Source organism: Paenibacillus sp. sgz302164 (genome assembly GCF_056120505.1).
Window position 1 is genome coordinate 57,672 of sequence record NZ_JBVYOL010000020.1, and the last position, 57,671, is coordinate 115,342.

58 protein-coding genes and 1 riboswitch (2 of these 59 cut by a window edge) are annotated in these 57,671 nt (G+C 47.3%); of the genes, 23 read left to right on the forward strand and 35 right to left on the reverse strand.

Features of this window, described 5'->3' with window-relative positions; translation table 11 throughout:
* From AC0LWT_RS27930 to AC0LWT_RS27970, 9 genes are all read right to left on the reverse strand, one after another.
* Positions 1-299: the start of a DEAD/DEAH box helicase family protein gene (locus AC0LWT_RS27930; protein ID WP_474684566.1), read on the reverse strand. The gene continues 1,678 nt to the left of window position 1, outside the view; only the first 299 of its 1,977 coding nucleotides appear in the window; the start codon lies at positions 297-299; the stop codon falls past the left edge of the window.
* Positions 300-362: 63 nt separating this feature from the next.
* Entirely contained in the window at positions 363-1,517 is a 1,155-nt protein-coding gene (locus AC0LWT_RS27935) for a cysteine desulfurase family protein (protein ID WP_474684567.1), read from the reverse strand.
* Between the two features lies 1 nt (position 1,518).
* Positions 1,519-1,899, reverse strand: coding sequence for a DndE family protein (locus AC0LWT_RS27940; protein ID WP_474684568.1), 381 nt, complete (start codon positions 1,897-1,899; stop codon positions 1,519-1,521).
* 1 nt (position 1,900) lies between these two features.
* The gene (gene dndD / locus AC0LWT_RS27945) at positions 1,901-3,874 is read right to left on the reverse strand and encodes a DNA sulfur modification protein DndD (protein WP_474684569.1); all 1,974 of its coding nucleotides are present in this window, start codon (positions 3,872-3,874) and stop codon (positions 1,901-1,903) included.
* A complete protein-coding gene (gene dndC / locus AC0LWT_RS27950) occupies positions 3,871-5,199 on the reverse strand; it encodes a DNA phosphorothioation system sulfurtransferase DndC (RefSeq protein ID WP_474684638.1) in 1,329 nt (442 codons plus the stop codon). The genes dndD and dndC overlap by 4 nt, the downstream gene beginning before the upstream one ends.
* A 32-nt stretch (positions 5,200-5,231) precedes the next feature.
* The gene (gene dndB / locus AC0LWT_RS27955) at positions 5,232-6,329 is read right to left on the reverse strand and encodes a DNA sulfur modification protein DndB (protein ID WP_474684570.1); all 1,098 of its coding nucleotides are present in this window, start codon (positions 6,327-6,329) and stop codon (positions 5,232-5,234) included.
* A gap of 156 nt (positions 6,330-6,485) precedes the next feature.
* Positions 6,486-7,433 (reverse strand): O-methyltransferase, encoded by a 948-nt coding sequence (locus AC0LWT_RS27960; protein WP_474684571.1) that lies wholly within the window; start codon positions 7,431-7,433, stop codon positions 6,486-6,488.
* On the reverse strand, positions 7,434-8,744 hold the full coding sequence (locus AC0LWT_RS27965; RefSeq protein ID WP_474684572.1) for an ATP-binding protein: 1,311 nt from the start codon (positions 8,742-8,744) through the stop codon (positions 7,434-7,436).
* A gap of 19 nt (positions 8,745-8,763) precedes the next feature.
* Positions 8,764-10,035, reverse strand: a complete 1,272-nt coding sequence (locus AC0LWT_RS27970; protein WP_474684573.1) for an SIR2 family protein — start codon at positions 10,033-10,035, stop codon at positions 8,764-8,766.
* 229 nt (positions 10,036-10,264) lie between these two features.
* On the opposite strand from AC0LWT_RS27970, the gene AC0LWT_RS27975 reads away from it, so the two are divergent.
* The 6 genes from AC0LWT_RS27975 to AC0LWT_RS28000 all read left to right on the forward strand — a co-directional run bounded on the left by AC0LWT_RS27975 (position 10,265) and on the right by AC0LWT_RS28000 (position 13,976).
* The gene (locus tag AC0LWT_RS27975) at positions 10,265-11,200 is read left to right on the forward strand and encodes a DUF932 domain-containing protein (protein WP_474684574.1); all 936 of its coding nucleotides are present in this window, start codon (positions 10,265-10,267) and stop codon (positions 11,198-11,200) included.
* 49 nt (positions 11,201-11,249) lie between these two features.
* Entirely contained in the window at positions 11,250-11,870 is a 621-nt protein-coding gene (gene radC, locus AC0LWT_RS27980) for a RadC family protein (protein WP_474684575.1), read from the forward strand.
* Positions 11,871-11,907: 37 nt separating this feature from the next.
* Positions 11,908-12,282 (forward strand): YqaJ viral recombinase family protein, encoded by a 375-nt coding sequence (locus AC0LWT_RS27985; RefSeq protein ID WP_474684576.1) that lies wholly within the window; start codon positions 11,908-11,910, stop codon positions 12,280-12,282.
* A gap of 22 nt (positions 12,283-12,304) precedes the next feature.
* The gene (locus tag AC0LWT_RS27990; protein ID WP_474684639.1) at positions 12,305-12,502 is read left to right on the forward strand and encodes a hypothetical protein; all 198 of its coding nucleotides are present in this window, start codon (positions 12,305-12,307) and stop codon (positions 12,500-12,502) included.
* A 462-nt stretch (positions 12,503-12,964) separates the two neighbouring features.
* The gene (locus AC0LWT_RS27995; RefSeq protein WP_474684640.1) at positions 12,965-13,348 is read left to right on the forward strand and encodes a Rad52/Rad22 family DNA repair protein; all 384 of its coding nucleotides are present in this window, start codon (positions 12,965-12,967) and stop codon (positions 13,346-13,348) included.
* A gap of 328 nt (positions 13,349-13,676) precedes the next feature.
* On the forward strand, positions 13,677-13,976 hold the full coding sequence (locus AC0LWT_RS28000; RefSeq protein WP_474684577.1) for a DUF960 family protein: 300 nt from the start codon (positions 13,677-13,679) through the stop codon (positions 13,974-13,976).
* A 110-nt stretch (positions 13,977-14,086) separates the two neighbouring features.
* Here AC0LWT_RS28000 and AC0LWT_RS28005 read toward each other — a convergent pair whose 3' ends face one another.
* Positions 14,087-14,431 (reverse strand): helix-turn-helix domain-containing protein, encoded by a 345-nt coding sequence (locus AC0LWT_RS28005; RefSeq protein WP_474684578.1) that lies wholly within the window; start codon positions 14,429-14,431, stop codon positions 14,087-14,089.
* A gap of 438 nt (positions 14,432-14,869) precedes the next feature.
* Here AC0LWT_RS28005 and AC0LWT_RS28010 point away from each other — a divergent pair, with 438 nt between their 5' ends.
* The 3 genes from AC0LWT_RS28010 (at position 14,870) to AC0LWT_RS28020 (ending at position 18,507) form a co-directional block, all read left to right on the forward strand.
* On the forward strand, positions 14,870-16,408 hold the full coding sequence (locus AC0LWT_RS28010) for a hypothetical protein (protein ID WP_474684579.1): 1,539 nt from the start codon (positions 14,870-14,872) through the stop codon (positions 16,406-16,408).
* A gap of 104 nt (positions 16,409-16,512) precedes the next feature.
* A complete protein-coding gene (locus AC0LWT_RS28015) occupies positions 16,513-17,058 on the forward strand; it encodes a hypothetical protein (protein ID WP_474684580.1) in 546 nt (181 codons plus the stop codon).
* A gap of 153 nt (positions 17,059-17,211) precedes the next feature.
* The gene (locus AC0LWT_RS28020) at positions 17,212-18,507 is read left to right on the forward strand and encodes a stalk domain-containing protein (RefSeq protein ID WP_474684581.1); all 1,296 of its coding nucleotides are present in this window, start codon (positions 17,212-17,214) and stop codon (positions 18,505-18,507) included.
* 69 nt (positions 18,508-18,576) lie between these two features.
* On the opposite strand, the gene AC0LWT_RS28025 is transcribed toward AC0LWT_RS28020, so the two are convergent.
* Positions 18,577-19,746, reverse strand: a complete 1,170-nt coding sequence (locus AC0LWT_RS28025; protein ID WP_474684582.1) for a hypothetical protein — start codon at positions 19,744-19,746, stop codon at positions 18,577-18,579.
* Positions 19,747-20,106: 360 nt separating this feature from the next.
* Between AC0LWT_RS28025 and AC0LWT_RS28030 the strand changes: the two genes are divergently transcribed.
* The 10 genes from AC0LWT_RS28030 to AC0LWT_RS28075 all read left to right on the forward strand — a co-directional run bounded on the left by AC0LWT_RS28030 (position 20,107) and on the right by AC0LWT_RS28075 (position 29,249).
* A complete protein-coding gene (locus tag AC0LWT_RS28030; RefSeq protein ID WP_474684583.1) occupies positions 20,107-20,319 on the forward strand; it encodes a helix-turn-helix domain-containing protein in 213 nt (70 codons plus the stop codon).
* Positions 20,320-20,322: 3 nt separating this feature from the next.
* Entirely contained in the window at positions 20,323-21,132 is an 810-nt protein-coding gene (locus tag AC0LWT_RS28035; RefSeq protein ID WP_474684584.1) for a hypothetical protein, read from the forward strand.
* A 46-nt stretch (positions 21,133-21,178) separates the two neighbouring features.
* On the forward strand, positions 21,179-22,579 hold the full coding sequence (locus tag AC0LWT_RS28040; protein WP_474684585.1) for a hypothetical protein: 1,401 nt from the start codon (positions 21,179-21,181) through the stop codon (positions 22,577-22,579).
* Between the two features lie 703 nt (positions 22,580-23,282).
* Complete coding sequence (locus AC0LWT_RS28045; RefSeq protein ID WP_474684586.1) at positions 23,283-25,178, forward strand: hypothetical protein; 1,896 nt, start codon at positions 23,283-23,285, stop codon at positions 25,176-25,178.
* A 107-nt stretch (positions 25,179-25,285) separates the two neighbouring features.
* Positions 25,286-25,789: a tetratricopeptide repeat protein gene (locus AC0LWT_RS28050; protein WP_474684587.1), complete on the forward strand. Its 504-nt coding sequence runs from the start codon at positions 25,286-25,288 to the stop codon at positions 25,787-25,789.
* A gap of 150 nt (positions 25,790-25,939) precedes the next feature.
* On the forward strand, positions 25,940-26,368 hold the full coding sequence (locus AC0LWT_RS28055; protein ID WP_474684588.1) for a DUF2538 family protein: 429 nt from the start codon (positions 25,940-25,942) through the stop codon (positions 26,366-26,368).
* Positions 26,369-26,381: 13 nt separating this feature from the next.
* Positions 26,382-26,624, forward strand: a complete 243-nt coding sequence (locus AC0LWT_RS28060; protein WP_474684589.1) for a helix-turn-helix domain-containing protein — start codon at positions 26,382-26,384, stop codon at positions 26,622-26,624.
* Between the two features lie 102 nt (positions 26,625-26,726).
* Complete coding sequence (locus tag AC0LWT_RS28065; protein ID WP_474684590.1) at positions 26,727-27,929, forward strand: site-specific integrase; 1,203 nt, start codon at positions 26,727-26,729, stop codon at positions 27,927-27,929.
* A gap of 169 nt (positions 27,930-28,098) precedes the next feature.
* On the forward strand, positions 28,099-28,953 hold the full coding sequence (locus AC0LWT_RS28070; protein WP_474684641.1) for an Rpn family recombination-promoting nuclease/putative transposase: 855 nt from the start codon (positions 28,099-28,101) through the stop codon (positions 28,951-28,953).
* Between the two features lie 62 nt (positions 28,954-29,015).
* A complete protein-coding gene (locus AC0LWT_RS28075) occupies positions 29,016-29,249 on the forward strand; it encodes a hypothetical protein (RefSeq protein ID WP_474684591.1) in 234 nt (77 codons plus the stop codon).
* 101 nt (positions 29,250-29,350) lie between these two features.
* Here the strand turns inward: AC0LWT_RS28075 and rlmD are convergent, their stop codons facing one another.
* From rlmD to AC0LWT_RS28100, 5 genes are all read right to left on the reverse strand, one after another.
* Positions 29,351-30,820, reverse strand: a complete 1,470-nt coding sequence (rlmD, locus tag AC0LWT_RS28080; RefSeq protein ID WP_474684642.1) for a 23S rRNA (uracil(1939)-C(5))-methyltransferase RlmD — start codon at positions 30,818-30,820, stop codon at positions 29,351-29,353.
* The gene (locus tag AC0LWT_RS28085) at positions 30,780-31,118 is read right to left on the reverse strand and encodes a TRAM domain-containing protein (RefSeq protein WP_474684592.1); all 339 of its coding nucleotides are present in this window, start codon (positions 31,116-31,118) and stop codon (positions 30,780-30,782) included. The genes rlmD and AC0LWT_RS28085 overlap by 41 nt, the downstream gene beginning before the upstream one ends.
* Before the next feature lie 212 nt (positions 31,119-31,330).
* Positions 31,331-32,329, reverse strand: a complete 999-nt coding sequence (locus AC0LWT_RS28090) for a diacylglycerol kinase (RefSeq protein WP_474684593.1) — start codon at positions 32,327-32,329, stop codon at positions 31,331-31,333.
* 10 nt (positions 32,330-32,339) lie between these two features.
* Positions 32,340-33,113 (reverse strand): sirohydrochlorin chelatase, encoded by a 774-nt coding sequence (locus AC0LWT_RS28095; RefSeq protein ID WP_474684594.1) that lies wholly within the window; start codon positions 33,111-33,113, stop codon positions 32,340-32,342.
* A 233-nt stretch (positions 33,114-33,346) separates the two neighbouring features.
* The gene (locus AC0LWT_RS28100) at positions 33,347-33,637 is read right to left on the reverse strand and encodes a YerC/YecD family TrpR-related protein (RefSeq protein WP_474684595.1); all 291 of its coding nucleotides are present in this window, start codon (positions 33,635-33,637) and stop codon (positions 33,347-33,349) included.
* Positions 33,638-33,873: 236 nt separating this feature from the next.
* Here AC0LWT_RS28100 and AC0LWT_RS28105 point away from each other — a divergent pair, with 236 nt between their 5' ends.
* On the forward strand, positions 33,874-34,428 hold the full coding sequence (locus AC0LWT_RS28105; protein ID WP_474684596.1) for an aminotransferase: 555 nt from the start codon (positions 33,874-33,876) through the stop codon (positions 34,426-34,428).
* Positions 34,429-34,510: 82 nt separating this feature from the next.
* Here the strand turns inward: AC0LWT_RS28105 and AC0LWT_RS28110 are convergent, their stop codons facing one another.
* Entirely contained in the window at positions 34,511-35,581 is a 1,071-nt protein-coding gene (locus AC0LWT_RS28110) for a DUF3048 domain-containing protein (protein WP_474684597.1), read from the reverse strand.
* 335 nt (positions 35,582-35,916) lie between these two features.
* Here AC0LWT_RS28110 and AC0LWT_RS28115 point away from each other — a divergent pair, with 335 nt between their 5' ends.
* Positions 35,917-36,345: a thiol-disulfide oxidoreductase DCC family protein gene (locus AC0LWT_RS28115; RefSeq protein ID WP_474684598.1), complete on the forward strand. Its 429-nt coding sequence runs from the start codon at positions 35,917-35,919 to the stop codon at positions 36,343-36,345.
* Between the two features lie 303 nt (positions 36,346-36,648).
* Here AC0LWT_RS28115 and AC0LWT_RS28120 read toward each other — a convergent pair whose 3' ends face one another.
* From AC0LWT_RS28120 to AC0LWT_RS28130, 3 genes are all read right to left on the reverse strand, one after another.
* Positions 36,649-37,185 carry a DinB family protein gene (locus AC0LWT_RS28120; RefSeq protein WP_474684599.1) on the reverse strand — a complete coding sequence of 179 codons (537 nt, stop codon included), beginning with the start codon at positions 37,183-37,185 and terminating at the stop codon, positions 36,649-36,651.
* A 223-nt stretch (positions 37,186-37,408) separates the two neighbouring features.
* A complete protein-coding gene (locus tag AC0LWT_RS28125; RefSeq protein WP_474684600.1) occupies positions 37,409-38,377 on the reverse strand; it encodes a helix-turn-helix transcriptional regulator in 969 nt (322 codons plus the stop codon).
* Positions 38,374-39,159, reverse strand: coding sequence for a DODA-type extradiol aromatic ring-opening family dioxygenase (locus AC0LWT_RS28130; RefSeq protein ID WP_474684601.1), 786 nt, complete (start codon positions 39,157-39,159; stop codon positions 38,374-38,376). Before AC0LWT_RS28130 ends, AC0LWT_RS28125 begins: the two co-directional genes overlap by 4 nt.
* A 224-nt stretch (positions 39,160-39,383) precedes the next feature.
* Here AC0LWT_RS28130 and AC0LWT_RS28135 point away from each other — a divergent pair, with 224 nt between their 5' ends.
* The gene (locus AC0LWT_RS28135) at positions 39,384-39,512 is read left to right on the forward strand and encodes a hypothetical protein (RefSeq protein WP_474684602.1); all 129 of its coding nucleotides are present in this window, start codon (positions 39,384-39,386) and stop codon (positions 39,510-39,512) included.
* Positions 39,513-40,484: 972 nt separating this feature from the next.
* Positions 40,485-40,982 carry a CBO0543 family protein gene (locus tag AC0LWT_RS28140; RefSeq protein ID WP_474684603.1) on the forward strand — a complete coding sequence of 166 codons (498 nt, stop codon included), beginning with the start codon at positions 40,485-40,487 and terminating at the stop codon, positions 40,980-40,982.
* Here the strand turns inward: AC0LWT_RS28140 and AC0LWT_RS28145 are convergent.
* From AC0LWT_RS28145 to AC0LWT_RS28215, 15 genes are all read right to left on the reverse strand, one after another.
* Positions 40,969-41,469, reverse strand: a complete 501-nt coding sequence (locus tag AC0LWT_RS28145) for a ferritin-like domain-containing protein (protein WP_474684604.1) — start codon at positions 41,467-41,469, stop codon at positions 40,969-40,971. The genes AC0LWT_RS28140 and AC0LWT_RS28145 overlap by 14 nt on opposite strands.
* Before the next feature lie 123 nt (positions 41,470-41,592).
* A complete protein-coding gene (gene purD, locus AC0LWT_RS28150; protein WP_474684605.1) occupies positions 41,593-42,864 on the reverse strand; it encodes a phosphoribosylamine--glycine ligase in 1,272 nt (423 codons plus the stop codon).
* An 80-nt stretch (positions 42,865-42,944) separates the two neighbouring features.
* Positions 42,945-44,492 carry a bifunctional phosphoribosylaminoimidazolecarboxamide formyltransferase/IMP cyclohydrolase gene (gene purH / locus AC0LWT_RS28155; RefSeq protein ID WP_474684606.1) on the reverse strand — a complete coding sequence of 516 codons (1,548 nt, stop codon included), beginning with the start codon at positions 44,490-44,492 and terminating at the stop codon, positions 42,945-42,947.
* A gap of 94 nt (positions 44,493-44,586) precedes the next feature.
* Entirely contained in the window at positions 44,587-45,198 is a 612-nt protein-coding gene (purN, locus tag AC0LWT_RS28160) for a phosphoribosylglycinamide formyltransferase (RefSeq protein ID WP_474684607.1), read from the reverse strand.
* On the reverse strand, positions 45,198-46,238 hold the full coding sequence (gene purM / locus AC0LWT_RS28165; RefSeq protein ID WP_474684608.1) for a phosphoribosylformylglycinamidine cyclo-ligase: 1,041 nt from the start codon (positions 46,236-46,238) through the stop codon (positions 45,198-45,200). Before purM ends, purN begins: the two co-directional genes overlap by 1 nt.
* A gap of 116 nt (positions 46,239-46,354) precedes the next feature.
* Positions 46,355-47,926, reverse strand: a complete 1,572-nt coding sequence (gene purF, locus AC0LWT_RS28170; protein WP_474684609.1) for an amidophosphoribosyltransferase — start codon at positions 47,924-47,926, stop codon at positions 46,355-46,357.
* A complete protein-coding gene (gene purL, locus AC0LWT_RS28175; protein WP_474684610.1) occupies positions 47,911-50,154 on the reverse strand; it encodes a phosphoribosylformylglycinamidine synthase subunit PurL in 2,244 nt (747 codons plus the stop codon). The genes purF and purL overlap by 16 nt, the downstream gene beginning before the upstream one ends.
* Positions 50,132-50,827 carry a phosphoribosylformylglycinamidine synthase subunit PurQ gene (gene purQ, locus AC0LWT_RS28180; protein ID WP_474684611.1) on the reverse strand — a complete coding sequence of 232 codons (696 nt, stop codon included), beginning with the start codon at positions 50,825-50,827 and terminating at the stop codon, positions 50,132-50,134. The genes purL and purQ overlap by 23 nt, the downstream gene beginning before the upstream one ends.
* A gap of 22 nt (positions 50,828-50,849) precedes the next feature.
* The gene (gene purS / locus AC0LWT_RS28185) at positions 50,850-51,089 is read right to left on the reverse strand and encodes a phosphoribosylformylglycinamidine synthase subunit PurS (protein ID WP_188177107.1); all 240 of its coding nucleotides are present in this window, start codon (positions 51,087-51,089) and stop codon (positions 50,850-50,852) included.
* A 91-nt stretch (positions 51,090-51,180) separates the two neighbouring features.
* Positions 51,181-52,071 carry a phosphoribosylaminoimidazolesuccinocarboxamide synthase gene (locus AC0LWT_RS28190; protein ID WP_474684612.1) on the reverse strand — a complete coding sequence of 297 codons (891 nt, stop codon included), beginning with the start codon at positions 52,069-52,071 and terminating at the stop codon, positions 51,181-51,183.
* A gap of 20 nt (positions 52,072-52,091) precedes the next feature.
* Positions 52,092-53,387: an adenylosuccinate lyase gene (purB, locus tag AC0LWT_RS28195; protein WP_474684613.1), complete on the reverse strand. Its 1,296-nt coding sequence runs from the start codon at positions 53,385-53,387 to the stop codon at positions 52,092-52,094.
* A 27-nt stretch (positions 53,388-53,414) separates the two neighbouring features.
* Positions 53,415-54,584 carry a 5-(carboxyamino)imidazole ribonucleotide synthase gene (gene purK / locus AC0LWT_RS28200; RefSeq protein ID WP_474684614.1) on the reverse strand — a complete coding sequence of 390 codons (1,170 nt, stop codon included), beginning with the start codon at positions 54,582-54,584 and terminating at the stop codon, positions 53,415-53,417.
* Positions 54,581-55,066 (reverse strand): 5-(carboxyamino)imidazole ribonucleotide mutase, encoded by a 486-nt coding sequence (purE, locus tag AC0LWT_RS28205; protein WP_474684615.1) that lies wholly within the window; start codon positions 55,064-55,066, stop codon positions 54,581-54,583. The genes purK and purE overlap by 4 nt, the downstream gene beginning before the upstream one ends.
* 128 nt (positions 55,067-55,194) lie before the next feature.
* Positions 55,195-55,296, reverse strand: a riboswitch (purine riboswitch).
* A 460-nt stretch (positions 55,297-55,756) separates the two neighbouring features.
* Positions 55,757-56,413 carry a hypothetical protein gene (locus AC0LWT_RS28210; RefSeq protein ID WP_474684616.1) on the reverse strand — a complete coding sequence of 219 codons (657 nt, stop codon included), beginning with the start codon at positions 56,411-56,413 and terminating at the stop codon, positions 55,757-55,759.
* 269 nt (positions 56,414-56,682) lie between these two features.
* A protein-coding gene (locus tag AC0LWT_RS28215; protein ID WP_474684617.1) for a dicarboxylate/amino acid:cation symporter crosses the window boundary here: on the reverse strand, positions 56,683-57,671 show its 3' portion. 319 nt of this gene lie beyond the right edge of the window; the window shows 989 of its 1,308 coding nt (coding positions 320-1,308); its start codon lies off the right edge, out of view — the gene reads right to left on this strand; the stop codon is at positions 56,683-56,685.

The following is a 57,671-nucleotide window of genomic DNA, read 5'->3' on the forward strand; positions in this document are numbered from 1 at the left end:
AATTCATCGTATAATGACTGCAAATGCTCTTGTAACCATTCCCGCTCTTCATACCCTGAACGGATAAGCTCTACATCTTCTGGCGTTAATCTCGCACTGGTAATGAGACGAATCTTACCGCCCTTACGGATAAATGGCTCCAACCCACTTTTGATACATGTATAAATAGATGAATTAAAGAAACCCGCGGCGCGATCATAGGTATTTGCGTTCTCTAGACACGGTATATAGAATTCATCGATTAGATTATCTTCCCCGGTTATGTATTGTTCCTTTAACTTCACTTGTCTTAAACTCAAAACGCCTCACCTCTGTTACCGCTTTTATATTGCTAATTCGACATATCCCAATAAATCCCTGCATTATTGAATAGCCTTAAAAGTGCAATAGGCATCTTGAATCATTTGTACTGCTTCTATAAGCTCGTTTTCTGTTGTATCTTTCCCAAATGAAACCCGAATTGTATTTCGAATCTCATCTCTGTTCAGACCAATCGATTCAAGCACATGGGAAGGTTTTGCTGAAGAACAAGCCGATCCTGTAGAAATCGATAATCGGTCAGCCAATGATTTAATCATTAACTCGTTATTGACCCCTTTAACGGTTACGCTTATAATACCGGGTAATCGGCTTTCTTGAGGACCGTTTATTTTATACTCCATACCGCTTACTTCAAAAAGTGTTTTAAGTTTTAATAATAAATCTTCCATCTTTTTTTGCTGGTCTATCATCGTGTGCCGAGCAATGAATGCTGCCTGCCCCATTCCAACGATATTATGCACAGCCAATGTACCGCCGCGCAGTCCCATCTCCTGGTCTCCACCATGTAAGAGAGGGGTTATGCGAGGATATATTCCATTTTTGTTCCGTTTCAAAACTGCAGCACCAATACCCTTGGGACCATAAAATTTATGTGCAGAAAAACTGATTAAATCAACCTCAAGTATCTTAAGGTTGACTGGTATTTTACCAACGACTTGTGTTGCATCGGTATGAAAAAGGACTCCTTTCGAACATGAACGGAGTGCCTTTCCAATTTCATAGATGTCCTGGAGAGATCCCAACTCATTATTTCCCCATGCTAAAGAAACAAGAATAGTCTCTGCTGTTAATTGTCCAATTAAATCGTCCAATCGAATGCAACCATTTTTGTCAACATCCAAATAAGTAACTTTCCAGCCTCGTTGTTCCAAAAAACGACAAGTTTCTAAAACAGAACTATGCTCAATACGACTCGTAATAATATGATTTCCGTGAGTCCTCCTAAGATCTGCTACCCCTTTAATAATAAAATTATTGCCTTCAGTTGCACCCGATGTAAATACAATCTCATCGTCACGGCAACCAATTAACTCTGCAACCTGACGCCTTGCATCGTCCGTTGCTTTTTTAGCATCAAGAGCATAGGAATAATATTTGCCATGCGGATTCCCAAAATGCTGTTCGATATAAGGCCACATTGCCGTTGCAACCTCTTTATCAATGGGTGTTGTTGCAGCGTAATCCAAGTAGATCATCTTAACTCACCGCCATATTCGAAAGCTGTAATACGAATTTTTCATAGTTCCCAGCATAATTATAGATATCATTTAGAAGGGGAACCCCCCGCTCTAAGTGAGCTTTAAAGTAGAGTGGGAAATAATCTTCATCAGATAAATTCTCACCGGAATGTTGTATAATAAGAGCTTTATAAATAGCATCATACTCCCCTGTCAAAGTGACGCGGTTAAACTCTAATCCGTTCTGGTCTCGATGCAAACTAATATCGATTGGATTTGAATCCATTAAGGAGACCGAGATCGCAAGACGCGCTAAAACATTAGGTTGTAAATTCACGCTATTTTGCAATACTTTGATTTGTTCCTCAGCTTTTTTGGAAGTTCGTAATCTAAAATTCATTTTAAGCACCTCTTCGCTTTACCCATGTGATTCCAGTCTCTTCAGAAAAAGATATTTCATATACTTTGGACAATGAATGCGTCAAATGCTGTATTTCCGCATCAGAGATTTCAGAATCTGTTGCTAGAACAATAGTTTGAAACTTCGTGTTTGCTAGAAAGCTTTTAACAATAGCCTCTCGATGTTTTAGGTCCAGTCTCCCTAGTAAAGTATCTAAAACCAGCGGCATTTGTCTTCTAGATACAATCATGAACGCTTGTATAATTGCTAGCAAAAATAATTGACGTTCGCCTGCGGACATTAACTCAGGTAAGATTTCAATATTCCCCATACCTTGCATACTTAATTGAAATGACTCTGGGTCAATATAAAGGGATTTCACATAATCACGTTTCTGAAGCAATTTTGCAAATTGGTTCTTAATTTCATTAGATAGTTCTGTGACTTGTTGTCGAAGTGACCGCGTTTGAAAATCAATCATTAAATTTTGTATTCTCTCCGCCAACTTAAAGGTGCTTTCCTCGCGTTGCGAATCATTTACTTTTTGAATTATACGCTCTCTCTGCAATTTATATTGATCAAGCAATTCAATTACTTTATTTGCTTCTTCTTGATAAGATAACAACATAGTCATATCTTTAGAGATTTCTTCGTTATATTTTTCCGATTCATCCCATGTATTTTTTAAAGCTGATTCTGTCAAGCTTTTTTCAAGCTGCTTTCGAAGTGATTGAATTTCTGATGTACAGACTGAAATGGTTTTAAACCATGATTTGAACTTCTTTTCAGTATATTTTTTTGATTGAATATCCAAATTTTGTAGCCTCAATAACTCGGCCATAGTTAAATCATGGATATGTGGATTATCGACTTTCCCAGCTAAATGATTGACCATAAATGAAAGAAAAGAGTCTAGCTCTTCAGAATTTGCTGTCCCCGTATCTTTGCTCACCCATTCTTTTATCATTTGTTCTTTTTGTTCAGCGATTACCGTATAGGCCAATTTTATAGCACGGTTGTTTTGTTCATGTAATGCTGTTTGCAATGTACGTGAAAGAAGATTACCGAGCATTTGAAAAGGAAGGCGTTCCGCAATAGCAGTCTTAATTTGCTCGTTTGTTTTTAAGCGTATATCCTCTTTCTCTTTAATAGCCAACTCAATCTTTCTACGTTCCTCAGCCATAAGTCCCCCATTTACTCGGAACTCATTTAACAAACTCTCTCTCACTTGTTTCTTCTCTTCAATTTCCTTCTCCTTATCACTTATCAAAGCGAATAATCGGCTTCGTCGGTCTTCATATTGATCGATTTCTTGACGAATTGTACGAAGCATCTGTTCCTCTGCTTCCATTTTTTTAAGCAATTCTTCTTTATTGAATGTATTCCCTAGGTCTTCCCGTAACTTATCGATTAAGTCTAGTCCAAACATGTTCATTGAACCTTCTTGGAGTACCGTCGAAAAGTCAGCATTTCTCAAAATATAATCTATACGCTCCCCGTCGAAAAAGAAAAACTGCATCATGGAGGGCGGAATAACAGAACGAATCCGTTCTTCAACTTCAAAGATTTCCGCTTGATGCAATTCTTTACCTTCGCGGTAGATTACAACAGTTTCATTCAATTTCCCAATCAAATCGATTCTCCATTGACGTTCTAACTGGATTGTTTCGGTTATTCGACCTGATTTCCAACGAAAAACGATTTTGACATCAAACTGTCCTTCTGGATTTTCTTTCCTTGCAAGGCGATTTTGTCGTTGCTTTACGAGGGATTGGTATTTCGGTGTCATACTCTTTAGTCCTAATGAAAACGGTCCATATATTCCAAGTTGAATAGCCTCTAGTAATGTTGTTTTTCCTGCCCCATTATGACCCATTATCAGCACAACAGGACGATCTTTTTCGGGTTGGAGGTTAAATACATGCCGCCCCATAAATGGGCCAAAATTATTTAGTTCAATTTGTGTGATAATCATTCCAACACTTCCTCATAAGAACCAATGTGTAGCCACTGTTCCCTTAATATAGAAATCATTTCTTTAGTCATCCCATGTCTATACGAATATCCTAGATTTTTCCACTCCAAAAAGAGCAGCCTTTGAACGATTTCGTATGGAACCTCATATTGATTACATAATTCCTCAAGAAGTTTTAATTGATCATGAGAGAGAATTTCTCTTTCAGAACCGGACCACTGAAGCTCTTCATTAAAAATATTCTTGTAGATATCCAAAACGCTAAGTTCCCAATCTCCCGCCGCCAGCCAAATTTCTTGGATTTTATAAAGCTCCTCCAGAGAAATCAATTCGTAGGTCTGACCTTCAGGTGTTCGGACTTGCTTCTGGGTTTGAAGAAGTTCACTAAGTATTTCTTTCCTTGCCTCCAAAGTAAACGGCCCTAACCCAATTTGATCTGGGGCGGTATAGTATACCGTACCATTCATTCTTTTCTTTTCGCGGCGATTCGAATCATCTCTAATTTCGACTAACCAATCACGGTAAATGAGCAAGGGTTCTAACCAATCCTGCCCATTTTGAATAAAACCACTTAGTGCTTTATCTTCTGTCACTACAGTACAAGTCCAACATCCAAACCTGCTGTTTCCACACGATGGGGTGGACTTATCAATGACTAATGGGCACTCACTATTTGAATTCTGATACATAGCAAGTAATTCATTATTATCACTTCCCCACGGCGAAGACACCTGAAGTAAATATGTCCATACATCATCTGTTGTAAAATCTCGAATCGGAGCATATACGTAGGCATTGGATAGTGTAGAATGTCTGCTCAGTAAGCGACCTTGTACTGAATGCTTATTCATCGTTTGTGCTCTGGAGGAACTTTCAGCAGAACGAACACCTAACACCATAATGACTTCTCCGAATTCAGAAACCTTTTCAAGGATAAAACGATTGGCCGGGTCTATTTTCATCCGATCCGTACACCATCTAAATTTTTGCCTTGGAGCTGGATATCCTCTGCCGATCATGTTGACCCAAAAAGTTTGATCAGTTAACGGCTTTACCTTATGCGTCGTAATTGGTAGTCCTTTTTGCATCGCAGATTCTTCAATCAAGCGTAACGTGTTATTGATGTAGTCAATAATTAAGGGTGTTTCAACAAGTGTATCCGAAGAAATGACATAAATAGGTTTATGCAATTCCTGTCGTGATGCTAAACGTTCTAATGCAGTAAATATTAATTGTACGACTGCAGTTGAATCTTTCCCGCCGCTGTATCCAATCACCCAGGGACGATCATCTTCCATGTATAAATTCTCTATCTCATGATACACATCTGTTAAATTAAATAGATTAGTTAGATTTATCAATTGCTGCTCACTTCCTTTTGGAACTTGCTTTCATATTTCATATCTTCATCATCTAGAGAAATGTCCATCTTACTCTTAATATAGGAAGAAGTTAATCGAATCGCTTCTAGATTATTTGTTATACGTCCTGCACTAGATATAGCTCGTCCTACCCAATCGCGGTTGGATTTAGACCAATCGATTTGCGTCAATAATGAGAGTTTCGTGAAATGCTTATCTCCAAAATCATAATATAGTGCCGCTCCAATGAGACCCATAGCCTCAACAAAAACACTGTAACCTATGATGTAATTCTTGCGAAGTTTTGGAGCGGTGAGTTCTCTCTTTTGAATCATGTTCCATTCCGGAACTTGTTGACTCAATGCTTCCCAGAAAGAAATCGCTGTCGTTACTTCATCTGAATCAATATTTTGTCCCTTTGTTTTTCGTAATAAGTTTTTTAAAGTGTTGTAGATGCTACTCAATGTAAACAGTTTTGGTGATAGCATAGCTAGAGTTGGTGATTCAAAATCAGTGAAATGACGTAAAAACGTGAGACTTTGAACAACATCCTTGGTTACAATTGATAAAGGGTCACGAAAATCATATAAAATCCCAATTGAACGAGTAGTATTAACGGCGTGTTTATTCAAATCTGCGAACATCTGCTGACTCCGCTGTAAACCCGCATCATAGAAGAATACAACTGATATCGTTTCTTCCCCAAGTTCGGGCCTTAATTTTAATGCTTCTTCGATTGCTGCCCTACGGTGCTGGCCGTCATTGATCAGAAACCTTGAGCCCATAGGTATGACCAGTTGCCCTAATTCAGATGAATCACCTGAAGATACAAAAGTTACCTCGCCGTCAATTGATGCAGTGAGTGAAGAAAAGACATAATCAGTTACGTTATCCACAATATACTGTGTAATACTTGGGATTCGAGATCTATTTAATACACGTTGAGCCCTATATTCAGGTGGAACCTCTTCTTCATCGAAGAGGAAAATTTTAGGTATCAATTTCAAAGGACACATCGCAATGTAGTATTCTCGTCCAGCTTGAATACCGCGAATAGCAGGAAATGAATACGTGAAGGCTTGTGATAAATTCATACGTTTTTCCTCCATACTACGTACGTAAAAACAGATATATACATTATAACTTTTAGCATTGGGATTGAAAAGTAGTATGATAGGAAAAAATAAAACCACCAAAATTGGTGGCCAGTTACGTTTGCTATTCTATAGGGTTAAGTAAGAATGCTTCGATTAAAGATCAGTTTCGGAAAATGTAGGGAAAAATCTGTAGTTCTCTGAGTATTTTCGAATATCCTCATGTTTTACCCCCGGTAAAACAACATTTGCTAAGTCCTCATTTGGAAGTTGTGCGTCGAGATTTCTTATTTCTCTGATTGTAAGACTTGGAACCTCTATAAAAAAGGGTGATTCCTCCATTTTTATATACGGAAGTCGGAAGAATCCGCATTTTTCAAACCTTTCCTTTTCTCCTTCTTCATAAAATATACCCCCGAAAGTCATCATTCTTGCACCATCAGAGTAGTGAAAATTGAAAAGTTGTTGAAAGATAAATTTATTACCATTTCTTCTTGGGAAATTCCTTGTATTAATTGTCTCAATTATCTTATCCAAAATAATTCTTCTTGTTACCAAAGCAGCTTTCCAATTCTCACAGTCATCTTCTTTAATATAATGAGGAATATTATTTAAACTTTTCTTCATTATATGATAAGCTTGGTTTGGGCGATAATGTGCATTACAAGTAAACACCACTACGGATCCTGATGTAATATTAGAAAAAATCGTATTCACATCTGTTAGTACGTCTTCATTAATTTGAGTATCGTAATCTAACCATATTATACTTTTGTAATCCCATTGGAGAGTTGGGAGTATTTCTTGAGATAACCCGAATTGCATTTCAATGCAATTAAACGGTTTATTAAATTCAAATCTTTCTTGATTTGCAACATCCTTTTCTATGCTAATCATGTTAGTAATACCTAAATTTTTATGAAACAAGATAAAGTCACTGAAAAATGTTGACCCAAATCCGATATATCTGTAAGTCTCAAGAGCAGCAAATTCATCTAATTTCCTAAAAGATTCACATAACATTTTACGTTCAATCGCCTTAGAGGGACGAATACTGTAGTTAATTCTTTCGTAACTCGATAATTTCTCTGTTACTTCCTCCATCTACTTGCACTCCATTCGATAAAAGTATTCAAATGTCTTTTCTCCTAGCTCTTTTAGACTTGTGACATTTAAAACACTTTTAGCTTTTTCAATCTCTGCAATAGGTTTGTTATATTGAATCTTTTGCGTCAGTGGTTTCCTAATTATTTTTAATTTCGGGGATTGAAACACTGGTTTTAGAACATTAATATCAATTGTTGATATTCTTTGTGTTGGCATTGTCTCTAATTTTTCAGTGTAATTCATTTCAGTTTCATATTCGGTTTCTTCGTTATCTCCATATGGATTATCTTTAATTTTCTTCAAGAAGTCCGTAACTGGTCTCATTATATTTAACATTTTTTGTTGGGCATAGCGAAACAATTTTGAGTCACTATCTATACCATTTTTGGTAGTATTCCATGGCAAGAGCTCAGACTTAATTGCATCAAAAAAAATATAACCTCTAAACATTGCATAAGTGTTATGGAATAAATTATGTCCGTTGCCCCAACCAGTTAACTCACTTTTGTCAGCTTCAACTAATAATCTTCCATTACAGTAAATATACCATCCAGCCTCTTGCGGAGTTCCTCTTTTCGTCATACCTGCATAAATCCTTATATTCACACCATTTACTTCTTCTTCAACGTATGCCGGCTTCAATTCATCTGAAAAATATAACTCGACTGGTACATGTTCAAGTAAAATTCCATTAATATATATTCTTAGACCTTTCTCTATTACTGTTTCATGAGAAGTCCTTACCTCTTTAATTAAGTTAGTAATAAAAGAGTTCGTATTAAATTGCTCTGCGGTATTTTCATTTAACTTACTGACATAAATAGACGTTCCATACGGCTGCTGTTGTGAACTCTCATCTAATTCTGAAAATTCTAATGTCCATTCTTTCTTTTGCTTCCATTCATCTATGTTAATATCAAGTTTAAATCTGGACTTTTCACTTATTGATTGAATCAGAATCAACTTCCCCATCTTAAATAAAGCTCTCTTCATCCCAACACCAAATCTACCTACAGAATGTGGTAAATCGGGTGCATCATCAGGCCTACCGAATCTAAAAGCATAATTCCTAGCAATGTGAGAAGAGAATCCCCCACAGTTATCTTCAATTTCAAATCTCTCATTATCCGCTTTAATCTTTATGTATAAATCGGAATAGTCTCCAGAAGGTCGTAGTTTAATTGCTCCATCAACACTGTTATCTATTAGATCTTGAATTGCATTAATTAACGGGATATCTTTAACAAGCATATTTATAAAAAATTCCTTTGTAGGTTCTGCATTTATTTCATTTTGCTTAAACTCCACTGATACTCCCCCTCAATAATCATCCGACAATCGCCTTTAACAGATCAGGAATTTCATCATGATCTTCAAACCAAACAATTCGGATACCCAACTTTTCAAAAGAACGTTCTCTGGACAAATGAAAATCATCAAGAAAAGCATTTAATAATTCAGATGATAGTCCACTAGTGAGTTCTTTAAATTGATCTTCTTCAACTTCCAAATCTAACCTTTGCATAAGAGCGAAGTGCTTTACTTTATTTGAATTTCTTCTCGAGGAAATGTCCAGTATCCGCCTCATATTAGGATCACTCATCGAAAGTCCAATAAATAAACAAACATTTTCCTTTAATACATGCATCTGAGTAATATTTGACCAAGAATAAGCATCAGTATAAACGGTATGGTATGCCTGTTCACTAAAAACAATTAAATTCCCCTCAATATCATCATATTTATTTTCATTCTGAGGTAGATAACCATGAACATGAAAAATAGGCAGTACATTAGGATTAATCTCATCATCTTCCTTAAAAACAGGCATATGGTCAACAGGAACTTCAGCCAAGTGCTGCTCTAATAAATCATCATAGTTGAATGTAACGACAGAGCGTATACGATATTTACCACGATGATTGCATAGTTTAGCAAGCCATACTAGTGTTCCCGATGAGTATGCCCTTCTTCGCCTACCGTAAAGAGCTTCCCTGATATATTTCGATATTGCTGAACGGGAATTTATTGTTGATTCTAAGAAAAAAGCATTAATTATAGGAGATTCATCTCGAAGTTTACTGAGCAAATTGGCCATTAACTGCTTATCTGTTTCATTTACAGAAGCAGTGCATAATTTCCCACCAAATTTTTTATTACTCATCTGTCTTACAACTGCATCATTCAATTTCTCTAACAGTGCGTCCCAACTGGGGAATCCGGCAGACGTGGAAACACCTGCACCTAAAAAAAGTGATAATTGATCACGTTGAAATACATTACGAATTTGATCGATGTACTCTTCTCTTTTTATTTTCCAATCAGGTTGTGGGTCAATCGGTTTGACAAAAACACTCTTATCTTCTTGTGGCAAGAGAGCATACTTATCACCGAGTTTTTCAAAATACCTCTTCCTCGCAGCTTGAACTCCAACATAACCTTTCATATGACGTCTAATTGCTTGAGTAAGAACACCTATCTCATTGGCAGTATTAAATTGATACCACCCGTTTTTATGAATCACTTCAAGTATTTCCTCAGGGCGAGCCGGTCTCCCCAACTCTTTTACTGCAAGTATAGCCGCATCATATATCTTCATAGTTCAAAACTCCCGTTTCTCGATTCCATTGATCGCTATCTATTGAACTGAAAATTCGACAAAAAGGGATGTTTTCCTCCTTTTGGAAAGTCGCTTAGAAAAAAACCTCTTACAATCATTACTGCTATTATTCGAAAAATGTCGTTCATCATTTCTATATTATACTATTGGATGCAGATACCTTATGCATTTATTTGTCAATCTCAAACCTAGCAAGGAGATGATTCAAATGCCAGCAAATGTCGAAACCATGTTCTACGTAAGAGAAGTCCCTTGGCACGGACTCGGCAATCGAGTTGAACATGCTCTCAGTTCAGAAGAAGCGTTACAAGCGGCCGGACTCGATTGGACAGTCATCCAAAAATCGATTCAAACCGAGGATTACGCCGAGATTCCCGGCTACAAAGCTAACATCCGAGCAACCGACCAGCGGTTGCTCGGTGTCGTTACGGACAGATATAAGATTGTCCAGAATCACGAAGCATTTGCTTTTGCCGATGAATTGCTGGGTAAAGGCGTACAATTCGAGACGGCAGGAAGTCTTCAAAACGGCAGGAAAGTATGGCTGCTAGCCAAACTGTCGGAGAACTACATTATTACCGGTGACCGAATCAGTCCGTACATGGTTTTCTCCAATAGTCATGACGGCAGTGGTAGCATCAAGGTAGCTATGACGCCGATTCGTATTGTTTGTCAGAATACCTTAAACCTTGCCCTTACCAGTGCTAAGCGGATTTGGACGACGATTCATACCGGCAACATTCAATCCAAGCTTGATGAAGCCCGGAAGACCTTGCTCTATGCTGAATTATATATGGACAAGCTGGGAGCAGAAGTCGACCGACTGCAAAGAATTAAAATGCTTGATTATAAAATTCAGGAATACATTGAGCTTTTAATACCATTGCCAGAAAATGCGACGAAATTGCAAGAAAAGAATGTTCAACAGCTACGTGACGATTTACAGGCAAGATATTTCGAGGCTCCAGATCTTAGCCATATTAGTAAGAATGGCTATCGCTTTATCAACGCCGTCTCAGACTTCGCCACCCATGCCAAGCCACTCAGAGAAACCGCATCATATAAGGAAAATTTGTTTCTACGGACCATGGAGGGCAACCCGCTCATCGACAAAGCTTATGAAATAGTCCTGGCTTCAGCCTAATTACATTCTACAGTTGAATTGACCATTTACCGTCTTTGGAGGTTATGGAATGACAGATCAATCACCGCATGATATCAAGTTACTGCTTGCGAACTCTCTTTGCGAAAAGCCCGGCAGCTACATCATGGAACAGCTTTTCTCCTTATTTCCCAAGACGGAAGACTTGATCGACGCAACCGAACAAGAACTTACTTCAATCAAGGGGATTGGACGAACGAAAGCACGGCAAATTCTCGCCGCGCTTAAATTAGCTCAAACGCTAACCGTAGCTGCTCATCCCTCTTACAAGGTCTCTTCCCCAGCCGATGTCTACAAGCTTGTCGAACCGGAGCTGCGTTATGTAAGAAAAGAACATTTCATTTGTTTGTTCCTCAATACAAAGAATGTCGTCATCACCAAGGAGCTGATTGCCATCGGAAATCTCAATGCATGTATCGTTCATCCGAGAGAAGTGTTCCGTCAGGCCATCAAACGTTGCAGTGCTTCAATCATTTGCGTACACAACCATCCCAGCGGCAATCCCGAACCAAGCCCCGAAGACGTAGAAATTACGAAACGATTGACGGCCGCGGGAACGATTATCGGAATCGATGTGCTTGATCACGTCATCATCGGCCATCAGCGTTACATAAGTTTAACGGAGCGAGGGTTAATGTCCGCCGTACATTAACCCTTGCTTTTTATTTTCGTGAGGTGAACATAGATCTATGCCAACAGCCTTGAAATTTCATGCAAACATTCTGGTTGAAACCGAAAGTCTATCTTACGAACAGTGGATCGACTGTTGGCGCGGCGACATTGAAGGTTCCGATCTTGCTGCCATATGCGGAATTTCTAAATGGCGTACTCCGACTCATGTTTACTTGGAAAAGTTAGAAAAAGCAACAGAAGAGCGAAAGAGTGAAGCGGCAGAATGGGGAACACGATTAGAGCCATTAATTGCTGATAAGTTTGCCAGTGGACATCCGGAATGGGCAATCACAGAGAAGAAAATTATTTACTGCCATCCCGAACTTCGTTGGGCATTAGGTAATCTTGACCACATGATTATATTGTCCCAAGCCCGGCCGCGGCATTCTTGAGATTAAAACTGCAAGTGAATATATTCGTCATGAATGGGATGACGGAAATATTCCCGATCACTATTACGTCCAATTGCAGTGGTATCTGTTCGTTACCAAACTTGATTGGGGTTATTTCCCACTCCGATTAGCGGGAACAAATACCGGGAGTATGAGGTTGAGTGTGATGACGCTGATCGATCAACTTGTCCGGCTGGCCGGTGACTTTTGGCATCATTAAGTGCTTGCCCTAATCTGTCCGCCGGTTGACGGCTCGGGTGCGTGCGTTAAGCTGCTTTTTCGTCTATACGCTGAAGTAGACAGCAGCACGTTCCTATCGATGAAATCGGACGTATCGAGACATACTTCAATCACAAACAGCAGCTCCGCATTTTGGAGACAACGATTGCAGAAATCGAAAACCACTTCAAGTTCCTGTTAGATACTCACGAAATCGTAATTTCCAGAAATCACAAGCTAAAATGGTAAAATCGCAGCCGAACCGGTGTGGACAGCAAGCTACTCAAGGAACTACATCCCGGTGTTTACGAGGATTGTCTGAAGATAATCCGTTTCCGGCAATTTAGCATTAAAAAGGTGGCGGGGCATCATGGCGAATGAAAACGGAACCCTATTTGAGCAATTAAATGCCCCATTCCCCTAATCCGAATATCAGTATGACCATTTCAGGGATCACTGCCATATCTCTGGGCAATCCGTTACACAGCGCTTAAACGAGATTCTTGGCGTTGGTTATTGGAAATATGAAGTGTTACAACACACCGAAAAAATCGTTCAGGACCCGAACGGCAAAAATTCGAGCGTGAGGATTTATGTACAGTTCAGCTTCTATAACACCGAGTTGCAGGAATGGATTACGTTTATCGATGTAGGCAGCGAGCAGATCAAGTCCGGCATGAACGAAGGAGATGCAACCAAAAGCACGATCACCGACGAGATGAAGAAGTGCGCCAGCCGAATTGGAATAGCCAGCGATATATACAAAGGTATGATCCGGTGGGACAAGCAGCGGCAAACGATCCTCGTACCCGATCATTATCAGCAGTATTATCAAGAAAAAGGATGATCGAAAGAAGCCTCTACTTCCCCTCGTTCTTCAGAAAGTCATCGTACCACGAAAAAAGCGGAGCTTACGGATAAGCTGAAAAGCAAGCCCTCCGCCGTTCAGCAAAAAATCAAAGCGGCGTGGCATGAACTGGCGAGAAGCCTCGATAGACTGGACGAATGGTACGCCAAGAAACAACAGGAACACGTTACCGACCCGCAAATGTTGAACGTGCTTCTAAAAAAGATAACTGAAAAAAGAAGCGCGGCGAGCGCAAAAAGATACATTCAGACGGTCAGATTTCAAATCTGGCTGTTTGCTATTTTTATAGAAGAGAAGTGATGACGAGATGTTCACCGGAACAAAATATTTAACCCAAGGTATTCGAACCAGCGTTCCTGTTTTTCTCCAAAACATTTTGTGGCATATGATCGAAACGATGGAAGTCGGCCATAAGGATTACTTGCAAGTCTTTCAGTTGGAAGGTGTTTATGAAGAGGGAAGGCTTAAGCAAAAAGTCATACATACACAGGAAGAGCCAATTTATCGTAAGGAGTATACATTGTCTACGAAGAAAATTGTATGTAAAAAAATATTTGTTATTGATGATAGGACTCACTGCACAATGCTACTTGCCGAAGAATATTAATTAGGGATTTCAGGCGCAAGCTTTCGCAGTCAAAATATATATTATAGTCTAGACATCATGCTAGATGATGGTCACCATTAAAGGGGGAGGAACGTATAATCCCCCTCTTTCTATTTTTTATCTTTAAACCATAACAATTGCTTCACGAAATTGTAGATATCCCCCTGTTCCTCTTCCGTTCTTCCCTTAAGCTCATAGGCGATCTTCTCAATAAAAGATGAATCTGCCTTTTCCGCAACATCTTTATCAAACTGGAAAATCTCTACAAGCTCAACATCTAACGCAGTTGCTATCTTTTCTAAGCTGACAATTGTCGCACTCTTCTCACCACGCTCAACCTGACCAATATAGGAAGTGTTCATTCCTGCTTTAAACGCTAATTTCTCTTGGCTTAAATCTCTACGTTGTCGTAAAGCTCTAATCCTTTCACCTACGAGAATGACAACATTACTCACAAATCCCACCTATCTTCCATACGCTTATATGAAAACGATAGACGGAATAAAAATTAGCAACAACGCCCTATAGACGCTATATTTAATAGTTACTATAGTCATTGAATTTAGATGTCGAATTTCATATACTTGTAGTAAATCATGGAAAATGAGGTCGCAATCTGTAGAGATTGCAACTATGGTCTCTCACAAGAAGCATGATTTATTACAAAGAAAGGGGACGATAAAATGAAAGCAATCGGCATCTTGCTCGTAATCGTGGGCCTTGCTGGGATCGCAATGGGATGTGCTATGTTTGGGGATATAGGTGTTGCAGCTATGATCGGAGCAACTTCAGCACTACTATCTGGTATCGGTTTTCTACTTAAATCTCGGAAAACTAGCTCCTAACAATTGTCGTAACAAACCACTTCTACTTATCACAGAGAGGAGTACATAATGAAAATAATTGGCATTCTGCAACTGATAATTGGAATTACAGGAATTGCAATTGGAAGCACTATGCTAGGAGATATTCGTGTTGCCGCAATGATCGGAGCAGTGTCCGCCTTACTTTCCGGCATTGGGTTCTTGCTTCCCGAAAAAAAGACAACGAGAATCAGTAAAAAAATGAAGTACAGCCTAATCATTACAGCTACCTGTATCGTACTGCTTCTAGCTATTGGATTGATTTTAAGCAATCAAAATAGCCGCGTGGTTAGTCGAGACGAGCTCTTGACCTCGGAACAGTTCGAACAACTTTATACGAATGCAAAACCGTTAAAGGGCAATCAAGTTGACTTCTACGGACGAGTGTTTAATGCACCTGATCGGACTGAGAAGTATCTTTCTTTCCAAGTGTACGCTCAAAATGATGAAAACAAAAATACGATTGTTCGATTAAATGACACTACTGTAGATATTCAAAAGGGTGACATCCTGCATATTAAGGGTGTGGTTCACGATATGTTCCAAGGAAAAAATGCCTTTGGAGCAGTGATAAAGGCTCCAACAATTATTGCCACGAAGGTAATGAAATCGGATTATATAACAGCGTTCGCTCCATCACTCCGCACGATTGAAGTCAATCAGAGTCAGGACCAGAACGGGTACATAATAACGATAAGTAAAGTGGAACTGGCAAAGCAGGAAACTCGTGTTTACCTCAAAATAAATAATAAATCTACAGACACTATTAATTTTCACAGCTACTCATCCGCGTTGATACAGGACAGCAAGCAATATGAGAGGTTAAATAACTCTAAGGCTAATTACCCTGAAATCAATGGCGATAATATTCATCCCGGCGTTACAACTGAAGGAATTGTAATCTTCAAAGCCGTTGACTTAAGCGGAGACAATTTCAATGTGACTTTCAAAGGCAGCAGCGACAACTGGAAAGTACATACAGAACCGTTTACATTTGAAATCCCATTAAAACGTGAAGTAGTTACTAAACCAGACCCTAATAAGGTCTCTTCAACTGAACTTGCTCAACCAGAAGGCGGCTTGAAGGAGGAACAATCCTCGTCCGGTAATGCACAGGGATCAGTAAACAAACCGTCACCAACACCTGAAAACAAACCATTACCAAACAGCCTGATAGGTGGCAGAATACCAGATATTCCATCTGGGATCGGAGACGAAGCCTTTACATTATTTGATTTAAATGGGGATGTTATAAAACAAGTCGATACGGGAATGGGCATTGCTTACATGTTCAAAAAAGTCACTTACTACACAACTGACAAATTAAATCTCAACGGAAATATTTCCAGCGGAAAAGTTACTGCTATTAGATTCGACACTGGGCAATCTTTCTTAGGAATAACGATTGGACAAACTCCACAAGAAATTATCAAAACACTCGGCAAACCGATCGATAGTGGAAGCGATGGGGATTACACAATGAATTATAAGTTTGGTGATTATCAGCTTTATATCACTGCTTCAAACGAAAATGCACCCACAACAACTGCTCTCTATAAAAAGGAGTAATCGATTCCACAAAACAAAATTTATTCGAGAAGATAAGCTTCAGAGAAGGAACTTATAAATTCAACAATTCTCATCCAAATAAATAACGAATGAGGTGGTACTAAATGGCTATTGTACTTATCGTGATCGGATTAATTGTGTTATCAGTTATTATTAAAATAGTTAATGCATCTAAAAAAGAAATAGCTTTATCAACAGAAATCGAGAAGTTAGGTGCCAAAGATGGTCTTTTAGCAACTCATGTGGAGGGTCTTGGACTAGGTGCTATAGAATGTAAAATTATACGATTTGACGACAAGATACTAATAGATGCAAACACTAATAAATTTGAAATTCCATTGGAACGAATTCGAGCTGCTGTTGCATTAACTGAACAGGAGATAATTGAGAAAAGCAAAAGTGTTGTTGGTCGTGCTTTAATCGGAACATTGATCGTTCCTGGCTTAGGTACTGTTATTGGAGGGATGACTGGTATTGGAACGAAGAAGAAAGAAGGCAAAAAAAACCACTACTTGATTCTAAATTATATTGATTCTAATGGTGCATTGGCTGCAGTAACTTTCCAGGACCAAGTAAGATTCATTATGGATAAATTTTGCAAAAACGTGAACAAGTCTATACCAGTAAATTCAGACGCAATACAATTATAAGCTTCTATTTTCATTTAAATTAGAATTGTTAACATATGCTCTCTGCATTCATGGATGTCCCGTAGCACTGTTTAATAGATCCATTCTAAAATGCCTCTTGTAATACTAGAATAGTGGGATTTACACAATCTAACATAAAAAGGACATATTATCATGACAAAAAAACTATTAGTCTTTTGCATCTCCCTCGTATTAACGCTTACTATTTCACAGACTGTGTTTGCATCTGGAATTAGCATAAGAATTGTCGGGCAAAAAGAAAATGTAGTGCACAGTCCAATAGTCAGGGATGGAGTGGCGATCTTTCCTATGGGGGAGATCCTTAAATTTCTCGACAAAAGCGAGACAGAAACAATAAACACAAATGAAACTCCAGTATTCTCATTCATAACATTCCAAGGGCAATGCTATAAAATTACACAAGGAAAGACAGAGGCTCAAGAATATGAAATGGATGAAACAGGAGCTTGCTTTAACCCGACGGGTAAGACTTATCAGCTTGAAAAACCAGCCTCATACCTAGATGATTATCGATTGGGGATTTATGTTCCATTAAGTTTCATCAGCAATATTTTAGCTAACTCTCAATATGGGAACAAATTTGAAACTCGTTACATAGATGATGCTTTAGAGTTCAGTATGCACGGATCAAATGAAACAAATCAGCCATTAAATCCAGTTAAACTTGCAATGAAGATCAACAGCCCTTGGTTATTAACAGAGGATGATGGAAAAAACTTTGACGATAACGACCATAACATCACTCCAGTTATCCGCGGCGGCAGTACTCTGCTTCCTATCGCACCGATTATCGAAAGATTAGGTGGGACAACCAAATGGACTAGAGAAGAACAAAAAGTTTCGATCAGTCTCGGAAAGGATACAATTGAGCTTTGGATCGATCAAAAGAGAGCTTCTGTAAATGGTGTGAATAAGGAGCTAACGATTGCCCCGACTATAATCAACGGAAGAACCTTGGTACCTGTTCGATTCGTTACCGAGAACCTTGGAGCAACAATTCGTTGGGACACAGACTCTCAGATGGTGTTGATTTATTACGGAGGCGCTAAAGAAAAAGAAACCGATTTATTTACCTTTAATTATCAAATCACCTTGCTCGATGCCTTCCAAAAGAAAGAAGATAATCGGAAGACTCTTGAAGATGTGGTGAAAGAAAACCAACAGAAGCACGAAGAGGTTCAATATAACGATCATGACCCATTAGATTATTACGGAAAAATGATACATGTGGGGGATACTGTCGGGTTAGGTACATTCGACGGAATCGTAAAAAAAATAAATGGAACCAAAGTACTTGTCTACTGGAATCATGCCAGCTTCATAGTGGAGAATGGCAAGGAAGAGGATAGTGCTGCATTATTCGGAATCAAGTGGCTGTCCGAACAATGGGTTGAGGCAAAAACGGTTACTGTTGGATCTGGAAACTAAAATCAAACTATAAGGGGAGCTGACATTGCTCCCCTTATTAGTGTAAACATCATATTACTCAAAGAACATTCAATTAAAAGCAACCCTTAATAGCTGCGTAAACTCTTTATCCATTTCTTCAACTAAATTAGGGATATGACCGTATCCCCAATTTACAGGAATGGTAACAGGGTTTATGCCGCTTTTTCTTATTTTTTTGATAATAGAGTTGAATTCTGCTACATCATCACTATTCTCCATATTTCCACTATACGCTAATCTAGCTTGATGTACAGATCGTTTTTGGTTCACAAGTTCAAGAACCTCTATCATTTTATCGATAGTTTTTCTTCGATAACTAAAATCTGATTTCACCCGTTTTTTTGCTTCTTCCAATGTAAAATAATCCTCAAATCCGACAGTTTTCTCATAATAATCATAAATCATTTTTCTCGCGATATCCTCATTTGCATAATTAATAAAATCGCGGTATTTCCATTCATACTTTTGCTTCATACTATTGGTTTTACCATTTAGACATTGAATCTCAAGGCGAATAATATTACAAGCATCTTCCAAACGATCATAACTTTCAAATTCGTTATACATTTGGTGCTCCTTATTATAAATATTAACCCCTACGGAATGATTTTGGGTTTGGATGTAAAAGCTGTTCTTATAGGCCACTTCTCTGCCTGATCTCTCATCCAATTTTGTTACGAGATAAAAACGGGCAGGAATGTCTGCTCTCCTAATCAGCTCCATATAGACTGTATGCAGTATCGATCGTATATTAATACAATAATCGATTCTCTTTACTTGATATTCGCCTATATCGTTAAAACGGTACATATTTTTACTAGGATGCATCTCAAACATCTTCTGGATTGGCTTCAAGATTTTTTTGAATTGATCACAGATCTCAGTAAAGTCACTTGACTTTGCAACTTTCACATATTCGTTTTGTTGAATAAGCACCTTAGGATTTAATCGTATTTCAATTGCATGATAATAGTTTCCATGGCTATCCTGATTAGATTCCTGTCCATGATTTGACGGAGCTTTAGTAAATAATCTTGTACGTCGAAGCATTATTATAATGCCATGATTTTTATATAGTTCATAAATATGCAAGTCAGGACAATTCGGGTCTGGAAAATGTCTGGATTTCTTCTCTTTAGATAATGCTGACAAATGGGATTTCACATTTGGAAAATCAAGCGGGTGAATGCGTTGGAATAACAGTAAGGTATGATACATAGTTACACTCCTTCGTTTTATAAAATATCAGTATTATTTCCATAGTTTTGTAATTTAGAATGTGTTTGTTACTACGCAGAAATGTGTTGCATACAATAGAAATCATTAGTAGTTATTATTGATAATATATATACATATATATCCATCTCCTTCAATTTGGTTATTTGCTTTTCTCTCTACTTTTGTAAATTAATTCACGTAAAAAATAAGCATACTCAATTGATCCACTTCGTACCCATTGATGCTTATTTTTATTAATTTGTTATGGAGAATTTAAAATAATATAAGATCAAATAACAAAATATAAGATGATTTAATCAACAGTAGAATAAAAAATTCTACTTGTGGATGGTGAAAAAAATGTATGATGAATACAATGAAATCCTAACTGTTCCCCAGCTTGCGGACCTCCTTCAAATCGGAATGAATACCGCTTATAACTTGGTGAATTCTGGTGAAATAGAATCGTTTAGGGTTAAAAACTCTCATCGAATACAGCGAAGTGCTGTTACGGATTATATTATTCGAAAGAGTAAACGAGTGAAAAACTTTGAAGGGAGAAACGGAGATTAATTTATGGATAATATCCCCAAGATATTTACCGATCATTATTTAATCGAGTTTTCAGACAAATTACATGAAATGTCTTTTTTAGAAAGTTTCGCGGTATTTAAAGAAATATTAAAACTAGAAGCCCATTATCGTAGTGAACTAGAATATATTATGGACAGAAAGGAATTGGGTAAGTATCTCGGTAAACAGGTAACTTTTTACCAGAGAAGCTTAGGTTCGCTTTTTTTAGCTAAACAGAAATTAAGTACAGAAGAACTTTCCGAGCCAGACTATCTTGTAAGACTGGTGGCCAATACGTATTCCACTGTGACTGTCACCAATGACCCGAATACTCAGTACGCTGAACTTTACACATTGATTGCGTTACTAAATTGCGTAAATATCTCAGATACTGATGAATCCTATCATCACCAAATTATTACGTTGTCTGAGAGACACTCGTTAAAACGATTTATAACGGATATCCCGGATCTTAGAGCAGGAGTTTTTTTTAGCAAGGTTATGATAGGGGACAAAGCCGCTGCGGACAAATATTTTAATCTCTATGATTTTATTCCAAATAAAGGTTATCAAAGCTATGCATACCGCTCCATGTTCTTTTGGTACAAGGGGGAACACGAAAAGGCTCTTGAAGATTTATTATTCATTAAAAACAACATCATAAACAAAAACAAGGACGAAGATATTCCAATGGAAATCGAGAATATCTTCAAAGGTATCTTTCGATTAGGCCATATACACAAGGTTATCACCCCGGAAGAAATAAATGATTTATGGCAGATCGTGAGATTACAAGTATCAGGAGGCGATTGATATCTTTGGCATAAGAATCTTAAACATCGAAGACATTAAAGAGAGGATGCAACTTCTTGGATTAACTGACTTTTCCCAAGGTAAGTCACAGGGAATCCTTAAAACGCCTTCTCTTAATGAGATTATTGACTTTGTTTATTATGAATGTCTCCCTATTTTCCCTCCTCAAGTGATAGAAGCATTTATGCAACAAGATAGGATATCATTCTTCAAAAGCAGCATCCAAGAACATCTTCATTTTGTGATTCGAACAAGAATGGATTTTGAATATCACTTGAAGAACGGACCATATAGAAGCCTATATGGCTTAGTGAATACTTATGTAGAAATTAATCCGGACAAAAAATATTATACTTATTTGAATGATATCAACGAAATTTATAAAGACAATTATTATAAACCTACCAAACCTCTTGGTTCTGGTTCAACTGATCACTATCAATTCCCAAGATTCATCGAGGGAACATTCGCTCGTACAATTGCATCGAAAACTAAGAATCCTATGTATTCTCAAATTAAAACAAATTACAAGAATCTGACACAACTCCAACAATTACTCTCTGAACAGACAGAGAATGAAATTCATAAATCCGTTTCGGATTACTTCATTGAGTCAACATACAACTTTGATTTCCTGAAGTATGTGTCAAAATACCTATCGAATAATCAGGTTGTAACAATTGACCGTTTGAAAAACATTCTTCTCTTCGGCCTACTTCCTAACATATCTACTAGGGTTGAATTTATGGATATATTACTAGCTCATAGCGATTTCTGTTCGACAAATATTGATATCACTGAATTCATTGGGCAATACTTCCAAAAAACCGAATTAGCCACTAAAGGTATCCTATATTCAAGCAGAGAGAAAAATAAAAAGATTTTCACGAATCAGTATACTGCTGAAGGAATAACCGGTAACAGTTTGAATGAGTACCTTGAAGAATATAGAGAAACAAAGGCCAATCGTGTAATTGAGAATTGCCTACTCTCATTGACATACTTTGTCTTACCTACAATTGAGATGTATGCATATTACCTGGTGAAAGATATCTTCGCTAAGGATTTTCAAGATGAACAATTGACGAACGATATCCCCACAAAAACGGATGTTTCTGGTGAATTATCAGGGGATGAAATCGCTATTTTCGATTTGGTAGCTCCGATTTTGTATAAAATAAAGAAGCTAGAATTTGGATACCAATTAGACGTTAATAAAGAAGAAACTGAAGCAATAAAGGAAGTTAATTCTCTATTAAGAGACATTCCCATTTCTGAAGAATATAATAAAAAACCGCCTTTTCAAAGCATGTATAACCAGTACTTTATTTCACAGCAAATAGTGCAAACTTGCCGGAATGAAATTGATAAGTATTTCTATAGTGAGGTCACAACGGATACATTTTCCCGGAATTTTGAACGAGCTCACCTCTACAAAAAGCAATAGTCACATTCAATAGAAGGGGCTAATGCTGAGCAAAATACCAGCGCTGACCTAGAAATTCATTCTTTACTTTGGTATAGTGAAAAATAGCTTAAAAACAAGGAGGAATATAATTGAAAATATTGAATATTAAAGCACATGTTTGCAACTCTGGACCTTACGAAGGTGAAACAGTTGGTAGACCAGCTGACACAGGAGGTAAACCTGGTGAAAAATAATGCTTGATTTCTTTTATCACACTCTGAATTTACAAATGACGCTGGTTTTTAGTAACAATCTCAAATTACATAATCACAAAAAGTCCGCTGCAATCTTAGGCATTTCTATTATGTTATAAACAGCAAAGTAATACCATATCCAAGAATCATGGGGGAATCCCCCACGATTCTTGGATTTTTTTGTTTTTCCACTCTCCTCTTCTGCTATACCGCCGCCAAATAAGTGGCGGTTAGTTTGCTCTGATAATCAAATGAAGCTTTTACTAAAATGACAGTAGTAAGTCAAGAGAAGTCTTTCAAAGGAGGGATCAACATGCATAACCAAGCAGCTCATTTAGGCCGTTACCGAAGCATCAGCATAATTATTTACTGGATTGTTAACCATTCAATGAAACTGTTTCTCAGGATGTATCGTCTAGCAATGCTCTTTGAAAATTCATCAGTAATATCTAAGGCCTAGAACATTCAAGCAACGGAGGTGACCGAATTTGAAAATGTATAACAGAAATACACTTCAAATCAATGAGACTTTCAATCGGTGGAGACATGCACCAAAAACGTTAGATAAAGATGAAGTAATTCAGATTTTGCAAAAATGTCTAGACATAGGCGAAGTATCTAATGAGTATGAAGTAACAGAGCAAGGACTTTTCCGTTGGTTGGGCGATGGGAACAACAGGAAGCTTCATCTCCTAACTGATACTCTACCACTACCATACGCAGAAATCAGACATCACAGCGTTAAAGGAATCAGCCGTAAATTACAATTAATTGGCACAAGAAAAGGAAATATGCTTGATTCTGTAACATTAACTCCAGCGGAGCTTGCCAGTATGCGTTGGATTCGGGAAGTATGGGGATTTAAAGCTTGGATCTCTCCGACCATACCGAATGTAAACCAGTTCATTCTGGATTTTATCTATCGAATAAATGAGTACATCCCCGTTCTTGATGAATACAGCTATGTAGGTTGGACAAAAGAAAATCAGGGCAACCACATTTATATCACAGGGTCAGAAATACTTGGGCTAAATGACACCAGTCAGGTATACTCTGACGAAAATCTAAAGGAATTATCCATACCGCATTCCGATATATCCGAAAAAAAAGCTTACCATTTTGTATTTAATGTTGTGCTACAAACAGCTCGTACAGAAATCACTAATACTGCGTTATCCTACATGCTGCTAAGTTTAACGTCGTCTGCCTTTCAAGATGAAGTTTACAAACCGGATTTCCTTTATTACCTCTGTGGTCCTAGCGGAAGTCGTAAAACCAGTCTATCCAAAATTTTCTTTAATATGTACGAGCGATACCTGGATGCAGTACCAATAAATTTTACGGCCACACAACCAGCCATGGAGCTTATGATGGTCAAAATGCGTGATACTGTTGTCCTCATTGACGATATCGCTCCCTCTATCAATGCTACCGAGCGTAATGCCACGGAGAAAAAGTTGGAGAATATCGTTAGAGCATATGGTGATGCTGCCGGTCGTCAGAAGATGGGCTTGGGTGGTAGAGCAGATGATATGAAGCCGAGTGGGCTTGCTGTCATAACTGCCGAAGATACCATTTTCAAAAACCCCTCATCTATGGCTCGATGTTTTATAGCACATATCGAAAAAAATGATGTAAACCTTAAAGGCTTAACAGAAGCTCAGACTAACCGAGACTATTACCCAGCCGCGATTAAATACTATATAAAAGATATTGCCAGACGATTTTCAGAATACATCAAATCTCTAAAAGCAAATTTTTTGGAGAGTAAACGTAATTTCACAGATGAACATGTCGATGCCCATGGACGATTGATAAATACTGCCGCGTGGCTAGATGCAGCTTTCTGCGCATATATTCAATATGGAGAACGGAAAGGTTTTCTAACACATGATGAAGCTTATGATTATGCATACGAAAATAAGACTTTGCTTCATAAGTGGATCGAAACGCAAACTCTATTGCTAAAGAATAACAATGAAGTCGACATGTATATCTATGCATTGAAACAATCTATTGCTTCGAATCGAATTCGTATTCCAGAAATCATAGTAGTTGGCAAGCAAAATAGAGTACATGGTGAGCAGAATGGAGCAACAATAATCGGGTACCGAGATTTCGATAAATTATATCTTTTCCCGGATGTAGCGTATAGTGAAGTCCGCACTTTCTACGCCAAACAAGGAGTGGATTTTTCCATCTCACAGAGCTCTCTGCTAGATAGACTTCATAAACGTGGCATCCTAAGTCCGGACAACAACAAAGATGGTACTAAAACTGTTCGTATTACAGTCAACGGACAGAGGGTTAGTGTGATTCGGTTAGATCAAGATGCATTCCGATGGTGGGGCGAAGAACATCCATTGTATAGCCCAGATCTATAATTACCTTGGCAGCTTGGCAAGATAGTTAAAATCCAGCAATGACAACATGTTAACCTACCAGGCAAGTTTGGGCAACTACCCAAACTCCCTAGAAATGAGGAGAAAAAATGGATAATCAACAACCCAAAGTCTATCGTAAAAGAAATCATAGTGTTCATGAGCAACTTGCTGTTGCCAATGTTCTGTATCGTGATTTTTGCAATAACAACAACGATCTTTCATCTCTAAAGAGATTACGCGATGAAGCGGAAGACGGTAATCCTTGGGCTACTTTATGGTTGGGAGATTGCTATTTGAAAGGGATCGCTAACAACCGAGATAACAACATCGAAAAAGGACTAAAGTGTTTGGAAAGCTTGGGAGATTTTCCGTTAGCTCAGTTTAAACTTGCCCAGTGGTATTTAGAGGATGATCAAAACCAAAAGAAGGGCAAAAAGTTGCTTAAGATGGCTGCAGAAGGTGGCCTTGTAGATGCACATTATTTGCTTGGGAAACATTATATTTCTGGTGAAGTTTTCAAGCAAAATGATGCTAAAGCCAAGTACCACTTAAGAATAGCCCGTGATTTAGGACATCCTGAGGCTCATAAAGAACTTAAGCGTTTCGATTAAAATGCACTTGAGCCCCAAAATAGTGGGTGCTTTTAATAATTACAATTCGAAAAAGCAATCGATTGTCAAGCCAAAACGTCATTAATACGTCTTTCCCCCACTGATAAATATACATTATTTATGTATAGTATGGCGAATTGAGGTGTACTAATGAGACAAATTAACGATGACACTTTGTATTTTACCGACGAACAGCACAGATTAAATTACATGAGCTGTATCGAAAAGTTTGGCTGTTTTAATCGAGAGTATTTCTCTACTTGTTACGTTGCAGCTCATCCGGAAATTTTCAAGTGCTATTCAATCGATCAACAAACGGATGGCCCATTTGACTGGTATTTTGATTATCTTTCTTCCGAGTCTGAGCATTATCCCAGTAATAATACCAAGGACAACATAGCACCTTTAACAGGCCAAACTACTGCACTTGTTCATCTAGCTCTAAATCTCTGGAACGGCCATAAATTCGATCTTGCAGAAGGCATTTCGATCTGGGATTCCGATCTTTACAAAGTTGCACTGCAAGCAATCGACCTACGAAGACATAGATCAGAATTCATCATCCCATTACATTTTTAGGAGGTCGAAACATATGAACAATACATCCGTTATTGCCCCATTCAATGTTCAACAAAATCAACATCACACTTATAACACACTCACCTTTTCGGAAGCTTGGGAAATCTTCTTTCAAGGTAAAATATCCAAGGACAAGCTTTATAGCGAAGTAAGGGCCGGGAGGATACCCCATTTACGTGTAGGAACAAAAATTTTGTTCAGAAGAACCACGTTGGATGCATGGTTTCAACAGCAGGAACTTAATAGCTTACGGTAAAAAATGAGTATGGCTCGGAAGGGCTCGTGTCGCTCACGAGTCTTTCTGATTTCCAAGTCAATAATTGAGACGAACGGTAGTTCTGAAACAGGAGGTTATTACATGGCAAGTATAGAAAAACGTGGTGAAAATTCCTGGAGACTAGTAGTTGAAGTCGGATACGATGCAAGCGGAAAACGAATAAAGCGCTATAAATCCATCAAGATTGAAGATACGGCATTACTGAAAACAACGAAACGCTTGAAGGATTATCTCAACGATGAATTGGTTAAATTCAAAATTGAGGTTGAAGCTGGAGAATATATCGCCCCTGAGAAAATGACATTCGAATCCTTTGTTCAAGAATGGGCGATCAAGTATGCCCAAAAGCACTTGGCAGAAAAGACTTTGTACACGTACCGATCACACTTGAAAAATAGAATCCTGCCTGCGTTCGGACATCTGAGAATAGACCAAATTAAACCACTTCATATCGTAAGCTTTATCGATTCCTTATCAAAAAAAGGAGCACGCTTAGGCTTTAGAAAAGGAGATTTATCAACCGGTACAATTGAAATCAATCATCGTGTACTCAAAAATATATTTTCAAGAGCAGTAGAATGGAAACTTATAAAGCAAAATCCGGTTTCGTCTATAAAGAAGCCAGTCGTTAAACACAAGGAAATCATTCCATACGACGAGAATGAGGTTCATGATTTACTTATCGCATTACAGAAAGAGCTTATACATTGGCGAGTAATGGTAACCCTGGCACTCACTACCGGACTCCGCCGCGGTGAACTATTAGGACTGGAATGGCATCATATAAATTGGGAAACAGGTGTGCTGGATGTAGTACAAAGCGTTTCTATGTCCCCCGCTGGAATCGCCCATGTAAAAGAGCCAAAAACAAGAAATTCAAAACGAAAAGTATCTCTGCCAGCCTCAATGTTAGAAGAATTACGAGAATATTATCTGTACAAAATTGATGAACGTAACAAAATCGGGGATAGGTGGCAAGGGGGTAACTACAATTTTATGTTCTGTCATCCAGACGGCAGAGCTTTTCATCAAGAACGCCCTTACCTGTGGTTTCGTGCCTTCCTCAAGAAAAATAATCTGAGGTACATCAAGTTCCACACACTCAGACACACGAGCGCGACATTGCTGATCAATCAAGGAGTCCATGCAAAGATCATTTCTGAGAGGCTTGGCCATGGTAATATTCAGGTCACGATGAACACTTATGGATTCGCCCTTCGATCCGCCGACCAATCTGCTGCCGATAAGTTTGAAACGATTTTAACAAGTAAAAAAGGGACATGAACCTCAGGTTCACGATTAAACGATACCCGTTTCCATAATTGTCTCTACTCACTAATCCTAGCATCCTATATACCGCGATTTTTCCAACGCAAACCACGAGATGCTGATTATGCAACTGGAACAAAAACCATGCTATAATATTGATAAGTACGGATTGGAGTTGATTCAATTGAATGACCTTCTTGATCCCAAGAATGATTTTGTCTTTAAGCGGATATTCGGAAGTGAAGAGAACAAGGACGTATTGCTTGCATTCCTGAACAATACCTTTATCGAAGCGGGTGAACCGCCACTGACAGAAATACTCCTGATGAATCCGTACACCGATAAAGATGCGCCGCGCGACAAGCAATCCATTTTTGACATTCGAGCCAAAACAACGACCGGTGAACTGATCAATATTGAGATGCAGCTTTTTAATCAATATGATATCGAGAAACGGACACTGTTCTACTGGAGTAAACAGTATTCAGGACAACTGGAAGAAGGCCAGAGATATCGTCAGTTAAAGAAGTGCGTAACGATCAATATTCTCAACTACTCCTTTCTTCCGAATGATCTTTACCATAGTGTATTCCATTTGAGGGAAGACCACAGCGGCATTTCATTGAGTAATGATATAGAAATCCATATGATTGAACTTTCTAAGCTGGATGAGCGAATGATTCCTATAAAAGGCGGATTAGTGAACTGGCTATTGTTTTTGAAAGGCGTTAGCAAATCAAACTGGGAGGTATTGACGATGAATGAGCCCGTGTTGCGTAAGGCTATGGATACATTGGAGTTTTTAAGCCAAGATGCAGAAGCCCGGCGCTTGTATGAAATGCGGCAAAAATTTCTACACGATGAAGCTTCCATGCTGGCTGGCGCAAGAGAAGAAGGGGAAGCGGTAGGAGAACACAAAAAAGCGATTGAAGTAGCTAAAAAGTTGTTAGCTAAGGGAACAGATATTGCCACTATTGCTGATATTTCTGGCCTCTCAGAAGAAGAAATTGAGCGTTTAAAAATGCAATTAAAAAACTAGGTTGCATAAGTTCTTACTGGCAAATCCAATTCATTTTGACAAGCAAATAGGGGCGTATTACTATGCAATGGCAAGAAGTCCGGATTATCTACCCTGATCAATACGTCCTTCTCAAAATTTTGAATTCTCGAACGGAAGATAATGTTCAGTACGTTGACGAAGTAGCTTTAATAAAAGCGATTCAAGATCCTGACGAAGCAACCAGAGAATTACTGAAATGCAAGAATAACAACATCGTCTATCACACCGGGCAAGAAAAAATAGCTGTAGAGCTCAGAAAAAATCCTTTCCGCTGATCTTCAGCGAATGAAATGTATCAGGCAACATCCACATAACACTGAAATGGGGACGCGAAATTGCACCGCGTCCCCATTTCGGCCCCAACTACACGATATGCCTACTCAAATCCCTTATAAATCAACAGACAAACGCTCTCAATATGTGTCGTATGCGGAAACATATCCACCGGCTGGACTTCCGCGACGGTGTAGCCGCCGTCCTCGAGCACGCGCAGGTCGCGGGCTAGTGTCGATGCACTGCACGACACGTAGACGACGCGCCGCGGCCGCAGCTCGAGGATCGTCGCGAGCAGCGCGGGGTCGCAGCCTTTGCGCGGCGGGTCAACGACGATCACGTCAGGGCGGACACCCTGACGTGTCCATTCGGGCAGGACGACTTCGGCCGGTCCTGCCTGGAAGTGCACGTTCGACATGCCGTTTAACGCGGCATTCTTACGTGCATCGGAGATCGCCTCTTCGACGATCTCGACGCCGTACACCTGTCCTGCGCGCTGCGCCAGGAACAGGGAGATCGTGCCGATGCCGCAATAGGCATCGACGACTGTCTCGCCGCCGGTCAGTGCGGCGTATTCCAAAGCTTTCCCGTACAGGACTTCCGTTTGTACGGGGTTGACTTGAAAGAACGATCGTGCGGAAATGGCAAATTTCACGTCGCCAATGTAGTCGTAGATGACCTCGCTGCCCCACAGGACGCGGGTTTCATCCCCAAAAATAACGTTCGTCCGCTTCGTATTGACGTTATGACAAATGCTTGCAACGCCGGGCACGGCCGCCCGGATGCCGGCCACCCACTCGTCCGCACGAGGAATCTCAAAACCATTGGTCACCAAAACGACCATGATCTCGCCCGTGCGGTAGCCGACTTTCACGACGACGTGACGAAGCAGTCCGGCATGCAGTTCTTCCTGATAAGCGCTGATTCCGAGCCGCGTCCCGATTTCCTTCACACGGGCTACGACTTCGTCGTTAGCCTCATGCTGGATCAAGCACGTATCCATATCGATAATGCGATGGCTGCCCTGCGCGTAAAACCCGCCGATCAAGCCGCCCTGCTCTTCGCCAAAAGGAACCTGTGCTTTGTTCCGGTAGCGCCACGGGTTTTTCATGCCGATCGTTGGATGGACGATAACGCCCTGCTCCGCACACCGGCTCGCCGCGGAAACGCCCGCGTTCGAGCCCGCGACCACACCGGAATCGGCGGCCTCGCCTACCCGCTCCGGTGCCGGAGCTTCGCCGATCGCTTGCTCCAGACCCGCCGCCTCGTCCGCCCGCTCCGAACCCGCGGCTTCGCCGATCGGCGGCTCGCCGAACACCTGCAGCTTGCCGATGCGCTGCAGGTTGTCCACAACCTGCCGGCGCTTGACGCGCAGCTGCGCGTCGTAGCTCAAGTGCTGCAGCTGGCAGCCGCCGCACTGGTCGTAAATGCCACAGTCCGGCCGGACCCGATCCGGACTTTCTTCCAGCACCTGCAGCAGCGAGGCGTAGCCGTACTGCTTCTTCAGGTGCTCGACCCGCACCAGCGCGCGCTCACCCGGAAGCGCGCCACCGACAAAAAGGGNGGACCCGATCCGGACTTTCTTCCAGCACCTGCAGCAGCGAGGCGTAGCCGTACTGCTTCTTCAGGTGCTCGACCCGCACCAGCGCGCGCTCACCCGGAAGCGCGCCACCGACAAAAAGGGTAAAGCCGTTCACACGGCCTACCCCTTCCCCGTCATGGCTGATCCCAATGATCTCAGCCTCGTATTGCTGCCCTTTTTGCACGGGCAGATCCGCCGCAGCGGCGCGTTTGCCTGCGTCCGGCCCGCGGCCTGCAGCAGCCGTCCGGCCGCGATTTTTATGTTTACCGGTATTTTTTTTAACAGTCATAATACCCTCGCTTTTATACCCGTCACCGCCCGCTTCAGACCTGCGCCATGCTCACCATGGGCTGAATGCACGCAAGCGATGTCTATGAATTTTGCCCCGTGCCGGGAATCCGGCGGAACGCCGCGTACATCTTCGGCACACGGTACTTACATGCCGCCCGGCAAGCGCGCGCCTCTCCCCGTGACGTCGCGGGGCTGCACGGCGGCCGCCCCCTACTCTCTCACATCGCCATGCTCAACGTCTTCGTCCGTTTGACCGATTCCTTTCAACTGAAACGGCGCGGTCAGCGTGTTGAGCAGCGTCTTTTTGTAGATCGACTGGCCGGACTCATCGACGATGATTTGCAGGTGGCTTTTCAGATTGGTCATGACGCACGGCAGCGTGCCGCCGAACTCTCCGTCCAGGTTAAGCTGGACGTAATCCGGCGAATTGATTTCGATATGGCTCGTCTGAAAATAGATCACGTTCGGATCGCTCAAATGTTCGCCCCGCAGCGCCAGCGTCACGACGCGGATGAATTCGGCGAGATTGCATTTGCGCAAAATGATGACATCGAACAGGCCGTCGTTCAGGCTGGCGTCGGGCGACAGCTTTTCAAAGCCGCCGACAGAGTTGCTGTTAGCGACAAGGAACATCATCGCTTCTTCGTGCAGCTCAGTTTCGGCTGTTTTGACAAACAGCTCGATAGGCCGCAGTCTGGGCAGCTTTTCGAGTCCTTTCATATAATAAGCGAGCTGGCCGATCATCGTTTTCAGCTTGCTGGGCACTTCGTAAGTCAGTTCCGTCAGGGAGCCTCCCCCTGCGATGTTGATAAAATAGCGGTTGTTGATCTTGCCTACGTCAATGTCCCGCGTGTACTGCCTGACGATCAGGTCGCACGCTTGTTCCCAGTTTTTGGGGATATTCAGCGCTCTGGCAAAATCGTTTGTCGTCCCGAGCGGCAAAATGCCGAGGGCGGGCCGATGGTTTTTCTCGGCCATTCCGCTTACGACCTCGCACAGCGTGCCGTCCCCGCCCGCCGCGATGATGACGTCGAAGCCGCGGGCTACCGCCTCGGCGGCCGCCAGTGTCGCATCGCCTTCGCCGATCGTCGCGTGCGTCGACGTTTCGAGCCCTCCGCGCTCCAACCGCTGAAGGATTTCCGGCAGCCGCTTTCGCATTTCCTCGCGCCCGGAAGTCGGATTATAGATCAGTCTTGCCCTTTTAACCATTACGCACTCATCACCCGTTCGCAATTGTTATTTGAGAAGCGACTTGCTTCTCAATCCATCTGGAAATAAGGGGACTGGGCAGGAGCGCCCGTCCGTTGTATCTGTATTCGAACCCTTCCATTCGGGAAGGAATCACATTCCGTGTAAAATAGCCTTCGCTCAAAAACAGCGGGGCCACGATGACCGTATGGCCGGGTTTCCTTTGGGCCCACCGCGTCATTTTGCGCTTCACCTGATCGGGCAGAAGCATCGCCACATCCGCTTCATCGAAGCCGCCGATCGTCTTCAGCCGCCCGGCCAGCTTTTCCAGCCCTTGGCGCCATTTGAGATGAAAATTTTTTTCCACACTGCCGTGGCCTACCAGCAGCACGATTTCCTGTTCGGGATTGACGCTGAGCCCGGCGATTTTGTCGTAAACAATATCGGCAATCACCGGATCATCGTCGATCGGCGATGCGAGACGGATTCTGGCTTTTATATCGAAAAGCTCCATATCGGTCGCAAGGATCGGCTCCGGAATGACGCCCAGCGCATAGCTGATCTCATCAATATGTGTGCTCCCTGAGGACACGAACAAGGGAACGACTATAATATCCGTGACGCCTGCGGCTTCTAGACTGTAAATACCGTCCTGGATCAGACGCCCTTCGACCAGTTCCAAATACGAGGCATAGACCGGAATACCGCCGGGCAGCGAGACCCCCGACACCGCGTCATCTACAAGTCTGACCCAATCCTCGTCCCGGGAACCATGGCTGATTACAAGCACACCGTATTTGTTCATCGCACTCTTCCCACCGTTCCGGACACTACCATTATTCTTATGCTATCGAAATGGTCCCCCCATGTCAATTGAGCATGAAAATAGTCCCACATCAAAAATGGGACTTTTCGGTTATTTCCAATTATTAGGCGACCTATCTGTGAAAAAGCCCTGCTCGGCGCTAGGCAAAGCAGGACGGTTTGTTATTTGTTCATTCGGGCCCGGGACGGACGCCGCCTGTTAGCGGTTAGCTTTTAACGGTCCAGCCGGTCCAGCGTCATTACGTAGCCGTCATTCCCGTAGTTCAGACAGCGTTTTACGCGGGATATGGTCGCCGTGCTCGCACCTGTCTCCGCTTCGATCTGGTTATACGTACAGCCTTTGCGCAGCATGCGTGCCACTTCGAGGCGCTGGGACAGCGATTGAATTTCGTTCACGGTACACAAATCATCAAAAAAAACGTAGCACTCCTCTATATCTTTGAGCGTAAGAATCGCTTCAAAAAGCTGGTCGATCGCCTTATCATTTAGTTTTTTCAACTGCATGTTATCAACTCCCGGAAGAACGTCGTCGTAGCTTATGAGTTTAGCAAGCTCTGTTGTATGTTTCGACACTCCTCCCATAATTCCTTCCTTTAGGTTTGCAAAACGTTAAAATTTCTATGCGTTAATGGGCTAAATTGTTACAAATCACAATACCCGTGACATTCGTCCATACCAACGGTAGGCAAGTGACATATCCTGTATTAGAAAAACTTGATAAAAAGGATCGTGAATCCACTGTGAACACACAAAGACCAATGAATGGAAATGGCCCCGAGGCGTATACCAGAAGCTTTGCCCCACCCCAAATCGGCGATGGCTTCGGGGGACCTTATCCCGGCCCTGGCGGAGGCGCTCCGTTTGGCGGTTTCCCACCTGGCAGCAATCTTCCAGGCCCGTTTCAAGGCGGAGGCGGAGGCGGGGGCGGGGGGTTATTTGGCGGAGGCGGAGGTGGAGGCGGCGGAGGTTTGTTTGGCGGCGGGGGCGGAGGCGGAGGCTTGTTCGGCGGAGGCGGAGGTTCCGGCAATCCGCTTAGCGGCATTAATTTCAAGCAAATCCAAAGCTTAGTAGAACGCATGGGCGGAATTGAAGGCATCATCGGCACGATGGGCAAAGTCCAAAAATTCGTAAACAGCTTTCAACAAATGGCGCCGATGTTAAAAGTGCTTTTCAACTCGATCGGCAAGGCTGCCAAATCTACCGATTCCGGTGGCCGGTCGCGCAAGCGCAAGCGCCGCAAGAAATCCGGCTCCAGCCGCAGAAAATCCGGCGGTTCCGGACGCACCCGCAGGTAAAACGGCCCTCTTCGGCCAATACGATAAGCCGCCCCGCTTGGCATGCATGCTGCCGATAGGGCGGCTTTCGCCTTTGCAGCGCCTACTCCGTTTGGATCGCCGAGCCTTCGGCCACGATTTGAATCCACGTGTTGCCCGGCAGCAGCGGCACTTCCTTCCCGTCGGCAAATGCGCGGATCATGCCGTTTTTGCGTTCCCAAGTGATCTCCTGGGATTTGCCCTGCTGGAGAATGACGCCTTTGCCGGGACCGAACACATCGACTTCGCGCCGCCCCTCTTTATCCACAATGCGGTGCTTGCTTTCCAGCACGAGCAGGTTCGTCGTCTGCAGTTGCTTGCCGGTTTCTTTATCCAGATGCGGCTTGCCGTCCATGCTTCGTTTGTATACGCCCTCGGAGGCGCTATATTCGTAAGAAACGACGTATCCCGAAATATAGGGAATCCGAATGCGCGAGACAGCCGGACCCGTAAGCCTGCTTTGACCGTCCTTGGCAAAAGCGAGCAGCGGGCCGTTCCACTCCTGGCGGAAGCTGCGCGCCTCGGAGCCTTCCTTCATTTTATCCGTGGAGGTATACAAATTGTGCGGAGCTTTGCGTTCGGAATCGCGCCAATAAAAGGCGCCGTCGCCGTAAACCTCGTCAAGATGCGCCATCTTGCGCCCCGCGAGTATGTTCATCGCGTCCTGGCTCCAGCCTGCATGGACGATAACGGCATCCAGCATATCTCCGATTTCCACAAAATAAGGGCGGATGCTGCGCACAGGGCCGATCGTTTTCGCTTCGTGGCTCTGGAAAACCGAGACGAATCTCGTGATCTCGCCTTCCGCCAATATTTCATACACGATATCCGCCTGATCCAGCCCGGTCTGCGGCCTTGCTTGCGGCGAATTTTCGACCATGACCATGAAGGGTCTGCTCTTCACTTCAGCTTCGCTCGGCAAGCCGGACAGCGGGAACCTGAACGGGGCCGGCGACGATTCCACGGCTGCGGAAGCAGGCTCGGACGATGCGGAGACCGCGGTTGTTTCCGCAGGCTTGACGCCGGTCGCCGGAGAACCGGACGGCACGCCGCCGCAGCCGGATAAGGCGATAGCCGCACATCCGAGGATCAGCCAGACGCGAATGCGGGGTGGGCGTAATTTTAATAGTTTCATAGGGCTGCACCTCTCCTACTCGTTCTTCGGAAGTTTGTCCGACGGAGGTACTTTGCGCGTTTTGCATACGTTTGCCTTCTACCCGGTTCATCGAACAGACTCTTAGTTATTCTTATTCTGGCAAGAGGACATTTAGAAGACTTTCAACCTATTTTTTACATGATTTACTAGTTCGCGGCGCGTGTGGAAGAACCCTTTTTCGCGATTGGAGATTCAGAGGGGACAATGCCCGTCTGCACGGCGTTCCTACCAAGCTTTTCGTTCCGCGCGAAAGCCGGATATGCTATAGTTTTGTTACAGCTTATTTACCATTCGCGTTCAAGGAGGCTTCCATCATGGTTACCCGAACAGGCGATACCGGCCCGGCGTCCGTTATTTTGTTTGACGGGGTTTGCAACCTGTGCAGCGGAGCCGTACAGTTCATCCTGCGCAACGATCCGAGGGGCAAGTTCCGTTTTGCGTCCCTGCAATCTCCCGCCGGTCAGCGGCTTTTGCAGGAGCATGGGCTGCCGGCGGTTCGGATCAGCTCGATCGTGCTGATTGAAAAAGACCGCGCCTACACGCAATCTGCAGCCGCGCTGCGCATCGCCCGCGGGCTCCGCGGAGCGTGGCCGCTTGCCTATGCGGCGATTGCCGTGCCTCCGGCAGTGCGGAACGCCGTCTATAACTGGATTGCGCGCAACCGGTACCGCTGGTTCGGCCAAAGCGAGCAGTGCATGCTGCCCAAGCCGGAATACAAGCACCGCTTTTTGGAACAAGGATAAACGACCCCGTCGTCCTTCTAGGACGAGCGCGTTTATCAAGGTAGATGCGAAGCAAAAGTATAAAACATATACTTTCTTATCTACTGAGATAAACCCCGATCGAGGTCTTTCGAAGATGTGAGGGCCGCGTTTAGAGGTAGGATTATTCGCCAATAAGAATGCTGTTCTTCACGCTTTAGCGCTGTAAAGAACTTAAACATTCTTATGTGGTAAAAAAACCGGAAACGGTACCCTTGTCATTCGGGTGGCCGCTCCGGTTCGGATCGACTGGGTGCAGCTCTGTCTGACAGTTGCGAGCGCCTCCTAGGAGGCTTGCAGCCCCAGGTTTTTTTCTATTTTGGCTTTTTGCCGCAGATGATGGCGGAAATGCATTTCGATTAGCGCGAACCATTCCGCCGCGTTCAAATACCCGAAGCGCGGATGCGCTACTTTGCGGTCCTGCGGAACGGCTTGCAGCGTCAGTTCGACCCGCTTCAGCTCATCGACCAGCCGCAGCAGCTGCTCGCGGACTTCCGCTTTACTTTGCGGATTGGCGGGCGTATATTGCGCTGACGGCGGCACCTTAATATCGACGTTCGGCATGCTTCCCTGCTCGAATATCATTTGGCCGACATCGGTTTTCCCCTCGGAGGTTTGCGCGTCCTCGCTTTTGCAAAGCTCGACATTTCTTAGCTGCATGTAAAAGGCGGCCCCCAGCAGATGCACATACATTTGACCGAGCGACCAGTTCGTTTCACTGGGGTTAGCCAAAAAATCCTCCTCGCGGTACCCGTCCAGATCCCGGATGTAATCGCCGATCATTTGCTCCAAGCTTGCCACAATTTGTTGAGTGTTCATCATAAGTATCTGCTCCTTTAGAATCAAGTTTCTTCTAATATAGCAGATCGTTACTGACACCGTTATGTCAGTAACGAAAAAGGCCCGGCACGCAGTGCGGCGTCGCATGACGGAGGTCAACCACATTGGAATCTGTCCGATAAACCACGCCCCGCCAGACTCACGGGGCATATTCCCGCCTGAGAGCCTCGCAGACGCGGGCATCCAGGACTTACGCGGCTTCCCGCTATGGCCCTTCCGCCACTTCCTCATAGACCGCAACCATTTTGAGAGCCTCATCCCGTACCCGGTACGCCAAAGACGCCGGCTCCAGCACCCGGGCGAGGTGGCCCCAGCCAAGAATCCACTCCAGCACGTCCTCCTCCTGTCTGGCCCGCAGCGTAACCAAAATCCCCTCCGCCGTCTGTTCCATGTGCTCGGAGTAGAAGCAGCGGCTCTCTTTCAGCCTTTCGAACAGCGTTGACGGGAACAGCACCTTCACACTCAGATTGCGGTCATCCGCCATCGTATATTCCCGCAGATTGAAATCGGCCGGCAGCGCAAACGCCTCGTCCAAAACTTTCAAGTCCCGCATCCGGTCGAGCCGAAAATGGCGTATCTCCTGCCGGAGATGACAGTAAGCGACAAGCACCCATGCGGTCGCATTGAAGACGAGCCCGTACGGATCGGCCTCGCGGTCGCTTCCGACCCGTTCCGCAGCTCCGGGCGCTTTTTTGTAATAGCGGAAGCTGACGCAGCGGCAGCCGGCAATCGCTTGCCGCAGCCCATGCATGATTTCGCTTAGGGCCGCATCTTTGTGCAGCGGCCTTATCGGGAGGAAGCGCATCCGGGAGCGCAGCAGCTCCACTTCTTCGCGGACGCGGGCAGGCAGCACCTCCTCCATCTTGGCCTTCGACGACTCGGCGTGCCGGCGGTACTGCATGTCCAGATGGTTCATCACCAAATCGCTGCCCAGCAGCATAACCGCCGCTTCATCGCTGCTGAAAGTAAGCGGAGGCAGAAAATAGCCCTCCATCAGCGAATAGCCTTGTCCGGTCGCCCCGACGACAGGCACCCCGGCTTCGCTGAGAGCCTGCATATCGCGATAAATCGTTCTTACGCTCGTTTCAAATAGCTCCGCCAAATCTTCGGCGCGCACTGTTCCGCGCCTCTGCAGCTCAAGGACGATGGCCAGCATCCGATCGGTCCGGTTCATCGCCGTTCCTCCGCGCCAAACATCCAGCAGTTCAGGCTCAGCGTGCCCATCTGCAAGCTTTGGTGCAGCAGCTTCGCCCTGCGTGCAGGTTCCGCCGCGCCTAACGCCAGCAGCAGAGGCGCCAGATGCTCCTCCGCCGGCACCGCCTCGCGGGCCCAAGGAGCTCGCTGCGCATAGTCGAACAGCGCTTCCAGATTCCACGTCTCCAACTGTTCGGCCAGCCATTCGTCGAACTCCAGCGCCCATCGCTGCGGGGAATTGTTTTTTCGATCCAGCCTGCGCAAATTGTGCACCGTGCCACCGCTTCCCAGGATCAGCACCTGCCGCTCCCTGAGCCCCGATATGGCCCGTCCGATCCGGTAATGCTCCTCCGGCGCGAGATTCGGGTTCACCGACAGCGCCACGACCGGAATCGACGCATCCGGGTACATGATGCGGAGCGGCGACCAGACCCCGTGATCCAGACCCCTCCGGTCGTCCAGCCCGCAAGCGATGCCTTCGTTCTCGAACATGCTCTGTATTTCCAGGCTGAGCGGTAGACTCCCCGCGGCGGGATAACGGATTTGATACAGCTCCTGCGGAAATCCGGTAAAATCATGCATCGTCTCCGGCCGGACCGCCGCACCGATCCGCTGCACGCCGCTTTCCCAATGCGCGCTGAACACGACAATCGCCTCGGGCCGCGGCAGGCTTCCAGCCAGCTTTTGCAAAAAATCGGTATACGCGTCTTGCTCGTTAGCCAAGCCCGGCTCCCCGTGCGCTATAAAAAAAGAAGGCAGCATCGCCCAACCCCCTTATGCCTCAATCCTGATTTTCCTCTATCATAACTTACTTTATTCGCGATTTCATTAGGCCGATGAGGTAGCGGACGAAGATGCATGAAAACGCTTCGTTCTGCTCACACTATGCATAAGTTAATTCTGACTGGTGTTCGGGTTTGGATTTGGATTCGGGCTCAGGCCAGGATTCAGGTTCGGGTTCGGATTAGGTTTCGGGGAGGCAGCGGATGGATACGTTTTGGAGCTGGATCGCACGTCACTGGATATCGATTGCCTTGATCGCAGGGGTGTGCTTGGCGATATATTTCGTGTATAAAAACAAAGACAAACTGCTGACCGGCGGCAGCGACAAATGAATTTCGCGCTGCCGCAAAGCTTGTCCGCTAAAGCATCACTGGCAACCGCGCGCATCTCCTGACGTGCGGTGCGGCGTCGCGCGACGGTGGTCAACACATCGCACACAGAAAACCTGCACATGTACATCTTTTTAAACCCGGATGAGCGCCTGGCAAGAAAAATACCCGCAGATGTCAGGCTGGTGAGAAAACGTACATTGGGGGGCGCATCGCTATAACGCGTAAAAAACTTGCTAAGTGTACCGTAGGCGACAGCCGGAGTGGTGATTGTAACTTTTCTGTAAACATCGGATTATTGCTCAAGTGATGGGTTAGAGGAACCAACGGAGGCACAGCCGCTCTTCCCCAATCGATCCCTCTACTGCATAGGTTACGAAGCTGAAGCGGTGGGAGCAAGGCGGTTTGGCAAGGTGAAAACCTGCAAAAGTGCAGGTTTTTTCCGTAAAGATGGTTCATTTTCGCGAAAAGCCTGCGATTGTGCAGGAATTTTCGGTGAAAATGAATCTGAGCCCATGTTCGCGGCGAAAAGCCTGCACTATTGCAGGAATTTGTCGTGGACAGCGTATCCGTCGAGCAAAAGATGTACTTTTGCAGTTTTTTTCGCGCGCGACCAGGCAGATTGTGCTACCGCCCTGTCGTGGGGGGTTTTAGGCAGGCAGGTTTGACCGCTTAAGATTGGGGCACAGTCCCATCATAAGCGGAATTCCTGCACTTTTTTGCAGGCTTTGCTGGCAAATCGGCCAACAGCCTGCATGTGGTCGACCGACCGCCGTCATGCAGCGAAACACCGCGCGCTGGGAGCTGCGCGCGGTGCGAAAGAATTTTGCATGGTTGCGTGCTGCCAGGCAACCAGTTGCCAAGCTGCCAAACTGCCAGTCCGCCACCTGCCCGGATCGCCAAGCTCCTTCGAAGAGGCGCCTTCAAAATCGGCCTCTTTTTTTGCTAACTTTCAATTTAGGTGGGAACTTGAGCATGCATTTTGCAATAGCCCTGCTCACTGTTTTGGGCGCCTGGCGCTACGGCGACTACAAGCAGTGGAAGCAGTACCATTCGACAATGCTGTATATTTTGGCGGGCGGACTGCTGTATGAATATTTAACCACGAACTGTACGCTCTGGGCTTTTCACCCCGATTTCCAGTTAAGTGAGTTGTGGACCGTGACCGTGTACGCAGCCGTCACGATGCCGCTAAGCGCTCTCATTTACTTGTCGAACTATCCCGCCGGGCCGATCCAACAAGTCATCTACATCGCCAAATGGATCGCAATCTATGCGGCCGCCGAATCGATCTTGCAAATTCTTGGCGAAATTTGGTATGAGCATGGCTGGAACTACTGGTATTCCGTCCTGTTCGACATCGTGATGTTCCCCATGCTGCGCTTGCACCATACAAGACCGCTGCTGACGTATTTGCTGTCCGTTATGATCATCGTCATCCTGATGTGGTATTTCAAAATCAGTCCCCCTTGATCGTCCCGGCTCGTGATTTGTTTTTGGCATACAGCCAGTTATAATAGCCGGCATGCTTGATCTCATCGGTCATAATTTCAAATATCGCATCGCGAAATTCCGAGCGAATGTTCAAGTAAATCGTGCGATACTTTTCAAAAGCTTTCAATTCCCCAAGCAGCGCCTTTTCAAGCCCTTCAACATAATTGGTCACGTGTTCGGCCGGCTCCGTTTCTTCTCCCCCCGGAGGAACCGTCCCCGTGAGCTGCATATAGATGCTTCTGAACATCCGTCTATGCTTTCTTTCATCGTCCCGGATGCCGGCTATAACCGCTTTTTCTTGCTGCGTCGGAGCCATGCGGATGAGCGTATCATAAAAAAGCTCGTCGTTTCGTTCTCCCGCAACGGCTTCGCGAATCAGCTTAAGAACCATTTCTTCGTTGCGTGTAAAATATTCCAGATAACCTTGATAAGGTGTATAAGCCGGCGCTCTGTATGCATAATACATCCCGAATAACTCCTTTGAACGAACATTTTTACAACAGAATATTCGCCTAATCCAAATTGGTTCCTCGGCATGAAAAAAAACAGCCCTTTGCCGCAATGGGCAAAAGACTGTTTGACGCTATACTTATGATTTCAGTGCGTTCAGCGCCTTCATGGCGATGTCCGTCCGGTAATGCTTGCCGTCGAAATGGATGCGGTCCGCGTCTGCGTATGCTTTTTGGCGGGCTTCCGCGATATCTTTGCCGAGGCCCGTAATGCCCAGCACGCGTCCGCCGTTCGTGACGACTTGTCCGTCTTTCAAAGCCGTGCCCGCGTGGAAAACGATAGAGTCCTGCACTTGATCGAGGCCGCTGATCGGCAGCCCTTTCGGATACGCGGCAGGGTATCCTTCCGATGCCACGATCACGCATACGGCCGCTTCATCGCTCCACTCGATCGGCTGCTCGGCCAACGTTCCGTTGTTGATCGCCAGGAAAATATCGAGCAAATCCGTTTTCAGCCGCGGCAAAATGACCTGCGTCTCCGGATCGCCGAAGCGCGCGTTGAACTCGATCGTCTTCACGCCCTGCGGCGTAAGGATCAAGCCCGCGTACAGCACGCCTTTGAACGGCCTGCCTTCCTTCACCATCGCATCCGCCGTCGGCTGCACGATGTTGTCGATAGCCTCCTGCACGATCTCCTGCGGAATGTGCGGCAGCGGCGAATACGTGCCCATGCCCCCTGTATTCGGGCCCTGGTCGTTATCGAACACCGGCTTATGGTCCTGCGAAGGCACCATCGGGCGAACGACCGAGCCGTCTACGAAAGCAAGCAGCGACATCTCCTGGCCGGTCAAAAACTCCTCGATCACCACGCTGGCGCCGGATGCGCCGAACACTTGATCGACCATGATGTCGCGAAGCGCAGCTTCCGCCTCCTCCATCGTGCGGGCTACCGTCACGCCTTTGCCTGCCGCCAGGCCGTCGGCCTTGATCACGATAGGCGCCGATTGCGTGCGCAGGTAGGCGAGCGCAGGTTCGAAAGCGTCGAACGATTCGTAAGCCGCGGTCGGGATATTGTACTTCTTAAGCAAGTCCTTCGTGAACACCTTGCTGCCTTCGATAATCGCAGCGTTGGCCCGCGGCCCGAATGCCGCGATGCCTTTCTCTTCCAGATGGTCGACGAGCCCCGCCGCAAGCGGATCGTCAGGCGCGACCATCACGAGGTCGATTTGCTGCGCCTTGGCGAATGCGCTGATCTCCTCGAACTGCAGCTCCGTAATCGGCACGCATTCGGCCAATGCGGCAATCCCGCCGTTGCCCGGCGCGCAGAACAGTTTACTCACTTTCGGGCTTTTGCTCAAAGCCCAGACAATCGCGTGTTCGCGGCCGCCCCGGCCGATAACCAAAATACGCATCGTTCGTACCCCTCTCGAAAAAACCGCGAATGCTCGCGGTCTGCCCCCGGTGGGCCAAACCGCAAGCATTCCTGCGGGAATTAGTGTTTAAAATGACGCACGCCGGTCGTTACCATGGCGATTCCGTTCTCATTGGCAACGCGGATCGATTCCGCGTCATTGATCGAGCCGCCGGGATGAATGACGGCGGTAATGCCCGCTTTGGCCGCCAATTCCAGCGTGTCGCCTTTCGGGAAAAACGCGTCCGACGCCATGACGGCGCCCTTGGCTTTGTCACCCGCCTGCTCGATGGCGATTTTCGCCGAGCCTACGCGGTTCATCTGCCCGGCGCCGACGCCGACGGTCATGTCGTCCGCGGCAAGCACGATCGCGTTGGACTTCACGTGCTTGACGACTTTCCAGCCGAACAAGAGCTGCTTCAGCTCGGCTTCGGTCGGCTTGCGGTCCGTAACGACGGTCAGATCGGCCTCGGTCAACTGGTAAGCATCGATATCCTGCACCAGCATGCCGCCTTCTACCGTTGTAATGACAGGCTCAGGCACACGCGCGCCTGCTTTATCCAAACCGCTTACTTTCAGCAGGCGGATGTTTTTCTTTTTGGAAAGAATGTCCAGCGCTTCCGGCGCAAAATCCGGAGCAATGACGATTTCCAGGAAAATTTCGTGCAGCAGCAGGGCAGTCGCTTCGTCAATCGTGCGGTTCGCCGCTACGATGCCGCCGAAGATCGACGTCGGGTCCGCTGCGTACGCTTTTTGGTAAGCTTCGAGCACGTTCGCTCCGATCCCTACGCCGCAAGGGTTCATATGCTTGACGGCCACCACCGCAGGCTCGCTGAACTCTTTGACGATCAGCAGGGCGCTGTTGGCGTCGTTGATATTGTTGTACGACAGCTCTTTGCCGTGCAATTGCTCCGCCGTCGTAATATTGCCCGCAGCCGCATTGGGCTTACGGTAAAAAGCCGCCTTCTGGTGAGGGTTTTCTCCGTAACGGAGCTCCTGCACTTTTTCATAAGTAACGGTGTAACGCTCCGGATAAGGCTCTCCTACCTGTTTGGACAAGTAATCGGAGATAAGGGCATCGTAAGAGCCGGTGTGGCGGAACACCTTTGCCGCCAGACGTTTGCGGGTATCCAGCGTCGTATCGCCGCCGGCGCGCACTTCCTCCAGCACACCCGCGTAATCGGCCGCGTCCACGACAACCGTTACGAACGCATGGTTTTTGGCTGCCGAGCGGAGCATCGTAGGTCCGCCGATATCGATATTTTCGATCGCATCCTCGTAAGTCACGTCAGGCTTCGCAATCGTCTGCGCAAAAGGATACAGATTCACGACAACCAAATCGATGTAATCCAGTCCGAGCTGCTTCATGCTCTCCCGATGCTCTTCGTTGTCGCGAACGGCGAGCAGGCCGCTGTGTACGGCCGGATGCAGCGTTTTCACGCGGCCGTCCATAATTTCCGGGAACCCTGTAACTTCCGAAATGCCGATAACCGGCACCCCTTTGTCCTTCAACAAGCTTTGCGTACCGCCTGTGGAAATAATTTCAACGCCCAGCTTCGCCAGCTCGCCGGCAAATTCCACGATTCCGGTTTTGTCCGACACGCTGATCAGTGCTCTTTTGATAGCCACTTTGCTTCCTCCCAGTATTTGTTGATTTGAAAAATTCCGTTTCTCTCCGTTCGGCTCCCCGCCGCTACCGCCGCCACAACCGCCAGGCAGTCCGCTACTTCCGCACCGTCACTTTGCGCCCGTCGATGGCCACCCGGCCCTCGCGAAGCCAGCGGATCACCTGCGGCAGCAGCACATGCTCGGCTGCATGAATCCGCTCCGTCAAAGACTCCGCCGTCTCGTGCTCATGAATTTCCACGCTGCGCTGGGCGATGATCGGACCGGAATCCAGCCCTCCGTCCACAAAATGCACGGTCACGCCCGTCTGCTTCACCCCGTAATCGATAGCCTGCTGAATCGCGTTCACGCCCGGGAACGACGGCAGCAGCGAAGGATGAATGTTGATCATCCGGCCGTAATAAGGAATGACCAGCACATTCGTCAGGATGCGCATGTAGCCCGCAAGCACGATCAAATCCACCTGCCGCTCCTGAAGCTCCTGCAAAATCATAGTCTCGTACGCCTCGCGGCTGTCGTATTCTTTGGGACGGAATGCAAGCACAGGCACCTTCGCTTCCTTGGCGCGCTCTACGACAAACGCCTGCGGGCGGTCACAGACAAGAAGCTCGATGCTGACATCAAGCTTCCCCTTTTGCACCTGATCTACGATTGCCGCAAAGTTCGAACCGCTTCCGGAAGCGAATACCGCAATACGGTATGGCTGCATTACACTTCAGCTCCTTGGAACGTCACGACGCGGCTTCCTTCGGTTACGACGCCGAGACGGTAAGCCTTCTCGCCCTGCGATTCGGCGGCTTGAACGGCTTTCTCCGCATCGTCCGCGCTCACGATAACGACCATGCCGATGCCCATGTTGAACGTGCGGAACATGTCGTTGTTGCTGATTCCGCCCTCGCGCTGCATAAGCTGGAAAATCGGCAGAATCGGCCAGGAGCCGTATTCGATCTGTACATTCACGCCTTCCGGCAGAACGCGCGGAATATTTTCGATGAAGCCGCCCCCTGTAATGTGCGCCATGCCCTTGATGCCCACTTGCTCCAGCATCGCCAGCACCGGCTTCACATACAGCTTGGTAGGCTCAAGAAGCACGCTGCCGAGCTTATCGCCAAGCTCTTCCACATGATCTTGGAGCGAGTACCCTTTGTCTTCCAGCAAAAGCTTGCGCACAAGAGAAAACCCGTTGCTGTGCACGCCGCTTGAAGCCAGGCCCAAAACTACGTCTCCGGGACGGATGGTGGAGCCGTCGATGATTTTTTTCTTGTCGACGATTCCTACGGTAAAGCCGGCAATGTCATACTCCCCCGAGGCATACATGCCGGGCATTTCCGCCGTTTCTCCGCCGATCAGCGAACAGCCGGACTGCGCGCAGCCGTCGGCGATCCCTTTGACAATCGCTTCGATTTTCTCCGGCACGACTTTGTCGCAAGCGAGATAATCGAGGAAAAATAAGGGCTCGGCGCCTTGAACGACGATATCGTTCACACACATAGCCACGGCGTCGATCCCGATCGTATCATGCTTATCCATCGCAAAAGCGATTTTCAGCTTCGTGCCCACTCCGTCCGTACCGGATACGAGCACAGGCTCTTCGTATTTGTCCTTGTTCAGGCTGAACAGCCCGCCGAAGCCGCCGAGGTCGGTCATCACTTCAGGCCGGAACGTCCGTTTGACATGCTTTTTCATCCGTTCTACGGCTTCGTTTCCCGCCGCGATATCGACTCCAGCTTTTTTATAAGCATCCGACACTTCGTTTCCACTCCTTTGATTTATAAAATCGGGAGGCCGGACGCTCGTCCGAACAGCTCTTCCGCCGCCCGCTGCCCAGCCGTCCCGCCGAAACTTTAAGCCGCCAAGTCGGACAATTAGTCGCAAGCACAGCCCACTTTGGTCGTATCGACGATTTCCGTCGGATAATTGTTGTTGAAGCACGCCATGCAATAGCCGCTTTCTTTACCCGCCGAGCCTTGGCCGATCGAATCGAGCAGCCCCTCTTGCGTGAGGAAATGCAGCGAATCCGCATTGATCGCTTTGCGAATCTCCTCAATGGAATTCATGGCCGCGATCAGCTCCTTGCGCGATGGCGTATCAATGCCGTAATAGCAAGGGTTCATAAAAGGCGGCGAACTGATCCGTACATGCACTTCCGTCGCGCCCGCCTCGCGCAGCAGGTTGACGATCCGCAAGGAAGTCGTGCCGCGCACGATCGAGTCGTCGATCATGACGACGCGCTTGCCTTCCACGACTTTGCGGACGGCGCTCAGCTTCATTTTGACGCCCTGCTCGCGCAGCTCCTGGCTCGGCTGGATGAACGTCCGGCCGGTGTAGCGGTTTTTGATCAGTCCGAGCTCGTAAGGAATGCCCGTCTGCTCGGCAAAACCGATCGCCGCGGAAATGCTCGAATCCGGCACGCCGGTCACGACATCGGCGTCGACGAACGATTCCATCGCCAGTCTTTTGCCCATCCGCTTGCGCGCGGAGTGGATGTTGACCGTATCGATGTCGCTGTCCGGCCGCGCGAAGTAAATGTACTCCATCGCGCAGATCGCGCGCTTGCCGCCTTCCGCGAAGCGCTCCTCGTGGAAGCCGTCGCGGTCGAGCACGATCAGCTCGCCGGGCTGCACGTCGCGGAAATACGTCGCGCCGACGGCGTCGAACGCGCACGTCTCCGACGCGAACAAGTACGCGTCGCCGAGCCGGCCGATCATGAACGGACGCAGGCCGTGCGGATCGAGCGCGGCAATCAGCTTGTCCTTGGTCACGATCAGGAACGCGAAGCCGCCGATGACTTGCGCCAAGGCGTCTTTGACCGCGTCCACGATGTTATCGTGCTTCGAGCGGGCAATTAGATGCGCCATGACTTCCGTATCGCTCGTCGTTTGAAAAATCGAGCCTTGACGCTCCAGCTCCCGCTTGATGATGTTGGCGTTGTCCAAATTGCCGTTCGTGGCAATTGCCAAATCACCCTCGCGGTACTTGAACACGAGCGGCTGCGCATTCGCCAGCTTGCTCTCGCCTGCGGTCGAGTAGCGCACATGCGCAATCGCCGTCGAGCCGGTCAGAGGGGAAAGCGTCTCGCCCGTAAATACTTCTTTTGCCAGTCCCATGCCCCGGTAATAGTTAAACTGCTCCTTGTCGACCGTGCAGATTCCCGCGCTTTCCTGCCCGCGGTGCTGCAGGGCGTGAAGCCCGTAATAGCACAGCGAAGCGGCGTCAGGGTGACCGTACACCCCGAACACACCGCACTCTTCATTCAGTTTGTCCAACAGTCCGCCATGGCCGCCTGTACCTTCGTTGAAATACGCACCTGTCCAAAGCTCGTGCTGCCGCTCGCCCAATTGGACGATAGGGGCAGCAGGAAGCTTCAGGGCCCCGGTTTGAGTCTCCGCCACAGAAAGCTCGGGGTTTCGGGCTTCGAAACTCACTGCATTAGACATGGGATCGCATCCTTCCAGACCTTTTCCAGCTCGCTAACCGGAGACTGGATTTGCTGGCCGTCGTTGACGGCTATGCTCAGTTCTGTTCCCGTTACTGTTCCGATTTCCTGATAAGGCACGCCTTGCGAAGCGATCCAGTGTTTCAAGGCATCGGCCTTGTCCGGGGATGCCGTCAGCACAATGCGCGACTGGCTTTCGCTGAACAGCGCGAAGTCCGGACGAAGCTCGGTCTTGAACGTCACGTTCGCGCCGATGCGGCCGCTGATGCAGCTCTCGGCGAGCGCTGCGGCAAGACCGCCTTCGGACAAGTCGTGCGCAGAAGCGACGAAACCTTCCTGGATTGCTTTCAATACGGTTTCCTGCAGGCGTTTTTCCACAGCCAGATCAAGCTCCGGAGGGCGGCCTTCGGTTACGCCGTGAATGACATATTGGAATTCGCTGCCGCCGAGTTCCGCTTTCGTCTCGCCGAGCAGGATGATGATGTCGCCTTTTTGCTTGAAGCTTTGCGTCGTAATGTGGTCGATGTCATGCACAAGACCGACCATTCCGATAACCGGAGTCGGGTAAATCGCACCCTTCGCGTTCTCGTTGTACAGCGACACGTTGCCGCCGATGACCGGAGCGTTCAGCTCGCGGCACGCTTCCGCCATGCCGTCGGTCGCTTTCTCCAGCTGCCAGAAAATCTCGGGCTTATCCGGACTGCCGAAGTTCAGGTTGTCCGTAATCGCCAGCGGCTCCGCGCCGGAGCAGACGACGTTGCGCGCCGCTTCGCTCACGGCGATCCGTCCGCCTACTTCCGGATCGAGGTACACGTAGCGCCCGTTGCAGTCGGTCGTCATCGCCAGCCCCTTGCGGGTGCCGCGAATCGTCACGACCGCTGCGTCCGAACCCGGGCGCACCGCCGTATCCGTACGAACCATGTAGTCATACTGGTTGTACACCCATTCCTTGCTCGCGACCGTCGGAGACGCGAGCACAGCTTTCAGCGCATCCGTGAGCTCCGTTACCTCCGGGTAACGGGTCGTGTCGATGGATGCGTTCGCCTCGTAGTAAGCCGGCACCTTGCTCGGCTTACTGTACACCGGGCACTCGTCGACGAGCGCCCCTACAGGCATATCCCCCACGACCTCGCCGTGGTGGATCAGACGCAGGCGACCGTCATCGGTCACCTTGCCGACTTTCGCGCAGTGCAAGCCCCAGCGCTCGAAAATGCCTTTCGCCTGAGCCTCATGCTGCGGCTCAACGACGAACAGCATGCGCTCCTGCGACTCGGACAGCATCATTTCGTAGGCCGTCATGCCCTCTTCGCGCTGCGGCACTTCGTCCAGATAAAGCTCCATGCCGTTGCCCGCTTTGCTGGCCATCTCGGCGCTGGAGCATGTCAGCCCCGCCGCGCCCATGTCCTGAATGCCGAGCACGATGCCGGAATCGATCAGCTCCAGGCATGCTTCCAGCACGAGCTTTTCCATGAACGGATCGCCCACCTGTACCGCCGGGCGCTTCGCTTCCGACTCCGCCGTCAGCTCCTCGGACGCGAACGTCGCGCCGTGAATGCCGTCGCGGCCCGTCGCCGGACCGACGTAAAATACCGGGTTGCCGACGCCTTTGGCGACGCCGCGCTGAATTTTATCGTGGTCGATCAGACCGACGCACATCGCATTGACGAGCGGGTTCCCCTCATAGCTCTCGTCGAACATAACCTCGCCGCCGACCGTCGGAATGCCGATGCAGTTGCCGTATCCGGCGATCCCCGAGACGACGTGCTCGAACAAATATTTCACGCGGTCGTTCTGCAATTTGCCGAACCGCAATGAATTCATCAGCGCTACCGGACGTGCGCCCATCGAGAAAATGTCGCGGATAATCCCGCCCACACCCGTCGCCGCGCCTTGATAAGGCTCGATCGCCGATGGGTGGTTGTGGCTTTCGATTTTAAATACGACCGCCTGGTTGTCGCCGATATCTACAATGCCTGCGCCTTCCCCGGGTCCCATCAGGACGCGCGGTCCCGTTACCGGGAATTTGCGAAGCACGGGCTTGGAGTTTTTGTAAGAACAGTGCTCCGACCACATGACGCTGAATACGCCGATCTCGACATAGTTCGGATTGCGTCCGAGAAAGCCGCAGATCAGTGCGTATTCCTCGTCGGTTACGCCCATTTGCTTGTATATTTTCTGCTCCGCGATTTGCTCGGCCGTTGGTTCCTTAGCGGATAGCTGCTGCGCCATGTTTCTCCCTCCAGGTGCTTAGAATCGATGTGAACATTCTCTTGCCGTCCGCCGATCCGAGCAGCTCATGAATGGCTCGCTCCGGATGGGGCATCATACCTACTACGTTGCCGGCTTTGTTGCAAATACCGGCGATATCGTCAATCGATCCGTTCGGGTTGTTGCCCGCTTCGTAACGGAATACGATCTGCTTGTTCTCCTGCAGCTCTTTCAGCGTCGCCTCGTCACAGTAGTAATTGCCTTCGCCGTGCGCGATCGGAATATCGATCAGTTCGCCTTCGGCATAATCCCGCGTGAACGGAGTCGCATTGTTTTCCACCTTCAGCAGTGCCTGATGGCAGCGGAACTTCATGCCGTTGTTGCGCAGCAGCGCTCCCGGCAGCAAGCCTGATTCAGTCAAAATCTGGAACCCGTTGCAAATGCCCAGAATGTATTTGCCTTCTTCCGCAGCTTTCACCACGGCTTTCATCACGTTCGTAAATTGCGCGATCGCGCCGCAGCGCAGGTAGTCCCCGTAGGAGAAACCGCCCGGCACGAGGATGCAGTCATACCCCGAAAGATCGTCCGCCGTATGCCATACATAATCGACCGGCTGCCCGATCGTATCTTCAACTGCCTTGTAGCAGTCGATGTCACAGTTCGATCCCGGAAACACAAGAACCGCAAATTTCATGACGTTCTCCTCCTTCATCGTTTTACGCCAGCTCGTAGCGGTAGTCCTCGATAACCGTGTTCGCAAGCAGCTTCTCGCACATCGCTTTCACACGCGCTTCAGCCTCGGCCTTGTCCGTCGTGTTCAGCTCCAGCTCCAAATATTTACCGATGCGGACTTTGCCCACCTCTTCAAAACCCATCGAATGCAGCGCTCCCTGAACCGCCGTTCCTTGAACATCCAATACGTTCTGTTTGATCGTTACATATACGGTTGCTTTCATTTCCTATTCTCTCCTCCTCGAATTGACTGCCCTCTGTTAGCCCTGACCGGCCACCCTCAGCATGATAATAATCGGGTCTGCTGCGTATGCGTTAATCCGCCAAACGGCGAAGAATTTCTTTGTACCTGCGGGACGTCTCTTCCACAACTTCGGCCGGAAGCTCGTCCGGCTCGCTGTTTTTGTCCCAGCCCGAGCCCGCCAAATACGTGCGCACCGGCTCTTTGTCCATCGAATCGATCTCGATATCGAGGGCATAATTGTCCTCCGCCCAGTAGCGCGACGAATCCGGCGTGAAAATTTCATCAATAATAATCAGTTCACCCGCATAAAAACCGAATTCGAACTTCGTATCCGCCAAAATAATGCCCTTGCGCTCGCATATCGCATGCGCCAGCGTGTACAGCATAATGCTTTTCTCCTGAAGCTCGTAGGTCAGATCCTCGCCGATCAACTCACACATTTGCTGTACCGAAATATCCTCGTCGTGACCGACGTCGTTTTTCGCCGCAGGCGTGAAAATCGGATGCTCAAGACGCTGATTTTTGCGCAAGCCCTCGGGCAGCTTCCGGCCGTTGATTTCGCCCGTTTTCTCGTACTGTCTCCAGCCGTTGCCTGTAATGTATCCGCGAACGACGCATTCTACGGAAATGCGCTCCGCTTTTTTCGCCACGATGATCCGTTCCTTAAGCAGCTCTCTTGCCGCGGCATCGGGAATCACATCGCGCAATTGCTCCACGTCCGTGTGCACGATATGGTTGTTCATGTACCCGCTTGTAATGCCGAACCAATATTTGCTGAGCGAGTTCAGCACGTAGCCTTTGTCCGGCACGCCCGGCTTCAAAATGTAATCGAACGCCGAGATCCGGTCCGTCACCACGATGAGGAAATGTTCGCCCAAATCGTACAGCTCGCGAACTTTGCCTTTGTGCACCAAAGGCGCTAGGACGAGACCGGCGGCCGAATCCAAAATTGTGCTTGCCAAGAACAACACGTCCCTTCTTCTTATTTCAAACCGAGCCGGTCAAAAATCGTATCGACATGCTTCAAATGCCAGCTAGGATCAAAGCAATCGGCGATTTCTTCGGCGCTCAGCGCTTCCGTAATAACCTGTGCGTTCTCCACGATTTCGCGGAACGAGCGCTGCTCTTCCCAAGCCTGCATCGCCCGCGGCTGCACCGTATCGTAAGCCTGCTCGCGGCTAAAGCCTTTGTCGATCAGCTTCGTCATCACGCGGCCGGAGAACGGCACATCGTACGTGCTGCGCATGTTGCGCTTCATATTTTCAGGGAACACGGTCAAATTTTTGATGATGTTGCCCAGACGGTTCAGCATGTAGTTGAGCAAAGTCGTCGCATCCGGCAGAATGATCCGCTCTACGGAAGAGTGCGAAATGTCGCGCTCATGCCACAGCGTCACGTTCTCGTAAGCGGAAACCATATGTCCGCGGATCACGCGGGACAGCCCGGAAATGCTCTCGCAGCCGATCGGATTGCGCTTGTGCGGCATCGCCGAGGAGCCCTTTTGACCTTTGGCAAAAGGCTCTTCCACCTCGCGGAACTCGCTCTTTTGCAAAGCGCGGATTTCCGTGGCGAATTTATCGAGCGACGTCGCGACAAGAGCCAGCGTCGCCATATATTCGGCGTGGCGGTCGCGCTGCAGCGTTTGCGTCGAGATCGGAGCGGCTTTCGTGCCCAGCTTGCCGCACACGTACTGCTCGACGAACGGATCGATATTGGCGTAAGTGCCGACCGCGCCGGAGATTTTACCGTACTGGACGCCGTCCGCAGCAAAGCGGAAACGCTCCAGGTTGCGCTTCATTTCCTCATGCCAGAGCGCCATTTTCAAGCCGAAAGTCGTCGGCTCCGCATGCACGCCATGCGTTCTGCCCATCATCGCCGTATGCTTGTACTGGATCGCTTTTTCCCGCAAAATCCCGATGAAATTCTGGATATCCTTGTCCAAAATCTCGTTAGCCTGCCGCAGCAAGTAACCCAGCGCCGTATCCACAACGTCGGTGGAAGTCAGGCCGTAGTGCACCCATTTGCGCTCAGGTCCAAGCGTTTCGGACACCGCTCTCGTGAAGGCGATCACGTCGTGGCGGGTTTCCTGCTCGATTTCGTAGATGCGGTCGATGTTGAAGCTCGCGTTTTCGCGCAGCACCTTGACATCTTCCTTCGGAATCACTCCCAGCTCCGACCATGCTTCGCAGGAGAGAATTTCCACTTCCAGCCATGCTTTGAATTTGTTTTCCTCTGTCCAAATGCGCGCCATTTCCGGGCGACTGTAACGATCGATCATTGCCGTTCCTCCGTTTGTCTCATTTACTTACTTTCCCCAAATGCCAATGCGTTCTATCCAAGACAGCGCGTTTTGGATGTCGTTCGCCAGCACATTGATGTGTCCCATCTTGCGTTTCTCTTTCGCCTCATGCTTGCCGTACAGATGAACTTTGGCGCTGACGCCAAGCTCGCCGTCCTCCAGAAACCCGGGCTCGTCAATCCGCCTTAGCAGCGGCTCCACATGCTCGCCGAGCACGTTGACCATGATGACAGGCGTCATCAGCTCCGTCGAACCGAGCGGCAGATTGCAAATCGCGCGGACATGCTGCTCGAACTGCGACGTGCGGCACGCCTCCATTGTATAATGCCCGGAATTGTGCGGGCGCGGCGCAAGCTCGTTCACATAGAGCTGACCGTCCTTGGTCAGGAACAGCTCTACCGCGAGCAGCCCGACGACGCCGAGCGAATCGGCGATGCGCATCGCCAGCTTTTCCGCTTCGCGCTGCACTTCTGCGGCGATTCTCGCCGGCACGATGGACAAATGAAGAATATTGTCCACATGTATATTTTCCGCCGCAGGAAAAGCTTTCACTTCCCCGAGGGGGCTTCTCGCTGCAATAACGGACAATTCCTTGTCAAAATGAATGAATTGTTCGAGCACAAGCTCCGTCTTCGCCCGGCTCAGCGTTTCGTAGGCTTCCCCGACCTCATCCAGAGAGCGAATCACCCACTGGCCTTTGCCGTCGTAGCCGCCGGTCGCCGTTTTGAGCACGCACGGCGTACCGAAGCGCTCCACAGCTTCCCGAAGCTGCCCGGCGCTTGTAATCTCCGCATAGGGCGCTACCGGCACGCCGGCCGCTTCGATCGCTCTTTTTTCGCGCAGCCTGTGCTGCGTCGTATATAAAAGCTTGCTCCCCTGCGGGACGTAAGCTTCTTGCATCAAAATGTCAGTAACGTGCGCGTCGACGTTCTCGAATTCGTACGTGATGACGTCCGACCGCGCGGCCAGCCTTCTCGCCGCCTCCACATCGTCATAACCGGCCAAAATTTGCTCGTCGGCGACTTGGCCGCAAGGCGCGTCCTCCGTCGGATCGAGCGTAATAAAGCGATAGCCCATGTTCCGTCCGGCCAGAGCGAGCATGCGGCCGAGCTGGCCGCCGCCCAAAATGCCGATGGCGCCTCCCGGTTTAATGACTTTACCGTCTGCTCGTGTCATGACAGGTCACTGCTTTCGATTACGGTCTGCGCGATGCGCTCGCGGCGGGCTTTGATTTTCGCCTGCAGCTGCGGATCGAATGCGCCCAGTATTTGCGCGGCGAGCAATCCGGCATTCGTCGCGCCGGCATGACCGATCGCCACCGTAGCAACGGGGATGCCCCCCGGCATTTGCACGATGGACAGCAGCGAGTCCAGACCGTTCAGCGTGGACGTTTTCACCGGAACGCCAATAACCGGAAGCTCGGTTTTGGCTGCTACCATCCCTGGCAGATGAGCCGCCCCGCCCGCTCCGGCTATAATCACTTGAATGCCGCGGCCTGCCGCCGACGCCGCATATTCGAACATAAGATCCGGCGTCCGGTGCGCGGAAACGACCTTTTTCTCATAAGGCACTCCGAGCTCCTCCAACATGTCGCATGCGTGCTTCATCGTTTCCCAATCCGACTGGCTTCCCATAATGACACCAACACGTACAGTCATGATAAACCTACTTTCTTCAATAATAGAGGCTGTCAGCAAACTAAAAAATGCCCAGGGCTAGAATGCACGATTCTACACGCTGGACAGCAAAAGAACCGAATGCAAAAAGACCATCATCTATCTATGGTTCCCGGCATTCGCATCCTCGTAGTCCAAAAATTCACGGTTTTTGGGTAGAAACTTTCAGGCCTTATCCCCGACATTATACGAGTCGATTCGACATCTTCAATTAGTGGGGAACTTGTTTCCCGCTTACCTAGTTTACTACCAACTAACGTGTCATGTCAATTTCAAAAAACGAACATTTTCCCGCACTTGCTTTTAAAAAGTTCGCGTTTTGGCGGCGATGTATAAAAAAATGAAGGCGGAATGAAATCATTCGTCAGTTCCATTAAGAAAAAGGGGGAAAACTGGGATTATTACCAACAAAAAAAACAAAACGATCACCCGACTAGCGACCGCTCGAACTCATCAACATATTTTGGCAAATAATTCGCGCAGCCCGAAGGCGATCACTCCCCCATGTTCTACTGCATTATACCATGCCGCATATCCCCCGATACAATCTTGTATGCACACCGATCAGACAGGGGGCGATTCCTCTATCGTGTAAATAAACTTGTAGGCCAGACTCTTGGAAACGTGAGAAAAAGTGGGCCGGAGTGGAGCAGTAGCCTGTAAAGTAGCTTGTCACGTGAAAACCTGCAAATGCGCAGGTTTTTTCTGTAAAAAGGGTTCATTTTGACGAAAAGCCTGCAATTGTGCAGGAATTTTCGATGAAAATGAACCTGAGCCCATGTTCGCGGCAAAAAGCCTGCACAATTGCAGGAATTTGTCGTGGCCGGCGTATCCATCGAGCAAAAACTGCACTTTTGCAGGTTTTCTTCGGGCAACCAGGCAGATGGTGCGACCGGCTCTGGCGGGCGGGTTTCGGCCGGGCGGGTTTCCGCCGGGCTGGCTTCGGCCGCATGCCCTGCCTTGTCTTGCCGTGGTGCCTGCCCTGCCATCCCGTGCCATGGCATTCCTGTAAAGTAGCTTGCAGCGTGAAAACCTGCAAAAGCGCAGGTTTTTTCTGTAAAAAGGGGGCATTTTGGCGAAAAGCCTGCAATTGTGCAGGAATTTTCGATGAAAATGAACCTGAGCCCGTGTTCGCGGCAAAAAGCCTGCACAATTGCAGGAATTTGTCGTGGCCGGCGTATCCATCGAGCAAAAACTGTACTTTTGCAGGTTTTTTTCACGCAACCAGGCAGATGATGCGACCGGCTCTGGCAAGCGGGTTTCCTGCCGGGCGGGTTTCTGCCGCATGCCGTGCCTTGTCTTGCCGTGGTGCCGTTGGCCTAGCTCCATGCTTTGTCATGCCATGCCCTGCCATACCTTGCCATGGCACCCCTGCTCCATGCCTTGCCGTCCCCCCGCACCCTCGTGCCATGCCCCACCCCCGGGCCGGCTCCGCGCCAAAAAGGGCCCTCCCCAGTCATCTCGCATGACTTCGGAAAGCCCTTTCGGGGAATTGTACGGGTTTCCCCGACATTTACACGGGTTTCCCCGGCATTTACTCGGGTTTCCCCGACATTTACACGGGTTTCCCCCGCATTTACTCGGGTTTCTCCCGGCATTTACGCCGGTTTCCCCGGCATTTCGAACGTGTCGACGACCGGTTCCGGCGTCGCTGCCGGCTCGGCCGCTTCCTGCGGCTGCCCGTTCGGATCGAACTGGTTCTCGCTTTTCGCGATCACGATTGTCGCTACGCTGTTGCCGATGATGTTCGTAATTGCCCGCGCTTCCGACATGAACCGGTCAACCCCGATCAGCAGCGCCATGCCTTCGACCGGAATGACGTTGTTCGGAATCGCCGCGAGCGTCGCCGCCAAAGTAACGAAGCCCGAGCCTGTCACGCCTGCGGCGCCTTTGGAAGTCAGCATCAGCACTCCGAGGAAGGTCAGCACTTGGATCCAGTCCAGATGCACGCCGTACGCCTGGGCGATGAACAGCCCCGCCATGGACAAGTAGATGGATGTGCCGTCCAGATTGAATGAGTAGCCCGTAGGAACGACGAGGCCGACGACCGGCTTCGATGCGCCGAACCGCTCCAGCTTCTCCATCACCCGCGGCAGCGCGGATTCCGAGGAGGAAGTGCCCAGAACGAGCAGCAGTTCTTCCTTAATAAAGGCGAGCAGCTTGAGAATGCTGAAGCCGTAAATTTTGCAGATCGTGCCCAGTACGACAAAAATGAAAATCGCCATCGTGACGTACACGGAACCCATCATTTTGCCGAGCGAGAACAAAGAGTGTACGCCGAATTTGCCGATCGTGTAGGACATGGCCCCGAAAGCCGCGACCGGTGAAAATTTCATGATGATCGCCACAATGCGGAAGAATATTTCATTCGTTCTTTCCAAAAAGACCGTTACCGGCTTCGCTCGCTCGCCAAGACCGGCCATCGCCAAACCGAACAGGACCGAAAAGAATAAAACCGGCAGCATATCGCCTTTCGAAAAAGCCGCCATCACGTTATCGGGAACGATACCCGTTATGAAGCCCAGGAAGCCGTGGCTGCTCTCAGCCGCTTGTTTCGTATAGCTCGCCACATCCCCGGCTTTCACCG

What these genes read in the sequence shown, in the direction of transcription:
- AC0LWT_RS27935 (WP_474684567.1), bottom strand. Translation starts at nt 1,517, where the DNA reads ATGATCTACTTGGATTACGCTGCAACAACACCCATTGATAAAGAGGTT.
- AC0LWT_RS27940 (WP_474684568.1), bottom strand. Translation starts at nt 1,899, where the DNA reads ATGAATTTTAGATTACGAACTTCCAAAAAAGCTGAGGAACAAATCAAA.
- dndD (WP_474684569.1), bottom strand. Translation starts at nt 3,874, where the DNA reads ATGATTATCACACAAATTGAACTAAATAATTTTGGCCCATTTATGGGG.
- dndB (WP_474684570.1), bottom strand. Translation starts at nt 6,329, where the DNA reads ATGAATTTATCACAAGCCTTCACGTATTCATTTCCTGCTATTCGCGGT.
- AC0LWT_RS27960 (WP_474684571.1), bottom strand. Translation starts at nt 7,433, where the DNA reads ATGGAGGAAGTAACAGAGAAATTATCGAGTTACGAAAGAATTAACTAC.
- AC0LWT_RS27970 (WP_474684573.1), bottom strand. Translation starts at nt 10,035, where the DNA reads ATGAAGATATATGATGCGGCTATACTTGCAGTAAAAGAGTTGGGGAGA.
- AC0LWT_RS27975 (WP_474684574.1), top strand. Translation starts at nt 10,265, where the DNA reads ATGCCAGCAAATGTCGAAACCATGTTCTACGTAAGAGAAGTCCCTTGG.
- radC (WP_474684575.1), top strand. Translation starts at nt 11,250, where the DNA reads ATGACAGATCAATCACCGCATGATATCAAGTTACTGCTTGCGAACTCT.
- AC0LWT_RS27985 (WP_474684576.1), top strand. Translation starts at nt 11,908, where the DNA reads ATGCCAACAGCCTTGAAATTTCATGCAAACATTCTGGTTGAAACCGAA.
- AC0LWT_RS28000 (WP_474684577.1), top strand. Translation starts at nt 13,677, where the DNA reads ATGTTCACCGGAACAAAATATTTAACCCAAGGTATTCGAACCAGCGTT.
- AC0LWT_RS28010 (WP_474684579.1), top strand. Translation starts at nt 14,870, where the DNA reads ATGAAAATAATTGGCATTCTGCAACTGATAATTGGAATTACAGGAATT.
- AC0LWT_RS28015 (WP_474684580.1), top strand. Translation starts at nt 16,513, where the DNA reads ATGGCTATTGTACTTATCGTGATCGGATTAATTGTGTTATCAGTTATT.
- AC0LWT_RS28020 (WP_474684581.1), top strand. Translation starts at nt 17,212, where the DNA reads ATGACAAAAAAACTATTAGTCTTTTGCATCTCCCTCGTATTAACGCTT.
- AC0LWT_RS28025 (WP_474684582.1), bottom strand. Translation starts at nt 19,746, where the DNA reads ATGTATCATACCTTACTGTTATTCCAACGCATTCACCCGCTTGATTTT.
- AC0LWT_RS28030 (WP_474684583.1), top strand. Translation starts at nt 20,107, where the DNA reads ATGTATGATGAATACAATGAAATCCTAACTGTTCCCCAGCTTGCGGAC.
- AC0LWT_RS28035 (WP_474684584.1), top strand. Translation starts at nt 20,323, where the DNA reads ATGGATAATATCCCCAAGATATTTACCGATCATTATTTAATCGAGTTT.
- AC0LWT_RS28040 (WP_474684585.1), top strand. Translation starts at nt 21,179, where the DNA reads ATGCAACTTCTTGGATTAACTGACTTTTCCCAAGGTAAGTCACAGGGA.
- AC0LWT_RS28050 (WP_474684587.1), top strand. Translation starts at nt 25,286, where the DNA reads ATGGATAATCAACAACCCAAAGTCTATCGTAAAAGAAATCATAGTGTT.
- AC0LWT_RS28055 (WP_474684588.1), top strand. Translation starts at nt 25,940, where the DNA reads ATGAGACAAATTAACGATGACACTTTGTATTTTACCGACGAACAGCAC.
- AC0LWT_RS28060 (WP_474684589.1), top strand. Translation starts at nt 26,382, where the DNA reads ATGAACAATACATCCGTTATTGCCCCATTCAATGTTCAACAAAATCAA.
- AC0LWT_RS28065 (WP_474684590.1), top strand. Translation starts at nt 26,727, where the DNA reads ATGGCAAGTATAGAAAAACGTGGTGAAAATTCCTGGAGACTAGTAGTT.
- AC0LWT_RS28075 (WP_474684591.1), top strand. Translation starts at nt 29,016, where the DNA reads ATGCAATGGCAAGAAGTCCGGATTATCTACCCTGATCAATACGTCCTT.
- AC0LWT_RS28090 (WP_474684593.1), bottom strand. Translation starts at nt 32,329, where the DNA reads ATGGTTAAAAGGGCAAGACTGATCTATAATCCGACTTCCGGGCGCGAG.
- AC0LWT_RS28095 (WP_474684594.1), bottom strand. Translation starts at nt 33,113, where the DNA reads ATGAACAAATACGGTGTGCTTGTAATCAGCCATGGTTCCCGGGACGAG.
- AC0LWT_RS28100 (WP_474684595.1), bottom strand. Translation starts at nt 33,637, where the DNA reads ATGCAGTTGAAAAAACTAAATGATAAGGCGATCGACCAGCTTTTTGAA.
- AC0LWT_RS28110 (WP_474684597.1), bottom strand. Translation starts at nt 35,581, where the DNA reads ATGAAACTATTAAAATTACGCCCACCCCGCATTCGCGTCTGGCTGATC.
- AC0LWT_RS28115 (WP_474684598.1), top strand. Translation starts at nt 35,917, where the DNA reads ATGGTTACCCGAACAGGCGATACCGGCCCGGCGTCCGTTATTTTGTTT.
- AC0LWT_RS28120 (WP_474684599.1), bottom strand. Translation starts at nt 37,185, where the DNA reads ATGATGAACACTCAACAAATTGTGGCAAGCTTGGAGCAAATGATCGGC.
- AC0LWT_RS28125 (WP_474684600.1), bottom strand. Translation starts at nt 38,377, where the DNA reads ATGAACCGGACCGATCGGATGCTGGCCATCGTCCTTGAGCTGCAGAGG.
- AC0LWT_RS28130 (WP_474684601.1), bottom strand. Translation starts at nt 39,159, where the DNA reads ATGCTGCCTTCTTTTTTTATAGCGCACGGGGAGCCGGGCTTGGCTAAC.
- AC0LWT_RS28135 (WP_474684602.1), top strand. Translation starts at nt 39,384, where the DNA reads ATGGATACGTTTTGGAGCTGGATCGCACGTCACTGGATATCGATTGCC.
- AC0LWT_RS28140 (WP_474684603.1), top strand. Translation starts at nt 40,485, where the DNA reads ATGCATTTTGCAATAGCCCTGCTCACTGTTTTGGGCGCCTGGCGCTAC.
- AC0LWT_RS28145 (WP_474684604.1), bottom strand. Translation starts at nt 41,469, where the DNA reads ATGTATTATGCATACAGAGCGCCGGCTTATACACCTTATCAAGGTTAT.
- purD (WP_474684605.1), bottom strand. Translation starts at nt 42,864, where the DNA reads ATGCGTATTTTGGTTATCGGCCGGGGCGGCCGCGAACACGCGATTGTC.
- purN (WP_474684607.1), bottom strand. Translation starts at nt 45,198, where the DNA reads ATGCAGCCATACCGTATTGCGGTATTCGCTTCCGGAAGCGGTTCGAAC.
- purF (WP_474684609.1), bottom strand. Translation starts at nt 47,926, where the DNA reads ATGTCTAATGCAGTGAGTTTCGAAGCCCGAAACCCCGAGCTTTCTGTG.
- purL (WP_474684610.1), bottom strand. Translation starts at nt 50,154, where the DNA reads ATGGCGCAGCAGCTATCCGCTAAGGAACCAACGGCCGAGCAAATCGCG.
- purQ (WP_474684611.1), bottom strand. Translation starts at nt 50,827, where the DNA reads ATGAAATTTGCGGTTCTTGTGTTTCCGGGATCGAACTGTGACATCGAC.
- purS (WP_188177107.1), bottom strand. Translation starts at nt 51,089, where the DNA reads ATGAAAGCAACCGTATATGTAACGATCAAACAGAACGTATTGGATGTT.
- purB (WP_474684613.1), bottom strand. Translation starts at nt 53,387, where the DNA reads ATGATCGATCGTTACAGTCGCCCGGAAATGGCGCGCATTTGGACAGAG.
- purK (WP_474684614.1), bottom strand. Translation starts at nt 54,584, where the DNA reads ATGACACGAGCAGACGGTAAAGTCATTAAACCGGGAGGCGCCATCGGC.
- purE (WP_474684615.1), bottom strand. Translation starts at nt 55,066, where the DNA reads ATGACTGTACGTGTTGGTGTCATTATGGGAAGCCAGTCGGATTGGGAA.
- AC0LWT_RS28210 (WP_474684616.1), bottom strand. Translation starts at nt 56,413, where the DNA reads ATGGAGCTAGGCCAACGGCACCACGGCAAGACAAGGCACGGCATGCGG.